This window comes from Anaerolineales bacterium (assembly GCA_016928575.1).
Taxonomy (GTDB): Bacteria; Chloroflexota; Anaerolineae; order Anaerolineales; family RBG-16-64-43; genus JAFGKK01.
The window spans coordinates 1-57,671 of record JAFGKK010000092.1; the positions used below are offsets into that span (position 1 = coordinate 1).

At 61.7% G+C, this 57,671-nt stretch carries 49 protein-coding genes and 2 tRNA genes (1 of these 51 running past the window's edge); 28 read left to right on the forward strand and 23 right to left on the reverse strand.

Going from position 1 to position 57,671, the window contains the following annotated elements:
• Positions 1–190, forward strand: a 190-nt coding sequence (locus JW929_11700) for a hypothetical protein (protein MBN1440064.1), incomplete at its 5' end; no start/stop codon positions are given.
• Here the strand turns inward: JW929_11700 and JW929_11705 are convergent.
• The 4 genes from JW929_11705 to JW929_11720 form a co-directional block, all read right to left on the reverse strand.
• Positions 178–1,353, reverse strand: a complete 1,176-nt coding sequence (locus JW929_11705) for a peptidoglycan DD-metalloendopeptidase family protein (protein MBN1440065.1) — start codon at positions 1,351–1,353, stop codon at positions 178–180. The genes JW929_11700 and JW929_11705 overlap by 13 nt on opposite strands.
• Positions 1,354–1,423: 70 nt before the next feature.
• Positions 1,424–2,524, reverse strand: coding sequence for a peptidoglycan DD-metalloendopeptidase family protein (locus JW929_11710; protein MBN1440066.1), 1,101 nt, complete (start codon positions 2,522–2,524; stop codon positions 1,424–1,426).
• On the reverse strand, positions 2,524–3,804 hold the full coding sequence (gene rho, locus JW929_11715; GenBank protein ID MBN1440067.1) for a transcription termination factor Rho: 1,281 nt from the start codon (positions 3,802–3,804) through the stop codon (positions 2,524–2,526). The genes JW929_11710 and rho overlap by 1 nt, the downstream gene beginning before the upstream one ends.
• Positions 3,805–4,006: 202 nt before the next feature.
• Positions 4,007–4,082: transfer RNA gene (locus tag JW929_11720), tRNA-Lys, on the reverse strand.
• 883 nt (positions 4,083–4,965) lie between these two features.
• Here JW929_11720 and JW929_11725 point away from each other — a divergent pair.
• The 7 genes from JW929_11725 (at position 4,966) to JW929_11755 (ending at position 14,657) form a co-directional block, all read left to right on the forward strand.
• Positions 4,966–6,285: a hypothetical protein gene (locus tag JW929_11725; GenBank protein ID MBN1440068.1), complete on the forward strand. Its 1,320-nt coding sequence runs from the start codon at positions 4,966–4,968 to the stop codon at positions 6,283–6,285.
• A gap of 74 nt (positions 6,286–6,359) precedes the next feature.
• Complete coding sequence (locus JW929_11730; GenBank protein MBN1440069.1) at positions 6,360–8,153, forward strand: SLC13 family permease; 1,794 nt, start codon at positions 6,360–6,362, stop codon at positions 8,151–8,153.
• A 2-nt stretch (positions 8,154–8,155) separates the two neighbouring features.
• On the forward strand, positions 8,156–9,274 hold the full coding sequence (gene tgt / locus JW929_11735; protein MBN1440070.1) for a tRNA guanosine(34) transglycosylase Tgt: 1,119 nt from the start codon (positions 8,156–8,158) through the stop codon (positions 9,272–9,274).
• Positions 9,271–10,653 (forward strand): hypothetical protein, encoded by a 1,383-nt coding sequence (locus tag JW929_11740; GenBank protein MBN1440071.1) that lies wholly within the window; start codon positions 9,271–9,273, stop codon positions 10,651–10,653. The genes tgt and JW929_11740 overlap by 4 nt, the downstream gene beginning before the upstream one ends.
• On the forward strand, positions 10,650–12,824 hold the full coding sequence (locus tag JW929_11745; GenBank protein MBN1440072.1) for a peptide ABC transporter substrate-binding protein: 2,175 nt from the start codon (positions 10,650–10,652) through the stop codon (positions 12,822–12,824). The genes JW929_11740 and JW929_11745 overlap by 4 nt, the downstream gene beginning before the upstream one ends.
• A 140-nt stretch (positions 12,825–12,964) precedes the next feature.
• Positions 12,965–13,666 carry a hypothetical protein gene (locus tag JW929_11750; protein MBN1440073.1) on the forward strand — a complete coding sequence of 234 codons (702 nt, stop codon included), beginning with the start codon at positions 12,965–12,967 and terminating at the stop codon, positions 13,664–13,666.
• Between the two features lie 4 nt (positions 13,667–13,670).
• On the forward strand, positions 13,671–14,657 hold the full coding sequence (locus tag JW929_11755; protein MBN1440074.1) for a hypothetical protein: 987 nt from the start codon (positions 13,671–13,673) through the stop codon (positions 14,655–14,657).
• A 98-nt stretch (positions 14,658–14,755) separates the two neighbouring features.
• On the opposite strand, the gene JW929_11760 is transcribed toward JW929_11755, so the two are convergent.
• The gene (locus JW929_11760; protein MBN1440075.1) at positions 14,756–15,862 is read right to left on the reverse strand and encodes a ketoacyl-ACP synthase III; all 1,107 of its coding nucleotides are present in this window, start codon (positions 15,860–15,862) and stop codon (positions 14,756–14,758) included.
• A gap of 8 nt (positions 15,863–15,870) precedes the next feature.
• Positions 15,871–17,106 carry a beta-ketoacyl-ACP synthase II gene (gene fabF / locus JW929_11765; protein MBN1440076.1) on the reverse strand — a complete coding sequence of 412 codons (1,236 nt, stop codon included), beginning with the start codon at positions 17,104–17,106 and terminating at the stop codon, positions 15,871–15,873.
• Positions 17,107–17,263: 157 nt separating this feature from the next.
• On the opposite strand from fabF, the gene JW929_11770 reads away from it, so the two are divergent.
• The 3 genes from JW929_11770 to JW929_11780 all read left to right on the forward strand — a co-directional run bounded on the left by JW929_11770 (position 17,264) and on the right by JW929_11780 (position 20,367).
• The gene (locus JW929_11770) at positions 17,264–18,217 is read left to right on the forward strand and encodes a glycosyltransferase family 2 protein (GenBank protein ID MBN1440077.1); all 954 of its coding nucleotides are present in this window, start codon (positions 17,264–17,266) and stop codon (positions 18,215–18,217) included.
• A 12-nt stretch (positions 18,218–18,229) separates the two neighbouring features.
• On the forward strand, positions 18,230–19,714 hold the full coding sequence (locus JW929_11775) for a glycosyltransferase family 39 protein (GenBank protein MBN1440078.1): 1,485 nt from the start codon (positions 18,230–18,232) through the stop codon (positions 19,712–19,714).
• A gap of 89 nt (positions 19,715–19,803) precedes the next feature.
• On the forward strand, positions 19,804–20,367 hold the full coding sequence (locus JW929_11780; protein MBN1440079.1) for a hypothetical protein: 564 nt from the start codon (positions 19,804–19,806) through the stop codon (positions 20,365–20,367).
• 366 nt (positions 20,368–20,733) lie between these two features.
• Here the strand turns inward: JW929_11780 and JW929_11785 are convergent, their stop codons facing one another.
• The 4 genes from JW929_11785 to JW929_11800 form a co-directional block, all read right to left on the reverse strand.
• Positions 20,734–21,132 (reverse strand): YjbQ family protein, encoded by a 399-nt coding sequence (locus tag JW929_11785; GenBank protein MBN1440080.1) that lies wholly within the window; start codon positions 21,130–21,132, stop codon positions 20,734–20,736.
• Between the two features lie 4 nt (positions 21,133–21,136).
• Complete coding sequence (locus JW929_11790) at positions 21,137–21,598, reverse strand: YbhB/YbcL family Raf kinase inhibitor-like protein (protein MBN1440081.1); 462 nt, start codon at positions 21,596–21,598, stop codon at positions 21,137–21,139.
• A gap of 387 nt (positions 21,599–21,985) precedes the next feature.
• On the reverse strand, positions 21,986–22,357 hold the full coding sequence (locus tag JW929_11795) for a DUF59 domain-containing protein (protein ID MBN1440082.1): 372 nt from the start codon (positions 22,355–22,357) through the stop codon (positions 21,986–21,988).
• The gene (locus JW929_11800; protein MBN1440083.1) at positions 22,335–23,024 is read right to left on the reverse strand and encodes an ArsR family transcriptional regulator; all 690 of its coding nucleotides are present in this window, start codon (positions 23,022–23,024) and stop codon (positions 22,335–22,337) included. The genes JW929_11795 and JW929_11800 overlap by 23 nt, the downstream gene beginning before the upstream one ends.
• A 77-nt stretch (positions 23,025–23,101) precedes the next feature.
• On the opposite strand from JW929_11800, the gene sufC reads away from it, so the two are divergent.
• From sufC to JW929_11840, 8 genes are all read left to right on the forward strand, one after another.
• Entirely contained in the window at positions 23,102–23,875 is a 774-nt protein-coding gene (gene sufC / locus JW929_11805) for a Fe-S cluster assembly ATPase SufC (protein ID MBN1440084.1), read from the forward strand.
• A gap of 8 nt (positions 23,876–23,883) precedes the next feature.
• The gene (sufB, locus tag JW929_11810; protein ID MBN1440085.1) at positions 23,884–25,293 is read left to right on the forward strand and encodes a Fe-S cluster assembly protein SufB; all 1,410 of its coding nucleotides are present in this window, start codon (positions 23,884–23,886) and stop codon (positions 25,291–25,293) included.
• Positions 25,294–25,295: 2 nt separating this feature from the next.
• Entirely contained in the window at positions 25,296–26,729 is a 1,434-nt protein-coding gene (locus JW929_11815; protein ID MBN1440086.1) for a SufD family Fe-S cluster assembly protein, read from the forward strand.
• Positions 26,726–27,088: a hypothetical protein gene (locus tag JW929_11820; protein MBN1440087.1), complete on the forward strand. Its 363-nt coding sequence runs from the start codon at positions 26,726–26,728 to the stop codon at positions 27,086–27,088. The genes JW929_11815 and JW929_11820 overlap by 4 nt, the downstream gene beginning before the upstream one ends.
• Positions 27,089–27,175: 87 nt before the next feature.
• Positions 27,176–28,072, forward strand: a complete 897-nt coding sequence (locus JW929_11825) for a PhzF family phenazine biosynthesis protein (protein MBN1440088.1) — start codon at positions 27,176–27,178, stop codon at positions 28,070–28,072.
• Between the two features lie 82 nt (positions 28,073–28,154).
• Entirely contained in the window at positions 28,155–29,372 is a 1,218-nt protein-coding gene (locus JW929_11830; GenBank protein ID MBN1440089.1) for a cysteine desulfurase, read from the forward strand.
• Between the two features lie 7 nt (positions 29,373–29,379).
• Positions 29,380–29,766 (forward strand): iron-sulfur cluster assembly scaffold protein, encoded by a 387-nt coding sequence (locus JW929_11835; protein MBN1440090.1) that lies wholly within the window; start codon positions 29,380–29,382, stop codon positions 29,764–29,766.
• A gap of 377 nt (positions 29,767–30,143) precedes the next feature.
• Positions 30,144–32,924, forward strand: a complete 2,781-nt coding sequence (locus JW929_11840; protein ID MBN1440091.1) for a pyruvate, phosphate dikinase — start codon at positions 30,144–30,146, stop codon at positions 32,922–32,924.
• Positions 32,925–33,171: 247 nt separating this feature from the next.
• Here JW929_11840 and JW929_11845 read toward each other — a convergent pair whose 3' ends face one another.
• From JW929_11845 to JW929_11855, 3 genes are all read right to left on the reverse strand, one after another.
• A complete protein-coding gene (locus JW929_11845) occupies positions 33,172–33,828 on the reverse strand; it encodes a hypothetical protein (GenBank protein ID MBN1440092.1) in 657 nt (218 codons plus the stop codon).
• The gene (locus tag JW929_11850; GenBank protein ID MBN1440093.1) at positions 33,801–34,304 is read right to left on the reverse strand and encodes an HNH endonuclease; all 504 of its coding nucleotides are present in this window, start codon (positions 34,302–34,304) and stop codon (positions 33,801–33,803) included. The genes JW929_11845 and JW929_11850 overlap by 28 nt, the downstream gene beginning before the upstream one ends.
• Before the next feature lie 161 nt (positions 34,305–34,465).
• A complete protein-coding gene (locus tag JW929_11855) occupies positions 34,466–35,542 on the reverse strand; it encodes a carbohydrate kinase family protein (GenBank protein ID MBN1440094.1) in 1,077 nt (358 codons plus the stop codon).
• A gap of 101 nt (positions 35,543–35,643) precedes the next feature.
• Here JW929_11855 and JW929_11860 point away from each other — a divergent pair, with 101 nt between their 5' ends.
• Positions 35,644–36,321: a response regulator transcription factor gene (locus tag JW929_11860; protein MBN1440095.1), complete on the forward strand. Its 678-nt coding sequence runs from the start codon at positions 35,644–35,646 to the stop codon at positions 36,319–36,321.
• Positions 36,322–36,760: 439 nt separating this feature from the next.
• Here the strand turns inward: JW929_11860 and argS are convergent, their stop codons facing one another.
• On the reverse strand, positions 36,761–38,572 hold the full coding sequence (gene argS, locus JW929_11865; protein ID MBN1440096.1) for an arginine--tRNA ligase: 1,812 nt from the start codon (positions 38,570–38,572) through the stop codon (positions 36,761–36,763).
• 93 nt (positions 38,573–38,665) lie between these two features.
• Positions 38,666–38,938 carry a 30S ribosomal protein S20 gene (rpsT, locus tag JW929_11870; protein MBN1440097.1) on the reverse strand — a complete coding sequence of 91 codons (273 nt, stop codon included), beginning with the start codon at positions 38,936–38,938 and terminating at the stop codon, positions 38,666–38,668.
• Positions 38,939–39,211: 273 nt separating this feature from the next.
• Here rpsT and JW929_11875 point away from each other — a divergent pair, with 273 nt between their 5' ends.
• Positions 39,212–39,952 carry a glycerol-3-phosphate acyltransferase gene (locus JW929_11875; GenBank protein ID MBN1440098.1) on the forward strand — a complete coding sequence of 247 codons (741 nt, stop codon included), beginning with the start codon at positions 39,212–39,214 and terminating at the stop codon, positions 39,950–39,952.
• On the opposite strand, the gene JW929_11880 is transcribed toward JW929_11875, so the two are convergent.
• Complete coding sequence (locus JW929_11880; GenBank protein ID MBN1440099.1) at positions 39,899–40,741, reverse strand: hypothetical protein; 843 nt, start codon at positions 40,739–40,741, stop codon at positions 39,899–39,901. The two genes, JW929_11875 and JW929_11880, sit on opposite strands and share 54 nt — an antisense overlap.
• Before the next feature lie 75 nt (positions 40,742–40,816).
• Between JW929_11880 and JW929_11885 the strand changes: the two genes are divergently transcribed.
• Genes JW929_11885 through JW929_11900 form a run of 4 tightly spaced genes read left to right on the forward strand, consistent with a single transcriptional unit; the run spans position 40,817 to position 45,799 of the window.
• Entirely contained in the window at positions 40,817–41,626 is an 810-nt protein-coding gene (locus tag JW929_11885) for a prepilin peptidase (protein ID MBN1440100.1), read from the forward strand.
• 49 nt (positions 41,627–41,675) lie between these two features.
• The gene (locus JW929_11890; GenBank protein ID MBN1440101.1) at positions 41,676–43,325 is read left to right on the forward strand and encodes a cobalamin-dependent protein; all 1,650 of its coding nucleotides are present in this window, start codon (positions 41,676–41,678) and stop codon (positions 43,323–43,325) included.
• A gap of 57 nt (positions 43,326–43,382) precedes the next feature.
• Positions 43,383–44,435, forward strand: a complete 1,053-nt coding sequence (locus JW929_11895) for an NAD/NADP octopine/nopaline dehydrogenase family protein (protein ID MBN1440102.1) — start codon at positions 43,383–43,385, stop codon at positions 44,433–44,435.
• Between the two features lie 17 nt (positions 44,436–44,452).
• Positions 44,453–45,799: a hypothetical protein gene (locus JW929_11900; protein ID MBN1440103.1), complete on the forward strand. Its 1,347-nt coding sequence runs from the start codon at positions 44,453–44,455 to the stop codon at positions 45,797–45,799.
• 118 nt (positions 45,800–45,917) lie between these two features.
• Here JW929_11900 and secF read toward each other — a convergent pair whose 3' ends face one another.
• From secF to JW929_11930, 6 genes are all read right to left on the reverse strand, one after another.
• Positions 45,918–46,856, reverse strand: a complete 939-nt coding sequence (gene secF / locus JW929_11905) for a protein translocase subunit SecF (protein ID MBN1440104.1) — start codon at positions 46,854–46,856, stop codon at positions 45,918–45,920.
• Positions 46,853–48,358: a protein translocase subunit SecD gene (gene secD / locus JW929_11910; GenBank protein ID MBN1440105.1), complete on the reverse strand. Its 1,506-nt coding sequence runs from the start codon at positions 48,356–48,358 to the stop codon at positions 46,853–46,855. Before secD ends, secF begins: the two co-directional genes overlap by 4 nt.
• Positions 48,359–48,431: 73 nt before the next feature.
• On the reverse strand, positions 48,432–49,271 hold the full coding sequence (locus JW929_11915; GenBank protein ID MBN1440106.1) for an HAD-IIA family hydrolase: 840 nt from the start codon (positions 49,269–49,271) through the stop codon (positions 48,432–48,434).
• Positions 49,272–49,286: 15 nt separating this feature from the next.
• Complete coding sequence (locus JW929_11920; GenBank protein ID MBN1440107.1) at positions 49,287–49,937, reverse strand: ATP-dependent Clp protease proteolytic subunit; 651 nt, start codon at positions 49,935–49,937, stop codon at positions 49,287–49,289.
• A 25-nt stretch (positions 49,938–49,962) separates the two neighbouring features.
• Complete coding sequence (tig, locus tag JW929_11925) at positions 49,963–51,291, reverse strand: trigger factor (protein ID MBN1440108.1); 1,329 nt, start codon at positions 51,289–51,291, stop codon at positions 49,963–49,965.
• Positions 51,292–51,358: 67 nt separating this feature from the next.
• A tRNA-Leu gene (locus JW929_11930) sits at positions 51,359–51,440 on the reverse strand.
• Between the two features lie 139 nt (positions 51,441–51,579).
• Here JW929_11930 and JW929_11935 point away from each other — a divergent pair.
• Together JW929_11935 and tilS are read left to right on the forward strand one after the other, a co-directional pair.
• Positions 51,580–54,120: a DNA topoisomerase 4 subunit A gene (locus JW929_11935; protein MBN1440109.1), complete on the forward strand. Its 2,541-nt coding sequence runs from the start codon at positions 51,580–51,582 to the stop codon at positions 54,118–54,120.
• A 52-nt stretch (positions 54,121–54,172) separates the two neighbouring features.
• Entirely contained in the window at positions 54,173–55,579 is a 1,407-nt protein-coding gene (gene tilS, locus JW929_11940; GenBank protein ID MBN1440110.1) for a tRNA lysidine(34) synthetase TilS, read from the forward strand.
• A gap of 484 nt (positions 55,580–56,063) precedes the next feature.
• On the opposite strand, the gene JW929_11945 is transcribed toward tilS, so the two are convergent.
• Positions 56,064–56,405: a hypothetical protein gene (locus tag JW929_11945; GenBank protein MBN1440111.1), complete on the reverse strand. Its 342-nt coding sequence runs from the start codon at positions 56,403–56,405 to the stop codon at positions 56,064–56,066.
• 667 nt (positions 56,406–57,072) lie between these two features.
• Here JW929_11945 and JW929_11950 point away from each other — a divergent pair.
• Positions 57,073–57,671 carry the 5' portion of a superoxide dismutase gene (locus JW929_11950; GenBank protein MBN1440112.1) on the forward strand. It continues 10 nt past the right edge of the window, so 599 of the gene's 609 nt are visible here — the first part of the coding sequence; it begins with the start codon at positions 57,073–57,075; its stop codon lies off the right edge, out of view.

Consider the following 57,671-nt stretch of genomic DNA (forward strand, 5'->3'; position numbering starts at 1 on the left):
GGGGGTGTTCGTAGCGGGCATCCAGCCATGGAAACCCTGGATTCCCGCTAAACCCACCCCCGGCGAAGAACGCGCCGAGGGCCGACGCGGGAATGACGGACTACCTCCGGCTGGGAATTTTTCACAAATACCATTGATTTACTTTATCGACAGACACTTTTTCCATGAGATCCAAGCTCAAGGCAAATAATTAAGCGGATTGACCAGCCCAAGCTCCTCACTCCGCATCTCGAAATGCAGGTGCGGTCCGGTGGAATTCCCGGTGCTGCCGCCCAGACCGATCACTTCTCCCCGATAGACGTCGAAGCCGCAGCCGGCATAGACGACGCTCAGGTGGGCGTAGACCGTCTGCCAGCCGTTCCCGTGATCGACCACGATCAGATTGCCGTACCCCCACGTGCTCCAACCGGAAAACACCACCACGCCGGAATCAGAGGCGTAAACGTTGTCGCCGGTTTGCAGGGATATGTCGATGGCGTGGTGCCATTCGCAATACGGGTTCCCGCGCGAGGTGTCCCGTCCGTCGGTCGGCCAGACGAAATACCCGCTGCCTTGGGCGCTGCTGAGGTAGGGGCCCTGGCAGGCTCCGGGCCCGCCCCAAGCCCAGCGCATCTGGTCGGTGCGGCGAAGAATTGGGATCTGCCATTGGACGAATTCGCGGGAGCCGCCGGGGATGATCAGCCAAGTCCCGGCCGGGATTTTGGGATTTTTCGGGTCGACATCGGCGTCGAGATGGTTTCCAGGCCAGGAGATGATGTCCACCATATTCGCCTTGAACCGTTCGGCGACGGCATCCAGCTGGTTTCCATCCTGCCATTGGTAATACACCCCGTCCACCGGCAGGATGAAGAGTTCCATGCCCGGCGTCAACAGGTCCGGGTTGTCCTTCAGCGTGTTCTGGTTCGACCAGAATATCGTTTCCGGCTTTATGTTGAATTTTTGGGCGATCCCGAACAGCGTATCGCCGGAGGCGACGGTATAGACGACCACGTCCGAACGCGGATGGTCGGGAAGGTAGGTGGTGAAGTTGATCGCCCGCGATACGTACCCCGCGGGACCGCCGGAGGAGGATTCCGGAAGCAGCGCCGTTTCACGGAAGGCGGGAGTCGGCGACTGCTTCTGGAGGGTGGGATTGATTTCGATCCGGGCCGGCAAAAGCTCGAGGAGCGACGACCGCGCCAGCCAGGCGCCGAGAGCGACGATCAGCAGGATCAGCATGTGGCCCGCGTAGCGCATGGCCACCGCGCGCAGCCCGGAATGGGTGATCGAATCCCAAATCGAGGCCGCGAGCGAAGGCTCCGGATCCTCGGATTTCCTCGGGGGGAACGGCCAGGACGGTTTTGCGGATCTCATGGAAATTACGACATTGTATGATAGGCCCGGCGGAATCCGGCGTCAAGCCCGCGTAAGAGAATGGTGGGGATCATGGAGGGGGCAGCAACCCCCATGGGTTTTGCCCAACGCCATTGAACCGCATCTCGTAATGCAGGTGCGGTCCGGTGGAATTGCCGGTGGTCCCGCCGTACCCCACCAGCGATCCGGCCCAAACCTGCTGGCCGCATTGCACGGCGGGATAATCCAAGTGGGCGTAGAACGTATGCCACTGGTTGAGGTGGTCGACGATCACCAGGTATCCGTACCCGCGGTCACTCCACCCGGTGAAGACGATCACGCCGGCTTGCGAGGCGTAGATCGGCTGGCCGATGTATACGTAAATGTCGATTCCGGGGTGCGCCGGGCCGAAATCGTATCCGGAGAGGTTGTGGTTGGCGGTTGGCCAGATCCAGTCTCCGGTGCCCGGCGTGCCGTTGTATTTTCCGGCGCAGGTCCCAGGCCCCAGGCTGTAGGTCCGGCTGGTCCCCCCGGTGGAGACCGGCGCCACTTCCCAGGAGAAGGGGCGCCATCCGCCGGGGATGATCACCCAGGTTCCCGGCCGGACGACCGGATCGAGCGGATTAAGCTCGTTGCCCGGCCAATCCACGATGGCTTCGACCTCGACATGGAATTGCGCGGAAACGGATTCGAGCGTGTCCTTCTCCTTCCATTTGTAGAAGGCGCCGTCGACGGGGAGGATGTAGAGGGTCTGCCCGGGTTTGAGGAAGTTGGGATCGTCCTTAAGCGTGTCGGTGTTCCCGAACATGATGGTCTGCCACTGCAGGCCGAACTTGGAGGCGATGGTCGAGAGGTTGTCGCCCCGCTGGACGACGTATTCCGTCACCCAGGCGGATCCGCGCTCCGGGATGTCCGTGTGCGGATCGACGGTGCGGTAGAGGGTGAAGGCGGCCGAAGATCCCGGGACGGACGGCAGCTCGGCTCCGGGATCCACCACCGCGGTCGGGGTCCCGGGGGCGGCGACGGAGGTCTCGCCCGGCAGGCCGGACGGTCTGGCGTGGAACGCGTTCCAGGCCCAGAAACCAACCGCGGAAACCAACACCAACGCGGCAAAACTGCCGGCCCAAAAACGCCAATTGCGGTAGGAAGGGACTTCTTCTTCCGGCTGCAAAGCGGGAACAGAATTCGCCATCAGACGTTGTCCTTGCCCAAGTTTTCCAGAAACTCCATGTTGTCGCTGCTCTGCTGCAGGCGCTGGAGGATCGCCTCGGTGGCGGTGGTGATGTCCATCCCGGCTCCTCCGGGAGGCGGGGTGACCATCTGGGCGACCATCCGGCGCATCAGCCAGACCCGCGGCGTGATGTCCGGGCCGAGCAGGAGTTCTTCGCGGCGGGTGGAGGAGCGTTCGATGTCGAAGGCCGGGAAGATCCGCCGTTCCTGCAGTTTGCGCGAAAGCAAGAGTTCCATGTTGCCCGTGCCCTTAAACTCCTCGTATATCACGTCGTCGAGCCGCGACCCGGTATCGACCAGGCAGGTGGCGATGATGGTCAGCGAGCCGCCGCCTTCGATGTTCCGAGCCGCGCCGAAGAAGCGTTTGGGGGGATACAGCGCCGCCGGATCCAAACCGCCGGAGAGGGTGCGGCCCGAGGGCGTGACAACCAGATTATACGCCCGTCCGAGGCGGGTGATCGAATCCAGCAGAATGACGACATGATGGCCGATTTCCACCAGCCGTTTGGCCCGTTCGAGGGCGATTTCGGCCACCCGGACGTGCGAGGTTACCGGCTCGTCGAAGGTCGAGGCGATCACTTCGGCGTCGACCGACCGGTCCATGTCGGTCACTTCCTCGGGGCGCTCGCCGATCAGCGCCACCATCAGGTGCACGTCCGGATATTTTATCGAGATGGCGTTGGCGATCTGCTTGAGCACGGTGGTCTTGCCGGCTTTGGGCGGCGAGACGATCAGCCCGCGCTGGCCGCGTCCAATCGGGGCGACGAGGTTGAGCAGGCGGGTGGTCAGTTCATGCGGATCGGTTTCCAGGTCGAAGCGCTGGTCGGGGAAGATCGGCACCAGGTCTTCGAAAATCGGGCGTTGCTTGGCGGCTTCGGGATCCAGCCCGTTAATCGCCTCCACCCGCAGCAGGCCGTAATACTTCTCGGTCTCCTTCGGCGCCCGCACCTGTCCAATCACCATGTCGCCGGTGCGCAGGCTGAAGCGCCGAATCTGCGACTGGGAGACGTAGATGTCGTTCTGGCCGGGAAGGTAGTGGTCCGCCCGGAGAAATCCGATTCCTTCGTCGACGATCTCCAGGATGCCGCCGCGCAGTTCCAGCCCCTGGCGCTCGGCGTTGGCTTGCAGCAACCGCAGGATGAGGTCTTCCTTCTTCATCCGGGCGGCGCCGGGAATTTCAAATTCCTTGGCCATCCGGCGCATATCGACGAGGGAGGTTTTTTCAAGTTCGGAGATGTTCATCGATCGGTCTCATTTCTTGATGTGAAGGATGGGCGGACGTTGCGGACGGATACCCGGATCCGGTTATGGTCATCGAAGAAGGGGGAAGGGTTAGGCGCTCAAAGGTGTTCCGGAATAGGATTCTTCGGTTCGCGGACGGCACCCGGGATTCGGGTGGGGATGGTTAAATCCACCACACTGGGCAGTTGGTCGGCAGGAAACGTGGTGACCCACGGGGGACTCGAACCCTCAACCAACTGATTAAGAGTCAGCTGCTCTACCGATTGAGCTAGTGGGCCAATTTGCTGTCATTCTACCGGACCTGCTCGGCTTCAGCAGGCGGCTTCGCGGTGAAAATGCATCTCAATCTTACCCGAATCATGTGAAGTGTCAAGCCCCGGAAAACCCGCGCCGCGAGCATCCTCCGCACCAACCGTCCCGTCCACCGGCAAGTCCGGCGCACCTTGCCGCCTAAATAAGATGCGGGTCCAGACGGCGGACGGCATGCGCGGCGGGAGATCGGGGAAAAGCCTGCTTCGCCTATTCCATATGGAAAGGTGAACGCAACTGTTCAGTCAGTGGTCGTCATGCCGGCGCCCGCCCTCGGTGCGTTCTTGGCCGGGGGCGGTTTTTTTCGGCGTCCATTGAACTTCCAAAAATCACTGAATCCCGGCTTCGAACCCCGTTTCCCCCGCTCCCCGCGTCCACTGTCGCCAGGCGATGGAAGCGGGTGTTGGCAGGGAGAGTCGAGAACAGGGAAAGCTTGTCCTCGGGCGGAGCGGCGCCACAGCGGATGCGTGAGTGCGGAGGGCGTTCTCGAAGAATCACATCCCAAGTCCGGACTGAGTAGACAAAACCGGAACGGATTATGCGCCTGTGCATACGAGTGGACTGATTCGGACAGCTGAAAAAAATGTTGGAAACGAAAGCGGAGGGTGGAAAATCGCTCTGCGGGTCTAGGTTTTTTCGGCAGATGAAAAAACCATACAACGGCGCGCCGCGCCTCAGACAACCGGATTCGGGCTTTGATGACCGTCCGCTCCGGCAACTGGCATGGTTTGTGTACCCTACGGCGAATGCCGGGAAGGATCCGTTTGGCTGCGGGGCGACTCCATGAGGCGCCGGCCGGTTTACGGGCATCCTTCACGGTCAGGCGCAAACCAAGCCGGGAAGGAGCGGGAAATGAAAATCGGAAAGACAAGCATCGGAGCGCTGACGGTTCTGGTTGTCCTCGCGGCATGCAACCTGAACGCAGAGCGCGAGCAGACCTCGATTCCGTGGGAGACTTTCGCCGCGCCCTCCGCCGCCGTCACACTGCCGTCCGGCGGGATGACCGCCCCCAGCGCGACGGCGCCGGCCGCAACGGCGACTGCAACCTCCACTCCGACCGCCGATCCGCTGGCCGTGCCCCGCTTGGAGAATGGATCTCCGATCGACATCCTGCGTGTGGAAATGATCGACGCCCAAAACGGATGGGGAATCGGCGGACCGCTGCACAGCGGCAACGCCGCCCACGTTTTCCGGACTTACGACGGCGGATCCACTTGGATTGAAGTCACCCCGCCTGAAACCGCGGAATCCGCGGGCGCCGTTTCCTCGATGGCGGCGATCGGATTCTTTGCGGATATGCAAACGGGTTGGGTGATCTATCATGCCTTGATTCCCTCCAGCGTTCCGGACCGGGTCTTGGTTTGGAGGACAGCCGACGGAGGCCGCACCTGGCAGCCCAGCGAGCCTCTCGGCACAACCGGTCTGACCGAGACCTTCTCCGTCTCACACATTTTTTTCTCCGGAACGCAGTCCGGATGGGTTCTGGCGCACGTCGGCGCCGGGATGAACCACGATTACGTGGCGCTGTACCGCTCGACGGACGGGGGGGCGCGCTGGACTCGGGTGATCGATCCGGGAATCGATGGGGGAATCCAAAGCTGTTCAAAGACCGGGATGGGATTTGCCGACGGCGCGAACGGATGGCTGACCGGCGACTGCCATGGCGTGCGGCCGGGCGCTTTCCTCTTTCAGACTACCGACGCCGGAGCCCATTGGTCGCCGGTGTATCTGCCCGCGCCGCACGATCCCGCGGATTTGTATACGGCGGACCGGTTCGCGTGTTCCGTGCGCGCGCCATTCGTCCTCGGACAAACAGCCTTCGTGGGGGTGGAATGCGCGGATATGGCAAATCCCGAGGACCCGAACGCGGCTTTCCTGTACGACGTATCCCTGGGAGGAATTTCGAATTTCCGCGCGTATCCCGGGGGAGACCTGTTCACCCTGGATGGAATTCGGATTTGGGCGCTCGGAGCGGACATCCACCGCTCGGAGGACGGAGGGCAAAGCTGGGGGAAGATTTCCTCGGTGACCTGGACCGGCCAGTTCGATTTCGTGTCCGATACGACGGGATGGGCGGCGGTCCAAAAGGGGGGTGAATACGGGCTGGTGCATACGAGCGACGGCGGCGCCTTCTGGATCCAGCTGGAGCCTGTCGTGGCCGCCGGTTCATAGAGGGCGGCGCGGGCGGATTTTCGCGGGGATTTTGGTAAACCGGGGCGGCAGGTTGGGCGTATAATCTCCTCGGCATGGCCCCTGCGGAAATCCTCCTGCTCGTCATTCTCTCGGTAGTCTCCCTCCTCCTGATCCACGGCCGGGTGCGGCCGGATCTGACCGCCATGATCACCCTGGCGGTCCTCGGGCTGTCCGGCTTGGTCACGCCGGCGGAAGCGTTCAGCGGATTCGCCAGCTCGGCGGTCATGACGATTCTGGCGATCTCGGTCGTCTCGGAAGGCTTGCATCAATCCGGGGTAACAAAGTTCCTCAGCCGGCAGATGTCGCGTCTGGGCCGGGGCAACGAGCCGCGGCTGGTGTTCATCGCCGTGATCTCCTCGGCCTTGCTTTCGCTGTTCATGAACAACATCGCCGCGGCCGGCGTGCTCATGCCGGCGGTCATCGCCCTCTCCCGCCGGACGCGGATCCCGCCGTCGAAACTCTTGATGCCGATGGCCTTCGGAACCATCCTCGGCGGCATGGCCACCCTGCTGACCACGTCCAACATCATCGTCTCCGACGCATTGCGCCTGGCGGGCCACCGGCCGTTCGGCCTGTTGGATTTCCTGCCGATCGGAGTTTTGGTAGTCGGCGGCGGGGCCTTGTACCTCACCGGTCCGGGCCGGCGGTTCCTGCCGGTGCGCTACCCGGCCGGTCAGGAGGCTCGCACGGAACGGCTGCGCGCGGAATTGACCGGCTTGTACGGGTTGCGCCAGAACCTCGTCGAACTCATGGTGCTGGAAGGATCCTGCCTGTCGGGAATCAACATCAAGGAAGGAGATTGGGCCCGCCGGTTCGGCGTCAATATCCTGGGCATTTCCCGCGGCGGCCAAATCCGTTTCGGGCCGCGCGTGGAGGAGGTCGTGCGCGAGGGGGATGTGCTGCTGGTCCAGGGGGAAGTCGTCCCTTCCGAGATGGAATCGTGCGGATTGAAGATCCTCCCCGGGGTGAAGGAATCGCAGGAAGTGGCCGACGAGAACACCGTCCTGGGCGAGGTTGTGCTTTCCCCCCGGGCGACCATGGCGGGAAAAACCTTGAAAGAAATCCATTTCCGGGATAAATACCGCTTGAATGTCCTGGCCATTTGGCGCGAGAGCAAACCGCTGCGCGAAGGCTTGGCCGACATCCCTCTGCGGTTCGGGGATGCGCTGCTGGTCCAGGGGCGTCCATTGCGGATACGATTGCTGCGCGATGACCGGGATTTTATCCTTCTCGAGGAAGATCCGGATTCCGTCCTGCAACCGCGAAAGGCCGGACGCGCGGCGGCCATCCTGCTGATGGTGCTGGGGATTGCCGCATTCGGCTGGCTGCCTGTGGCGGAAATCAGCCTGGTGGGCGCGATATTGATGATCCTGGCGGGATGCCTGACCATGGACGACGCCTACCGCTCCATCGAGTGGAAGGCGATCTTTCTCATCGCCGGGATGTGGCCGTTGGGGATCGCAATTCGTTCATCCGGGTTGGCCGACACCATCGCCCCTCTCATCGGAGGCGCGTCGCAATATGGTTCCACCGTCCTCGCTCTCGCGCTGATCATGGTGGGATTGGTTTTGACCCAGCTGTTGGGCAGCCAAGTGGCGTCGATCGTGCTGACGCCGGTCGGCCTGACCATAGCGGCTTCGGTCGGCGCCGAGCCGCGGGCGATCGGCATGGCGATCGCCCTGAGCTGTTCGCTGGCGTTCCTGACCCCCCTCGGGCATCCGGTGAATATGCTGGTGATGGGTTCAGGGGGCTATTCCTTCCGGGACTACCTGAAAGTAGGAGGGCCGTTGACGCTCCTGACCCTGTTGATCATCATCCTCGGATTAAAAGTTTTTTGGGGATTGTAAACGTGGCCCCGTTCGAATTCCGGATAACGGCCCGCGAGGGAAGGGCCCGTTGCGGAATCCTGCAGACTCCGCACGGGGAGGTCCGCACCCCGGTGTTCATGCCGGTCGGGACTCAAGCGACCGTGAAGGCGCTCACCCCGGACCAACTGCAGGCGGCCGGGGCAACCCTCGTGCTGGCGAATACGTACCATCTGCATCTGCGGCCCGGCGACGCGGCGATCGCCGGGTTGGGCGGATTGCATGCTTTCATGAGCTGGCCGGGACCGATCCTTACGGATTCCGGCGGCTTCCAGGTTTTTTCCATGCGTTCGATCCGCAAAGTGGATGAGAACGGTGTGACCTTTAAATCCCATCTCGACGGGTCATTGCACCGTCTAACGCCGGAATCAGCGGTGGCCATCCAGGAAAACCTGGGTGCGGACATCATCATGCCTTTGGATGAGTGTGCGGCTCCTCAGGACCCCGGCTACAGCCGGGAGGCGATGCGCCGCACCCACGCCTGGGCCGAACGTTCGGCGCGGGCGCGCCGCCGTTCCGATCAGGCGCTGTTCGGAATAGTCCAAGGGGGCGTGTTCCGGGACCTGCGCGAAGAGTCGGCGCGGTTCATCTCAAACCTCGGCCTGCCGGGCGTCGCCGTCGGCGGGTTGTCGGTGGGCGAAAGCAAGGCCGAGATGCACGCGGTGCTCGAGTGGATGGACCGCGGACTGCCGGAGGACCGCCCGCGCTACCTGATGGGGGTCGGCCATCCGGCCGACCTGGTGGAAGCGACGGCCCGCGGGATGGATATGTTTGACTGCGTCCTTCCCACGCGCTTGGCGCGGCACCACGCGGCGATTCTGCGCCGCGGACGGTTGAACCTGCTGGGCGCGGCCTTCGCCCGGGATCCGCGCCCGCTGGACCCCGCTTGCCCATGCTATACTTGCAAAAATTTTTCCCGGGCATACCTGCGGCACCTGATCCAAGCCAAGGAAATGCTTGGGGCGACTCTGCTTTCGATCCACAACCTCTCGGTCGTGTTCTCGCTCACGGCGGAGATTCGGGAAGCCATCCACGCCGGAAGGTTCTCCTCGCTGCTGCGGGAATTCCGGACGGCCCCCCCCGCGACCGGCGGTATCCCATGAATCGGACCGGAAGACTCCTTTTGTTCGGCTTCGCTCTCCTGGTCGGCGCTGCGGCCCCCAAACCGCCGGCCGCGATCCGCATCCTGGATTCCGACGTCGATGTGGACTATCCTGCGGAATTCACCTTCTCGATTGAAGCCGAAAGCGATGTGACGATCCAAACTGTGGAATTGGAATTCGGACTGATCGGGCGCGATTGCACGCCCGACGTCAACATCATGACCCCGGAAGATTTCGAGCCGTCCGGCCGAATCGATGCCGCATGGACATGGGAAACAACCTCCCTGGGCGTTCTGCCGCCGGGAATGCGGATCTGGTGGCGCTGGCGACTGGTCGACGCGGCTGGCGGCGAAGTCCGGACCGAGAAGGATTGGATGGTATGGATCGACGACGTCCATGACTGGAAGGTGCTGCAATCGGGGAACATTCTTCTGTATTGGTACCGCGGGACCGAAGCCTACAACCGGGAATTCCTCCAAGCGGCTGAAGCCGCACGGGATTTGCTGCGCAAGGATGTCGGGACGTGGCCGGACCTGGATATTCGAGTTTACCTCTATGGATCCAATCGGGACTTAAAAGAAGCCCTCGAAGGCGAACCGGAGTGGATCGGCGGATTGTCGTTCGATGCCAACCAACGCACGATCATGATCGGGATCGATCCGGGAAATGAAGCCTGGGGGAAGGCCACCATCTCCCATGAATTGGCGCATACTGCGGTCGACAGCATCATGGGGGGGTGCTGGGCCTCGATCCCGCTCTGGCTGAACGAGGGCATCGCCATGTACGCGGAAGGGGAGCAGGAAGCGGTCTACGGCGAGGCGCTGGTCGACGCGATCTATTACGACCGCCTGTTTTCCCTGCGTTCGATCAGCGATGAATATCAGATGGTCGAAGGAGATCCGATTCTGACCTACGCCGAGTCCTATTCGGTGGTTTCGTTCATGATCGGGGAATACGGTCAGGAGGAGATCCGGCGCCTGCTGCAAACGCTCGGCCGGGGATACTCTTACGATTATTCGCTGATCGATGCGCTGGGGGTGGATATGGACGGCCTGGAGGAAGCCTGGCGGAAAGCCATCGGAGCGGATCCGATGCAGAAGTCATCCGCCGCGGCCCCGACCCTTGCCATGCCGGAAAGCACGTTGCCGCCTTCCATCTTGTCGCTGGCGGAATCCACGCCGATGCCGACCCCCACGGCGCCGGCGGCCGTTGCGGCTGACGCCGAGACGGAGGATCCTACCAGAACGGTTTTTTCGGAATTCTGGATGGCGGTCTGCCTGTTGATGGGGATCTGCCTGACGGGGCTCGGGTCCGCCGTTGTCCTGATTGCTTGCGTGCGGGGTGCGCGTTCCGCCGCCGATCCAAGGCGCCGGGCATGAAACCGGAACGGAATCCCGGAAGAATTCTCCGCCATGCGGCCGCCGTTCTGCTTGCGGTCTCCGGCGCGGGATGCGCGGGTGGCTTCACAAATCCTCCGCCCGCGACGATGCCCTCGGACGTCCCCGCACCGACGCCGGCTTCGTTTTCCGCACGAATCTACCTCGAGGAGATCGGAAAAGACGCTTCTGAATTCGCTTCCCGCTACTTTTCCCCGGAGGGCGATTTTTCCCTTGCCGTGCCGGTCGAATGGCAATACAACCAAAACCCGGATTCCGGCCGGGAAGTGGACAGCGTTTCCGAAATTCGCGGGGGACCGGCGGTGGCGGCGTTCTATTTGCTGAAAAAGCTTGGAAAGGAAAAGGACCTTCGGCAATCGATGAGGTCGTTTTCCGAGCTTGACTGGATGGCCGCCCGCCGGATCACCGTCGCGGAAGAGGGGGCTTTTCCGGCAGCCGAGGGAACGGATGGATGGCGGCTATCCGGAACCCTGATCGCCGACAGCGCCCACGGCCTGCGGGAAGCGGTCGAACTGATCGCTTTCCTGCGCGGCGAAAACGTGTATGTCCTGGCGGCCTATCCGGACCGGGCCCGTTCTCCGGACGCCTTCACCGTGGAATTCCTGAAAGCTGCGGAATCCATCCGATTCGAGGAACGGCGAACCGAGGACGTGGCAAAGGAAAACGCCCTCCAGCTTCTCCTGGAGGAACCGGCCACGCTGGATCCCGCCCTGACTCAGGAAGGCCCGGGCGGCGCCGTCGGCGATCTCTTCAGCGGATTGGTGGCGCTCGACACGTCGCTGAACATCCGTCCGGAGCTGGCGGAACGCTGGGATGTCACGCCCGACGGCAGGACCTACACCTTTCACCTGCGGGAGAGGGCGAGATTCCACAACGGACGCCCCGTGACGGCGGACGACGTCTTGTACAGCTGGCTGCGGGCGGCCAGTCCCGGATTGCGTTCGACGACGGCCGTTCGGTATCTGGGCGACATCGCCGGACTCCGCGAATATCGGGCCGGAACCGCCGATTCGATTCCCGGCATCCGCATCGTCGACCCGCAAACGCTGCAAGTGACCCTCAACGCTCCGGTTCCTTTTTTTCTGGAAAAGCTGGCCTATCCGACGTCATGGATCGTGGACCGCTACAACGTGCGGCTGCCGAATTGGGAGTTCAATCCCAACGGCACCGGCCCTTTTCGGATGGCGCAACGGGTGCATCAGCGAAGCGTCCTCCTGGAAACCAACGGCAATTACTACGGCGCTCCTTCGAAACTGCGCTACATAATTTACTGGATCACCGCCTCATCGGCGGAAAGCCTGTTCCGCAGCGGAAAGATCGACCGGATGACTGTCCCCTCCGAAATGCTGCCGGCCGTCGGCAATCCGCACGACGAAATGTTCGGGGCGGTTTCGGTTGAGCGGAATTTGTGCACGAAATTCATCCGCTTCAACACCGAGATTGCCCCGTTCGACGATCCTTTGGTCCGTCAAGCGTTCTCCCTGTCGATCGACCGCGAAGTGTATGCCGAGGTGACCGCCGAGGAGGGGGATCTGCCCGGATCCGGCATTCTTCCTCCGGGGATGCGGGGCTATTCGGCGGACTACGCCTGGCCCGTGTACGATCCGGACCAAGCCAGGGCCCTGCTGGCCCGATCCCGGTACTACGACGGAACGGATCCGTATCCGGAGATCCGGTTCGTTCTTCCAAGCTGGGGGGGCGAATTCGAGCATTCCATGGAGTTCTTGGTAGACTCCTGGGAAAACGCCCTGGGGATAGACATCCGGGTGGAAGGACTGGCGGAGGAGGAGTACCGCAAGTGGCTGGGGGGGGACCCGGACATGCAGATGATCCTCTCCCGTCATTGCGCGGCCTACCCCGATCCAGACAGTTTTTACGGCTTTCTGTTCCACGGAAGCCAGGCCGATTTGTCCTGCGGCTACCGGAACGATTCCCTGGATGCCTTGCTGGATTCCGCGGCGGTGGAAACGGATTGGTTCCGGCGGACGGACCTGTACCATCAGGCGGACCGGATTCTCTATGACGATGCCCCGATACTGATTCTCGCCTACGCCGGACCGACCTACGCCGTTTGGAAGACGCGGGTCATGGGGTACGTCCCCGTGCCGATCACCGTAGCCCAACATCACCGGCTTTGGATCCTTTCGGATTGATGAGGCTTAACCGCTCGGCCTGCTCCGAATGCCCAAGAAGGCGAACTGGCGTAGCCCCGTTCGGAGGAATCGCCGCCGCGGTCATGGTCGGCGGATTGCTTTGCGGCTGCCGGTCCGCCCAGGGTGGGGAGGATTCCGTCTTGAGGATCGCCGTTGAACCGGATCTCGAACCGATTGCCGCGGTTCTGGTGGAGGAGTTCAACCGGGCCAACGGGCAGGGGGTTCTCTTGTCGACGGCCATTTTGGATTACCCTGCAATCCAAACGGCGCTGGAGAGCGGACAGGCGGCGGGTGTTTTGGATTGGGAAGAGCCGCCGCCGGATGATTGGTCGGCGCGCGTCGGATGGGTCGGAATCCGTTTCGCTGTCCATCCGGAGAATCCCGTCGGGGATCTCTCGTCCCTGCAGGCCCGGGGGATCTACCTCGGACGGATCGACGCCTGGGAGGAGATCGGCGGGATCGCGGGAAAAATCCATGCACTGGCGTTCGATCCGCAGGCGGGGTGGGGAGCGGCTTTCGGGATGGCGGTGTTGACGGGCAGCCGTCTGGCGCCCGGCGCGCAAATCGTCCCGACCCTGGAGGCAATGGCCGCGGAGGTCGCGGCGGATCCATCGGCAATCGGCTATTTGCCGGGGTTTTATCGCTCGATAGGAATCAGGTTTGTGACGGTTGGCGGGGTTGCCGCAGGGTATGCGCAGGTGCTTTCCGGCGGGTATCCCTTCCGCCTTCCCTTGTACCTGACGGCGGAGTCGGAATCCAGCCGGGAAATACTCGAGTTCGCGGGCTGGATGCAATCTCCGGCCGGCCAAGCTGTGTTAATGCAAACACAATCATGGGAGTAGATCCATGGAAACCCTAAGCTCCTCGGACAGAATTCGGATGGTCCTGGCGGGAGAGAAGCCGGACCGGATCCCGGTGGCCCTGTGGCGTCATTTTCCCGTTGACGACCAAGATCCCCGCGCGCTGGCGGAATCGTCGATTGCATTCCAGGAGGAGTTCGGCCTGGACCTGATTAAAGTGACGCCGGCGTCCTCCTTCTGCCTGAAGGATTGGGGAGTGCAGGATGTGTGGGAAGGCAACACCGAGGGGACGAGGACGTATACCCGGGATGTCGTCCAAAAACCGGGCGATTGGAAGCGGCTGAAAATCCTGGATCCGGTCAAAGGGGCGCTGGGAAATCAGTTGGCTTGCTTGAAGGAAATCGTCCGCCGCAAGGGTGGAACCGTTCCGGTTCTGCAAACGGTGTTCAACCCGCTGGCGCAGGCCAAGCACCTGTGCGGGCCGGACCGGCTGAAGGAGCATTTAATCCGCTATCCCGACGCGCTCCGGGAGGGCTTGGACATCATCGCCCGGTCGACGGTGTTGTTCGTGGAAGCCAGCTTGGAAACGGGGATCGACGGTGTCTTCTTTGCCGTCCAGCACGCCAACGCCGCCTTTCCCGGAGAAGAGGAATACCGCCGCTGGGCGGTGAAGGACGATCAGACCATTCTGCGCGCCGCCCGCAGCGCCTGGTTGAACGTCCTGCACCTGCACGGGCTGAAGGTGTATTTTTCCCTCGCCCAGGAATACCCCGTCCAGGTGGTCAACTGGCACGACCGGGAATCCGGACCGTCGTTGGAAAACGGATATCAGAAATCGCGGAAGACGGTTTGCGGCGGCTGGCGGCAATGGGAAACGATGGCGCTGGGAAACGAAAAGAAGATCGACTCCGAGGCCCAGGATGCAATCCGGCAGATGAAGGGCAGGCGCCTTATTTTGGGAACCGGCTGCGTGACGCCGATCATCGCTCCCCGCACCTGCCTGAAAGCGGCCGCGAAACATCGGAAGGGATAGCCGCCGCGCGGAAGGATGATCCTGACGGGGGGGGGCATCGCCGAGCGCCGGGGCGCGGAAGCGCTGAGAGGCAAAGCAAAAGGTGCGGAAGGCTGTGCTTATTCGTTTTTTCCCCAGATAATCTCCTCAATCCTGCGGCGGGTTCGGCGCGCGGCCGAACGGGCGCGCGCGAACCAGCGGTCCGACCACGGCAGACGGCGGCCTTTCCTGCGGACGGAGGAAACCCACTTCGCCACGACCGAGCCCCACGTGAGTCCGGCGCCGAAAGCGACCATGACGATGTTGTCGCCGGGCCGGAGTTGTCCGGCCGACACGGCTTCGCAGAGGGCGATGGGGATGGACGCCGCGGAGGTATTGCCGAAGCGGTCGATGTTCATCACGAACCGGTCCATCGGCAGGTTCAACTCCTTGGCGGAGGACTCGATGATCCGGCGGTTGGCCTGGTGGGGGATGATCAGGCGGATGTCCTCCAAGGCCAGCCCGGCTTTGGCGACTACTTCGCGGATGGAGGATGCGATCACGCGGGTGGCGAACCGGTAAACGCCCCGGCCGTTCATCACGATCGCGTGCTTGTTGTCTTCGAGGGTTTCCAGCGAAGCCGGCATGCGGCTTCCGCCGGCCGGAACCATCAGCAAGTCGCCCCCGGAGCCGTCGGAGCCGAGCGAGAAGGAGAGGACGCCCCCGGGTTTTTCACCGGCCTGCAGGACGACCGCCCCGGCGCCGTCGCCGAACAGCACGCAGGTGGACCGGTCGTTCCAGTCGATCATGCGGGACAGGGTTTCCGAACCGATGACCAGCGCGGTGGAATAGACGCCGCCGACGATCATCTGCGACGCCACCGCCAGCGCGTAGGGGAAGCCGGAGCAGGCCGCCGAGAGGTCGAAGGCCGCGGCGTTGCTGGCGCCCAACTGGTCCTGGACGACGCAGGCGGTGGAGGGAAACAAGTACTCGGGAAGGCTGGTGGCGACGATGATCAGATCGATGCGGCGCGCGGGAACACCGGCGATGTTGAGCGCCTGAATTGCGGCGTCCGCCGCCAGCGTGGCGGTGGATTCCCGCGGCCCGGCGATGTGCCGTTCGCGGATCCCGGTCATGGTTTGGATCCATTCGTCGCTGGTGTCGACCATCCTCGTCAGGTCGTCGTTGGTCAGAACTTGAGGCGGGACGCTCATGCCCCAGCCCACGATGTGTGCGTAGCGAGCCATGCTTCCTCTTAGGCGGCGGTTTCCGGCAAGCGGGTGAATACCAAGGCGGCATTATGGCCGCCGAACCCGAACGAGTTCGACATCGCCGTGCGGAGAGGCTTCCTCCTGAGGCGAAGCGGGGTGTAATCCAGATCGCATTCCGGATCCGGCGAATCCAGGTTGATCGTCGGCGGAACAATCCCGTCCCGGAGTGCCAGGACGGTGAACACGGCTTCAATGCCGCCCGCCGCTCCGAGCAGGTGGCCGGTCATGGATTTTGTGGAGGAAATGGCGACGGAATGCGCCGCGGCGCCGAACACGCTTTTGATCGCGCGGGTTTCGGATTTGTCGTTCAGCGGGGTGGAAGTCCCGTGGGCGTTGATGTAATCCACCGCGGAAGGAGTCAATCCGGCTTGCCCGAGCGCCAGCCGCATGCACCCGGCGGCTCCAGATCCGTCCTCCAGCGGGGCGGAGATGTGATGGGCGTCGTTGGTCGTCCCGTAGCCGGCGAGTTCCGCCAGCAGGGGCGCTCCGCGCGCGCGGGCGAAATCGAGTTCCTCGAGGATGAGAATTCCCGCGCCCTCGCCGATGATGAATCCGTCGCGGTCCCGGTCGAACGGACGGGAGGCCGCCGCCGGCGCATCGTTGCGCTCCGAGAGCGTGCCCATCACGCTGAAGCCGGCGACGGCGATGGGGATGACGGCCGCCTCCGCACCGCCGGCGATCATCACGTCGGCCGCGCCGCGGCGGATGACCTCCGCCGCCTCGCCGATAGCATTGGCGGCGCTGGCGCAGGCGGAGGCGATGCTCAGGTTTGGGCCCCGCGCCCCGATGTGAATCGCCGCCAGCCCCGCGGCGTTGTCGGACAGCATCATCGGCACCAGGAACGGGCTGACGCGGTTCGGACCGCTGCGCCGCAGGGTTTCGCCTTCGCTGTCGAGCGTCCGCATCCCGCCGGTCGCACTGCTGATGAACACTCCCGTCCGTTCGGGAGCGGGGAGGGGCACGGGCAAGGCGGCGTTCCGGACGGCTTCGGTCACCGCCGCCATCGCGAATTGCGCGTAGCGGTCCGCGCGGCGCGCTTCCTTGCGCCCGAGGATGGCCGCCGGATCGAATCCCTTGACTTCGGCCGCGATCCTGGTCTTAAAGGAAGACGGATCAAATGCGGTGATGGCGTCCACGCCGGAACGGCCGGCGCATATTCCCTCCCAGGCTCTGTCGATGTTGTTTCCCACCGGGCAAATAATTCCCAGCCCGGTCACCATAACTCGTCTTTTCACGTTCCCTCTCCAAGCCGCGATTTTACTGCTTTAACACCGCCCGCGGAAGATCGATGCCGGATTCTTGGCCGGAAATTTGCGGGAGGCATCCGGATGGTTTATACTACATCGCGGCGGAGTGAACGAGTGGGAGGGCGTCTGTATGAAGCCGAATTTTTCAATCGTCATCCCGGTATTTAACGAGGAAGAAAGCCTTCCCGAATTCCACCGTCGGCTGGTTCGGATGAGCGAAGGCGCCGGGGGGAATTGGGAATTTCTCTACGTCAACGACGGCAGCACCGATGCCTCCACCGATCTGCTGAAAAGCTTCGCTAAGAAGGATCCGCGGGTTTGGGTGGTCGACTTCGCCAGAAATTTCGGCCACCAGATTGCGGTCACAGCCGGGCTGGACTCCGCCGCGGGGCGGGCGGTGATCGTGATCGACGCCGACCTGCAGGATCCTCCGGAAGTGATCCCGGAGTTGATCGCCAAGTGGCGGGAAGGCTACGAGGTGGTGTACGCCGTTCGTTCGGAGCGGGAAGGGGAAACCTGGATAAAGGAAACCACGGCGAAAATCTTTTACCGGCTGATCTTCCGGATCACCGACATCCAAATTCCGCTCGACACCGGCGACTTCCGGTTGTTGGACCATAAAGTGGTCGCCGTCATGCGCCGGATGCGGGAACGGCACCGCTTTTTGCGGGGGATGGCGTCGTGGGTGGGCTTCCGGCAAATCGGCGTCCCCTACAAGCGCCATGCCCGTTTTGCGGGGAAGACCAAATACCCGTTCAACAAGATGGTGCGTCTGGCGCTGAATGCGATCACGTCGTTTTCCTATTTCCCGCTCCAACTCGCAAGCTACCTGGGCTTCCTCTGCGCGGTCGCCGCGGCGGCGGCGATTCCGCTCGTTGTCGTGCTGCGCCTCACCGGATCGGCCGCCTTCTTCGGACAAGCAACCACGCTGATCTCGGTGCTGTTCCTGGGCGGCGTGCAATTGATTTGCGTGGGAATCCTCGGGGAATACATCGGGCGGATCTATGACGAGGCGAAGGGCCGGCCGTTGTATGTCACCCGCGACGACCTCGATGGCAGGGCTTCCGCAAAGCAGAAGAAGTAGTCCGGAACCCCAATGGCCTCCTCATTCCCCAACCGCCGGACGCCGTTTTACAATCCCAAGGCCCAGACAACATGGGCCTTTCCGGCCGTGTGTCTGGCGGCCTTTCTCCTCCGGCTGGTCAACCTCGGCCGGCAGGGTTTGTGGTTCGACGAGGCCTACACCGCATTCGTCGTCCGGCGGCCTCCGGCAGAGATGGTGCAGTTCCTGATCACCGACGGAGTCCACCCGCCGTTGTATTACGTGCTGATGGCGGCGTGGGTCCGGCTCTTCGGCGATTCGGAAGTGAGTCTGAGGCTGCCCTCCGCGATCGGCGGAGGCGTTGCGGTGTGGATCCTTTACCTTTTGGTCCGGCGGATGACCGGGGAGCGGGAGGCGCTGGTGTCGGCCGCGTTCCTCGGGGCGTCGCCCTTTCTGATCTGGCATTCCATGGACGCGCGCATGTATTCGCTGGAGTGCCTGGCGGCGGTGGCGGCGGCGTTTTTCTTCTGGGAATACCTGCATCGGCCGGCAGCCGGCGCTTTCCTCGGGTTTATCTTCTCGCATGCGCTTTTGTACGGGACGCATTATTTCGGCGTGTTCCTGCTGTTGGCCGAGGCTTTTTTCCTGATCCTGGGTTGGCGGGACCATCTGCGTGTGTGGATTCCGTTTCTCGCCGGGCAGGCCGCGGCCCTGGCTCCGCTGGCGGTCTGGGGCGGCATCCTCCTGCAAAGGGAGAACGGATCGTTTGGAATCGGATGGATTTCCAAGCCGGGCTGGATGGATCCGGTCCTGACGATGGTGAATTTTTTTGCGGCGAACGGCGGGCAGTGGAATCTCGCCGCCGTCACGGTGGGGCTCGCCTTGCTCCTGCTGTTTACCGCGGCGGCGAGGAGCGCCGCGCATACGGAGGCGGTCCGCTTCGGGTTTTTCTGGCTTGGAATTCCGGTCCTGATGGCTTGGGTCCTCTCCCAGAAGATTCCGATTTACATCGACCGGTACCTGATCCTCTCGCTTCCCGCCGCCGCCTTCCTGGCGTCGGTCGGAGCGGGGTCCCTGCGGGGATGGAAGCGTTGGTTTTTTCCGACTCTCTTGGTGGGAGCCATGATTCCGGGCGTTCTCGGGATCCATGGGCCGGCGGAAGGATACCGGAAAGAGGGTTGGCGCGAGGCGGCGCAATCCATCCGTTCGCAGTTCCAGTCCGGCGACGTCCTTCTGGTCCGCCTGTTTCAAGTGGCGGTTCCATTGCAGTATTACCAGGTTTTGGACCGGAATTGGTATGTCCTGGAGACCAATTCTCACGTGACCTTGCCTGAAATCGAACCGGGAGCGGGCAGGTTTTTTTTGGTGTATTGGTTTCCGGCGCAGTCGGCGCACAGCTTCGGCACGGAAATTCCGGCCTGGGCGGAGGACCACGATCCGCGCGTGGCGGCGTGGATGGAAGAGAGCTTCATCTTGCTGTCGAAGGAAAACGATTACCGCGGAGTGGTCGTCTTGGTGATGAAACCGGCAAAGGGATGACCGCCGGGGCCCGGCGGCCGGATGGTGCGGCGCCCCGGATTCGGATACAATGGAAACAGATGGAATTCGCGATAGGCAAAGGGGGAGCCATGCTTGAGCCAACCGATCTTGTTCTTGTCGCCATACTCAACAACCGCCGCGATCTCGAAGTCGTTCGGTTGCTGGGGTGGTACCGCATTCCGCTGCGGTCGGCGCCGAAACTCGTCTCCGTGGACGCGGTCGCGTTCTATCAGACAGCGGCGTTTGCCGAGGAGCGTTGGAGCATCCGCCGGTATGCGCGGGTCTGCGGGGTGGAATTGGTGCGGCGGGCAGAGTTGTTCCAGGATGAAGAAAATCATCCGCGGGCGCGGGAGGAATACTACAAACTGCAATTGGGGCCGCTGGAAACCCTTGCGCGTCCGGTTGTCTCACGAACCTGGCGGCGGTTGACGTTTTTTTACACCACGGGGGAGCGGCTGCTGAATTCGGAGGAGGTTGGCGGACTGGCGATTCCAACGGCGGACCGGAAGAGTTTGTGGCGTGCGCTTCGCGATCGGGGGTATCCGGAGGTGAGGGGGTTCGGACCGGAGGATTTTTCCCCCTGGGCAGACGCGATGGATGCCTTGTTTGAATCCACGAGGATGCACGGACAAACACCGAAAAAACCCGAATAAACCAACATACTCTCCGACTGCTCAGGCAGCATATTTCGACAGAATAATCTCAGCATACCATTACGGGTATTATTGGTTTTGTCCGTCACCCCGGCGTGGCTACCTCGCGCCTGCCCTCGCGCCTGCCCTCGCGCCTGCCCTCGCGAAGCGGGGGAAGCGGAGGAAGCGGGGTTCGAAGCCGGGGTCCATGATTTATTGAAGATTTACTGGATGCCGGCTAAGTTCACCCCCGACGAAGAACACAACGAGGACGGGCGCCGGCATGACGATCGCCAGCCGGGTAGTAACCATTTTTTTTCGTTGCTTTTTCGGGGCCGGTGCGGCGGAATGGCTGGGCCCACGCAGGATTGGGTTTTCTACGCGAATTCAACATTCCAGCATTTTTAGAACGACCCGCCGCTCACGGGGACCGTCGAATTCCGCCAGGTACACGCCCTGCCACGATCCCAACGCCAATCGTCCGTCTTCGATCGGCAGGGATAGGCTGGCGCCCAGCAGGGAGGAACGGACGTGAGCGGCGGAGTTGCCTTCTTCATGGCGGTGCGCCGGATCGGCGGGAGCGGTTTGATGTTCGAGGGTGTGGAGGATGTCCGCCCGCACGTCCGGATCCCAATTCTCGTTTAGGGTGAGGGCCGCGGTCGTGTGCGGCAGGAACAGGAAGCACACGCCGTTCATGACCCCGCTTTTCCCGACCTCGGATTGCACCGCACCGGTGATGTCGAGCAACTGCTGAGAGGCGCGCGAGGAGAATCGGAGGACGGGCATCGTATCACCGATGATACGTTCCCATCAGCGAGCCCGAATCCAGCAGGTGGCTTTGCATCTCCCGCTGCAGTTCGGCCGCGGTGCATCCGGATGGAAGATCCAACATCTCATCCAAGGCGAAAATCCGGAAAAAGTAGCGGTGCGGTTTGCCGGGCGGGGGACAGGGGCCAAAATACCCGTTGGTCTTCGCGTCGTTCACGCCCTGGCGGCCGATTCCGGGAATCTCCTTCCTCACCGCCACGCCTGCGGGAAGGCCGCGGGCTTCCGGAGGGATGTTGAAAATCACCCAGTGGATGAATGTCCTGGACGGCGCGTCAGGATCTTCGGCGACGACCGCGTAACTTTTCACCGGCAAGCCGGATTTCGACCAGGCGAGTTCGGGAGAGAGGTTGTTGCCGTCGCAGGCGTGGCGCTTGGGAATCATGGCCCCTTCGGAGAAGGCCGGGGAGGAAAGGGAAATAGCCATCGCAGCCTCCTTTGGTTGGTATGGATATTATATGAGGAAACCTTTAAAAAAGGGCGTCATCTTGAGCGAAGCGGATGTTTGGGCACTTCTGAAAAATTGCTTGTTTTTTTTCGTTTCAATGAGATATGGCAGACTGTCCCCCGGCCGGGACGAGTAGCCCCTATTGTCTGTCCCACGGGAGAGTCGGGAAAGGGGAGGAGGCGCTGCCGTGGTCTTGATGTTTCTCCATTGCGAAGGCGGAAGGGGGGTCAAGACAGGCTCGGGGAAGAAAAAAAAGTTATGATCAATCCCGGAAACCTTCAAAGACGCGGTGAGCGAAAAGGTTTCGCCGCACAAATCTATCTTGGCGCGCTTCGCGCCCTTGGGATGTAGGTTTTTTCTCCGCCGTCAATACAACAATCCCCAATCCCCGCCCGCATCGTCTTCCATCATCGACGGCTTCCAGGCTTCGTCGCCCATTTCGATCGTTGCCGGCAGGGCGACCGCCTTTTCGGCTTTTTGGCGGGCATGCTCCATCAGCGCCGGCCCATACGGGCAGAACGGGGTGGTCAAGATCATCCGGAGGAACACCCCGTTTTCCTTCAGTTGGACGTCGCGGATCATCCCCAATTGAATGATGCTTAATCCCAACTCCGGATCCATCACTTCCCCCAAAGCTTTCCTGAGCGATGCCGCTCTCTCCGGGTGGGACCGATCCGCCTGCCAGACCGTTTTTGGAGAAGCGTCCGCCGCAGGATCATCCATCCCCGGCTTCTTCATCATCGACTCCGATCAAAAATGAGCAAACCTCCGAACCGGACCGGATGCATGAGGTCCGCTCGACGGGCATTCCCAGCGCGCGCGAGATCATTGCCTCGTCAACCGCGCAAATATCCGGATGGGAGAGGCTGATCCGGGAGTAGGGGCAGGCGAGTTCCGTCAGGCAATAGCGGCCGGGGCCGGCTTGCTCGACGCGCGCCACGAATCCCTCTTGGGTAAGCAATTCGGCCAGGCGGTTAAGCTTTTGCGGGAGCGGGAGGGGGACCAACTCCTCTTTCCATTCGGCGGCCATGCAAAAAGCGACATCCATCAACAGTGTTTTCACCGTTTCCGCGGGCAGATGTTCCTTCAATTGGTCCAACAGCAGGTTGGCAAAGAGCACAAGCCGCGCAGGGTTGCGATCGAGAGCCTGCGGGGTCAGTTTATAGATCTGGCGCGGACGTCCGACGCCGTGGCGCTCCTCCCTGACCTCGATCATGCCTTCCGCTTGAAGCGAGGACAGGTGGTGGCGGACGGCAATCGGGGTGATTCGAACTGCATCTGAAATCTCAGAAACAGTTAATTGCCCGCGATTGCGCAGTTCGAGGATGATTTTTTCTTTTGTCGGTTCAGTAGATGATATTTTCATATTTTGCCCTATTTTATTGGTTTTAATTAATTTAGTCAATAAATAATATAAAATTTATAAATATTGACGAATAATGCAGAAAGATGCTATACTCAGTCGAATTTAAAGAGGCCCATATGCCATCCGTTCTTGAAATACAAGGTCTTCATGTAAAGGTCGGGGAAAAAATGCTTCTTAACGGAGTTGACCTGACCGTCCGGCAGGGGGAAATCCATGCCCTGATGGGGCCGAATGGTACGGGCAAGTCCACTCTGGCATATGCGCTAATGGGGCATCCCGTATATGACGTCACACAGGGCAAAATCCTTCTCGACGGGGAGGACCTGCTCGCCCTGCCGCCGGAGGAGCGGGCACGGCGGGGTTTGTTCCTGGCGTTTCAATATCCGGTGGCAATTCCGGGCGTGTCGGTCGCCAATTTCCTGCGGACAGCGATCAATTCCCGGCGCCGGGCGGTGGACCCGCAGGATAAGGGGATCCCGGTGCCGGAGTTCCGCAAAATGCTGAAATCGAAATTGGAAATGCTGAAGATCCCGGTGGAATTCGCCGGCCGCTACCTCAACGAGGGGTTCTCCGGCGGGGAAAAGAAACGCGTAGAGGTGTTGCAGCTGGCCGTGTTGATGCCCAGGATCGCCGTTTTGGACGAGACGGATTCCGGACTGGATATCGACGCCTTGCGGATCGTGGCCGGGGGCGTGGAAGCCATCTCCGGCCCCGAACTCGGAATCCTGGTGATCACCCATTACCAAAGGATCCTGAACTACATCAAACCGCAATTCGTGCACGTGATGTACAACGGGCGGATCGTCGAATCCGGAGACGGGGATCTCGCCGTGCGGTTGGAGGAGCAGGGATACGATTGGGTGCGTGAGAAACACGCGGAGGCGGCATAGGAACAACCATGCCCGCAAACGGAAAAGCGCGTTGGGAAGGTCCCGGGGAATACCTTTACGGCTTCCACGATCCGGAGGAATATCCGTTTCGGGCCCGGCCGGGCCTGCATCGGGACGTGGTGGATGAAATTTCCTCCCAAAAGGGCGAGCCGGAGTGGATGCACGCAGCCCGTCTGGAGGCGTTCGATCATTTTCTCGGGCGCCGGATGCCCGGATGGGGCGGCGACCTTTCTGGTTTGAATCTTGACGAGATCACCTACTACATCCGGCCGAGCGAACGTTCCCGAGCGGTGTGGGACGAAGTCCCGGAGAACATCAAGCGCACGTTCGAGCGGCTCGGTATCCCGGAGGCCGAACGCAAACTGCTGGCGGGCGTCGGCGCGCAATACGAATCCGAGATGGTCTACCACAACATCCAGCAGGCGCTGGAGCGTCAAGGGGTTGTTTTCCTCAGCAGTGACGACGGATTGAAGCGGCATCCCGAGGTCTACCGCGAGTTTTTCGGAACCGTCGTCCCGCACACCGACAATAAATTTGCGGCGCTCAACACCGCCTTCTGGTCCGGCGGGTCCTTTGTCTACGTTCCCCCGGGGGTGCATGTGGATCTGCCCTTGCAGGCCTATTTCCGGCTGAATGCCCAGGGAGTCGGCCAGTTTGAGCGGACCCTGATCATCGTCGACGAAGGCGCGTCGGTGCACTACGTCGAGGGCTGCACGGCCCCGATCTGGTCGAAGGATTCCCTGCACAGCGGCGTGATCGAGATCATCGTCCGCCGCGGCGCGCGGATGCGTTACACGACCATTCAAAACTGGTCGACCAACGTGTACAACCTGGTCACCCAGCGCGCTTTGGTCGAGGAGGGCGCGGTGATGGAATGGGTGGATTCCAACCTCGGCAGCCGGTTGACGATGAAATATCCGGCCTGCATCCTGAAAGGCAGGGGCGCCCACGGCGAGATCCTTTCCATGGCGTTCGCCGGCAAAGGCCAGCACCAGGACGCCGGGGGAAAAATGATCCACCTAGCGCCGGAGACGACGAGCAAGATCACCTCCAAATCGATTAGCCGGTCCGGAGGCCGATCTTCGTACCGGGGTCTGGTGAGGGTCGCCGAAGGCGCGGAGCGGGCTCGGTCCAAGGTCGTCTGCGACGCGCTGCTGCTTGATTCGGACGCCCGGACCGATACGTATCCGACTATCCGATCGGACGAACAAAGGGTCGCACTGGGGCACGAAGCGACGGTCAGCAAGATCGGCCAGGAACAGCTTTTCTATCTCCGCAGCCGGGGACTGTCGGAAGAGGAAGCCGTCACCATGGTGGTATCGGGATTCATCGAGCCGCTGGTCAAGGAACTTCCGATGGAATATGCGATCGAAATGAACCGATTGGTGCAATTGCAGATGTCCGGATCGGTCGGATAAGCATGGGCGCGCGCAGGAACGCCTCGAACAAACTCCAAACTGGCGCCGGGGGAATCCGGCTTCCGCCGTTGTCGGACATCCAAGTCGAAGCCCTCGGCCGGGAAACGGGGGAGCCGGGCTGGATGGTGGATGATCGGCGCGCCGCCTGGCAACGCTACCGGCGGATGCCCCCGCCGGCCGCGGACGAACCGGCTTGGCGGGAAGGCGGAGCGAGGGAGTTTCCGTTTTCGGAATTGAACCTGGAGGCGCTGGCAGTTTCCGGAAAAGGGAAGCGCGCGCCGGCTGGGTGGTTGAAACCGGCCGCCGGCGCGGACACCGGCGGTCAGTTGTTGCTGGAGGACCGGACCACCCACACTCTGATCCTCGACGAAACCCTCGCCCGCGCCGGAGTTGTCTTTTTGCCGCTCTTCCAGGCGGCCAAAGAGCGCCCGGAACTGGTGCGCGGGGTCTTGGGCAGCATCGTTCCGGCGGAGACGGACGTCTTCGCGGCGCTGGCTTCGGTGGTGTTCGACGTCGGTTTTTTTCTGCATGTGCCGAAGGGAGTGCGGATCGCACAGCCCCTGCACACCCTGCTGTGGTCGTCGGGCGAGGGCTTGCGCGCCTGGCGGCTGTTGATCCATCTTGACGAGGGAGCGGAAGCCAGCCTGATCCACGAGTGCGCATCCCCGGAAAGGAATCCGGACGCGGTCCGGCTGGATATCGTCGAATTGATCGTCGGTCGCGGAGCTGCCCTGCGGTTCTTTCTGAATCAGGCGTGGGGCGGCAACATCTTCCGAATCGGGCACGAGCGGGCGGTTGTCGATCGGGGCGGGACGCTGACCTGGGGCTTTGCGCACATTGGAGCCCGCCGTGCGGTGACGTCTGCCGGGGTGGACCTGGCGGACAAAGGCGCCTCCGTCCGGTGGTCGGGGATTCAATTCCTCAACGGGAAACAGTCGTCGGTCGCCAAGACTATCCAAAACCACGCCATGCCGGATACGGGATCCGATTTTCTCTGCAAAAGCGTGCTGGCGGGCGAGGCGCGGTCCCACTGGCAAGGTATGGTGCGGGTGGCGCCGGAAGCCGCGGGATCGGACGGATATCAGAGCAGCCGGTATCTGCTATGTTCCGCAAAAGCGAAGGCGGAAGCCGTTCCGGGGTTGGAAATCCTCTCCGACGACGTGCGCTGTACGCACGGCGTCACGATCGGAGAGTTAGATCCGGAGGAGCTGTTCTACCTGCGCTCGCGGGGGATTGCGGAGACGGAGGCGAGCAGACTCCTGGTCGGCGGATTTCTGGAAGACGCGTTGGCGCGGATTCCGGAGGAGGCGGTCCGGCAGAGGGTGCATCTTGCCGTGGACGCAAAAATGAAGACAATGGAGGAGGGAACGGCCGCCGTGGTGGGGAAAGCCGCCCGGAAGGATCCGGAGCCGGAACCTCGGGGAGCGCTGTCATGACGCCAATAGCGGTTGCGATTGGGGACATCGTGGAGGTGTTATGTGATCACAAGCGGGGCGGCCGGCGGATCCGCGACTGGGTGGAAGGGGTGGTCGTGCACGCCGACGACCGAATGACGGCGATCCAGTTCAGAACCGACGTGTATCTGACCGACGGTTGGATGGTTCCCGACCGGATCCTTTGGTTTAACAAGGGGACGGCCAAAATCCGGCTGGCCAAGAAGGGCAAATCCGCCGCAACCTCCGGCATTTCGAAGAAGGCATCCCCTCCGCGGAAAAAGCAGACGCCCTCGAAAGCACGGAAGCCGCCGGCCGTCTTGCGAAAATCCAAGCCTTCAAAAATAAGGCGCAGGGGATGATCCGGCCCGCCCATTCATGGTCCAACGCCGCGGCACCGCCACCGCCTGAAGGTGTCGGATCGGAAAAAGCAACGGAGCAAGGACTTCATGAAGCGCTTCCCGCTTAAGAAAATCGACGCCTTTGCGAAGGGAGCGTCATCGGGAAATCCGGCGGGGGTAATCTACCTCGGGCCGCATCAGGGAGTTTCAGACCGGGAAATTCTGCGGATCGCACAGGAATTGAAAGGTTTTGTAAGCGAGGTGGGCTTCGTCCGGATACAGGCCGGCGGAGAGTATGCCATCCGATATTATTCGGCGGAAAGGGAAGTGGAATTCTGCGGACACGCCACGATCGCCATTGTGTATGATCTGCTAAAAAACGGTTCCGGGTCCAGCGGCGGAACGACCGCGACGATTGTGACGCCCAAAGGCGCCCTGCAGGTGGAAAACAGGATCGAAGAGGAAGACGCGGTTTTTATTGCGGCTCCGACGCCAGTTTATTCGCAGGATCGGATCGCCCTGACCGCCGTGGCGGAGGCATTGGATCTCGCTGAGGCAGACATCCACGCCAGGCGGCCGATCGCCGTCGTCAATGCCGGACTGGAAACCTTAATCCTCCCGATGGCCTCCCTGGAAGCGGTGCTTGCCATGAACCCTTCGCTGGAAAAATCGAAATCCTTCTGCCGTGAGAACGGGATCGACATCATCACCGTGTTTTCGGGGGAAGTGTCGGATCCGGCGAACCGGTTCCGGACGCGCGTCTTCGCCTCAACCTACGGATATTTGGAAGACCCGGCCACCGGATCCGGAAGCGCGGCGCTCGGGTGCTACCTCTTGCAGCAAGGACTTTGGGACGGAGCCGGAATTTCCTTGGAGCAAAACGGCAGCCGCGAAAGACCGAACATCGTGAAAATCGCGGCGAGAAACGCGGCGGATGGAGCGCGGCAATCCGCCTTTGGCGGAAACGCCGTGCTGCGGATCCAGGGCGAATATTGCCTGGCGTAAAAAGAGAGCCGCAGGCGGCCCATAGTTGCGGAAGGTAGATGTGGACACCCTGTCAAAAAAGCAAAACGGACCTGGTGAAGCGCTGGACATCGATCGGATTCGGTCGGATTTTCCGATCCTTCAGCGCCATATCCGCCCCGGAATTCCGCTGGTGTATTTGGATTCCGCGGCCTCTTCTCAGAAACCGGAGGCGGTGATCGCCTCCATGGGGGAGTACTACCGCAGACATCACGCCAACATCCACCGGGCGGTGCACACCCTGGCCGAAGAAGCCACCGGCCTGTACGAGGAAGCGCGCCGAAAAGTGGCGGGCTTCATCTCCGCCCAGCCGGAGGAGGTCGTCTTCACCCGCAACGCAACCGAGGCGATCAACCTGGCGGCGCAATCCTGGGGCAGGGCGAATCTCCATCCGGGCGACACGGTCCTGCTGACGGAAATGGAGCACCACAGCAACCACGTGCCGTGGCAGATCCTGGCCGCGGAACGGGGCCTCAAACTGGAATTCGCGCCGCTGACCGGCGATGGAGAATTGGACCTGGACGAGTTGGAAACGCTGCTGAAGCACGGGCCGAAGCTGGTCGCGCTGACGCAGATGTCGAACGTGTTGGGGACGATCGTCCCCGTCGCGGATGTCATCCGCTTGGCGCACCGCGAGGGAGCCAGGGTGCTGGTCGACGCGGCCCAATCGGTTCCGCACATTCCGGTGGACGTTCGGACCCTGGACGCGGATTTCCTGGCTTTCTCGGCGCACAAAATGTGCGGTCCGACCGGAATCGGCGCGCTGTTCGGCAAACGGGAAATCCTCCGCGCCATGCCTCCCTTCCTGGGCGGCGGCGAGATGATCCGCAAGGTGGATTGGTTAACGTTCGAGCCGAACGAACTGCCGCATATTTTTGAAGCCGGCACGCCGGCCATCGCCGAGGCCGTGGGGTGGGGTGCGGCGGTTGATTACCTGAACGGAATCGGGTTGCCGGCCATTCATCGCCACGAGCAGGCCTTGGCGGCGTACGCCATGGAGCGCTTGCGGGAGATCCCCGGGTTGACCCTCCTGGGTCCGGAGGCGCGGAAGCGGGGCGGAGTGATTTCGTTCACCCTCGCGGGGATTCACCCGCACGACATCGCCCAGATCCTGGATTCGTACGGGGTGGCGGTCCGCGCCGGACATCATTGCGCCATGCCGCTTCATACCAAGCTCGGACTCTCCGCAACCACGCGGGCGTCGTTTTACCTGTATACGACCTTTGCGGAAGTGGATGCGCTCCTTTCCGGTCTGCGCAAAGCCCGCGCCCTTTTCGCTTGAGGCCGCCATGGACGACTTGTACCGGCAGCAGATCATCGACCGCTACAAGCATCCGCTGAAACGCGGCGTGCTGGATCCGCACGACATCTCCTACGAGGACGAAAATCCCCTGTGCGGGGACAGACTGCGGATTGACCTGCGCGTCGACGCGCAAGGCCGGATTACACAGGCGGCCTTCTCCGGGGATGGATGCGCCATTTCACAGGCCTCGGCGGACCTGTTGATGGAGCATATCGAGGGAAAAACGCTCGAACAGGTGCGCGTCTTAACCAAAGAGGATATCCTCGGGATGCTGGGGATCGAACTCAGCCCGATCAGGCTGAAATGCGCGTTGTTGTCGCTGAAGGTGCTCAAAGCCGGAGCATACGGTTTAGAAGAAGATAAGGGAACTTAACTGTCGGTACTGCTGTTTCCGGCTGCTGACGATCGCATAGACCAATCTCCGAAAAAACGGAACAAACGGGATGGTTGTGGGAAAAGACGGGCGTTGCTCCATTGATCGCGGCGCTTCTAAGCTGTGATTGGCTGCAGCCTGCTCTGAGCCTTACGGAGGACAGAAACCTGTTTTGAGGTCCGGGCTATAAACGCAAGGTAATCTAAGGCCGAGGGGTGGGGGTCTACCCGGGATGGCCAAATCCATGCTGGTCTGGATGGGGGGCGGTTCGGCCCGCGCGCCGAGTTTTTTTCCATGGGGTTATTTCAGCCAGGCATGGTAAAATTCGGCGCTGTTTCCACCCCATAATTTTAATCTCCCGAAAGGAGCCAATCAGAATGACCGCAACGAAAAAGAAAAAATCCGCGACCGTCAAGCGAACGAAGAAAAAGGCTTCGGCCGCCGGAAAGTCGAAAAAATGGGTATATCTTTTCACCGAGGTCGCCCAGGCTGAAAAATACGCAAAAACCTGGGAGGGCGTTCGTGCCTTGCTGGGGGGCAAGGGCGCCGGCCTGGCGGATATGAGCCGCGGCGGCCTGCCGGTTCCGCCCGGATTCACCGTCACTACCGAAGCCTGCAACGCCTATCTGGCCGCCGGCGAGAAATTTCCCGCCGGGTTGTGGGATCAGGAAGCGGCCGCGATGCGCCAGGTGGAAAAGCAAACCGGGAAGAAATTCGGCGACCCGAAAAATCCGCTCCTGGTTTCCTGCCGCTCCGGCGCGAAATTCTCCATGCCCGGGATGATGGACACCGTGCTCAACATCGGCCTGAACGACGAAACCGCACAGGGGATGATCGAACTCACGAAGAACGAGCGCTTCGTGTACGACGCCTACCGTCGGTTGGTGCAGATGTTCTCCTCGGTGGTGATGGGCGTTTCCAAGGACGATTTTGAAAAAGTCCTCGAATCCCACCGTCATCAGCGCAATGTGACCAACGACGCCGAACTTCCGGTGGAGGACCTCAAAAGTATCACCGCCGAGTTCAAGCGGATCGTGTCTCAAAAGACGGGCCGCGCGTTTCCGGACGATCCCATGGAACAGTTGAAACTCGCCACCGAAGCGGTGTTCAAATCCTGGAACGGGAAGCGCGCCGTGGACTACCGCAACGCGGCCAAGATCGCCCACGATCTTGGAACGGCGGTCAACATCGTCACCATGGTGTTCGGCAACATGGGCGAGGGCAGCGGCACCGGCGTGCTGACCACCCGCAACGTGTCCGACGGCTCGCAGGCGATCGAGGGCGATTTTCTGCTCAACGCCCAGGGCGAGGACGTCGTCTCCGGCACCCGGCAGACGATGGAAATCGCCGAAATGAAGACCATCATGCCCAAGATGTACGCCGAGCTCGAAAAATACTGCAAACGGCTCGAGAAATACTACCGCGAGACGCAGGACATCGAGTTCACCGTCGAGCGCGGCAAGCTGTGGATGCTGCAAACCCGCAACGCCAAACGGACCGCCCAGGCGGCGATCCGGATCGCCGTCGACATGGCCGAGGAAAAGCTGATCTCCAAGGAAGAGGCGGTCTGGCGGGTTCAGCCCGAGCACGTCGATTTCTACCTGCATCCCCAGTTTGACGCCGCAGAGAAGAAATACGCCTCCTCGCGCGGGGACCAGATCGCCAAGGGATTAAACGTTTCCCCCGGCGCGGCCGTTGGCCAGATCACCTTCGACGCCGACACCGCCGAAAAGTGGGCCAAGGAGGAGAAGCGGGCCGTGATCATGGTCCGTCCCGAGACGACCCCCAACGACGTACACGGCATGCTGGCGGCCAAAGGGATCCTCACCAGCCGCGGCGGCCGCACCTCGCACGCGGCCTTGGTCGCACGGCAATTCGGAATCCCGGCGGTGGTGGGCGTGGCGGCGATGGACGTCGACGTCGAACGGCGCCAATTCACCGTGGCCGGAAAGGTCTACCACGAAGGGGATTGGATCTCGCTTGACGGAACCACCGGAGAAATTTTCTCCGGAAAAATCAAGACCGCCGATCCGTCGTTCGACGATCCGTACCTGCTGAAACTGCTGTCCTGGTCCGATGACGTGCGCAAGCTGGGGATTTGGGCCAACGCGGATTATCCGCGGGACGCCCGCCGCGCCCGCAACTTCGGCGCCGAAGGCATCGGGCTTTGCCGCACCGAGCATATGTTCTTCGAAACCGAGCGCCTGCCCATCGTGCAGAAGATGATTCTGGCCAAGACGCCCGAAGCGAGGAAGGCGGAACTCGAGAAACTCCTTCCCTTCCAGCGCGGCGATTTCGACGGTTTGTTCCGCGCGATGGACGGCCTGCCGGTGACCATCCGGCTAATCGATCCGCCGATGCACGAATTCCTGCCCTCGCAGACGGCCCTCCTGCAGGAAGTGATCGAATTGCGGCTGAAGGGGAACGAGACCGGCCAACTGCAGGAGAAGGAGAACCTGCTTTCCGCCGTGGAAGCCATGCACGAGACGAACCCGATGCTCGGCCTGCGCGGCGTGCGCCTGGGCATCCACATCCCCGAACTGACCCGCATGCAGGTGCGCGCCATCTTCGAGGCCGCCTGCCAATGCGCCAAACAGGGCATCGACGTCCATCCCAAGATCATGATCCCGTTGACTTCGCACATCAATGAATTGAAGATCCAGCAGACGGCCCTGGAAGAAGAAGGCCGGATCGTCATGGAGGAGCAGGGCATCAAGATCGACTACCAGTTCGGGACGATGATCGAGATCCCGCGCGCCGCAATCACCGCCGGACAGATCGCAGAGATGGCGCAGTTCTTCTCCTTCGGCACCAACGACCTGACTCAGATGACCTTCGGCATCTCCCGCGACGACGCCGAAAAGGGCTTCCTGATCGAATACATCGAAAAGAAGATCCTGCCGGAAAATCCCTTTGCCTCGATCGACGAAGACGGAGTGGGAAAGTTGATGGACATGGCCGTGAAGGCCGGCCGCGCCACGCGCAAAACCCTCGAGGTAGGCATCTGCGGCGAGCACGGGGGTGACCCGAAATCGATCCACTTCTGCCACACCGTGGGGTTGGATTACGTGTCCTGTTCGCCCTTCCGGGTGCCGATCGCCCGGCTGGCGGCTGCACACGCCGCGGTGGAAAAGAAAATGGGCGAGAAGGAAAAATAAACACCACCGAAAAAAAGCTGCAGCCTTGGCTGCAGCTTTTTTTTTTGCAGTGGCAGGATCTCCATATCCCGCAGCTTGCCAGATAGTCCTCGTGGATCGCTTTTCCGGGGGGGGAAAATTATCCTTTGGCGTTGCGATTCAACGCTTCCTTGTGCGAGGCTGGGGCGGGATCCGGACACCGCGCGGCGGTTCGTGGTTCGGGCTGGTGACGCAGGGAAACCCGCCAGTCACCCATCCCTGGGTCGATTTACCTGTTCATTGCTGAATATCCCGCCAATCCGAGGCAGAGTAATACAAGGACGACATACGGGAAAAAGAGCGAACTTGGTCCGGAGATTGCGGCGATAATGAGGAAAATCACGCCCAAGACGGACAGGAACAGACATGCTCCCAAGGCGGCAGTTTTTAAGATACCGAGAATTTTCCTTGTGGCGCCTTCGTCAAATTCGGTTTTTCCGAGGGAGAAAACACCCGCTGCAAAAAGGCCGACGGAAATCCAGGCGTAAAAAAGAAGAAGATTCCCCGGAGGAAACACTGGGCCGGTGGCCATTTCAGGATTCCAATAGAGAAGGATTTCCAACGCAACGAGTGCGCAGGTTGCAGCGATCATCCACAGAAGGCCGACGCAAACGGCGAACCATTCAAGGATATTCCGGACCGCAAAGTTAAGCCCCGACCACCACGCGGAGATCGCGGAGAACAACCAAAACCGGGAAGGCGCGGCTTCGGGGAAAAGCCGGCGGACGATGGAGCGTAGAAGGGGAAGGATCAGCAGAAGGAAAAAACCAAACCAAAAGAGGAGGGAAGAGGCGGAACCGCCGAACTGGACATTCATTGTTGCACCGCTACCTTTGCTGAGGAAGTACGCGGCTGGATTTACCAACCTTCCAGATACGTCCGCCATTCCTCATAATCCGTCAGATAGTGCTCGAACAGGTACAGCGCCGTGCAGGGCGGTTCTTTCGGGATCCGCCGCAGGCTCATGTGGGCCTCCGACAGCAGTCGGCCGCCCTTCCTGCGGTTGCATGCCGGGCAGGCTGCGACGAGGTTGTTCCAGGCATGCGTGCCGCCCCGGTAGCGGGGAATGACATGGTCCACCGTCAGGTGCGGGGTTTGGCGTCCGCAGTATTGACAGGTGTATCCGTCCCGACGGAAAACCTCGCGCTTGGACAGGTGCGGAAACGGGCGGGGAGGATGGATCATCTTTTGCAGTTGGATGATCGAAGGGCTGGGATAGGAAAGCCGTACGGTGCGGATGCAGCCGCGCCCGTTCGCCACCAGCCGGGCTTTTCCGCCGATGATTAAATGCAGGGCCCTCCGCGTGTCGCACACGTGGATCGGTTCATAATTGGCATTCAATACCAGAACCGGCTTCTTCATCGGTCGTACCTGCGTTTTTTCCGTCGAAGCGGAGTATGTAATTCTCCCAATCGAACGGCGATGATTTGGGCGGGAGTATAGCACCATCCACCTGGCACGCAAGTTTCCCGGCGGGTCCGGCGCGAAGGCCGCGCGGTCTCCGACGAACCGTTGCGCAGGGTTTACTTGGGCAGGGAGCTGCGCAGCGAAATCAAACGCGCCGCCGCCAATTGCGGATTTCTCCGCAAAGCATACAGGGCGCCGTAGCCTTCCGCGGCCAGCGAGGCGGAGATGCATCCAGTCAGGGTGGATTCCAAAACGTCATAGGATTTGCACCATTCCGCCAGAAAGCCGCCGCAGAACGCGGCTCCGATCGCAAGCGGATTGACGATCTCCGCGGGATAGAACGGCACAAAACGGCCCTTGCGGGCTTCCGCATCGAAAACACGGATTCCCTGGTTTCCCCTTTGCAGGAGGATGATTTTCGGACCCCAATCCGAAAGGATTTCGGAGATTTCATTCTCGCCCGGAGGAGGATCGCCGGTGAAAGCCCGGATCGGTTCCTCGCGGGAGAAGAAAATATCCGTACCGTGCAGGATTTCCCGCACCTGCCTGCGATAGGAGGGAAGCAGCAACCCGTCCGGAGGCGCAAGCAGGATCGTTCCGACCCCGCTTTGCCTAAGCGCAACGGAAAGGGTAATCAGGCTTTGATAATGACAGGAGATGATGCAGGCCGCACGGGCCGAACGATACGACGGAGGGATATCGTCGCGGCGAAGCGCGTTTTCCGGAAACGCCTGCGGGTTGTGTTCCGGCAGGGAAACTGGCGAGTAGTGCAGCAATTCCCGCGGGCATGCAAGGTTATGCTTGGCATAAAACTTCGCCGGATCCCAATCGATCCGCTTTTCCGGCGTCTCAAAATAATGAAAGGCGTTGTCGGAGGCGCACTCGGGGAGCACGCGGATGCCGGAGCCGTTCAACCCGGCCCGGGAGACCTCCTCCGCGGCTTCACCGCCGAGGTCCGGGCCGACGCGGGAAACGATCCCGACCCGTTCCGCGGTCCAAGGCTTGGCTCCGGCGGCGGCATACAGCGCCGGACCGCCAAGCAAACGTGAATGCGCCTTCCCGTTCCACGTGAGAAAAAACTCCCTGCGGACCGGACCGGCGAAGAGGAAGGATGGAATATCGGAAGTCATGGCCGCGGCCGTACGGCGATCCGATGCGGAAGCCGCCGGCGCCGTTCCGCTGCTTGCGCCCATCTCCCCATCGGAGATATAATGAACCCGGGTTTTCGTTTTCTCCGACACGCGAACGACAAACGGCAAGTTCGTTTCACTCCGGCAAGATATACCATAAACCTATGACGCCCGCCAAGGTTCTTTTGATCGAATCCGACCGCACAACCGTCCCTTCGCACAGTTCGGCGTTGCTGAAACGGGGATTCGCCTTGTTCGTGGAGAACTCGCCGCGAAAAGCGGCGGACCGGGTGCGCGCGGCGAAACCCGACGTTATCGTTCTGGATGCCATTTCCCTCAGGACCTCCGGGATCCGGCTTTGCCGGCATCTGCGCAAGGAGGTCGAGGATTGCCCGATTGTCCTGATCACGCGCGCCATTCTCTCCAATCCGGAGGAAATCGGCGCCCAGGCGGTGTTGGTGCCGCCGTTCACCCCGCGAAAATTGTTGAATGCCGTTCAGCGCCAACTGCCCAGCGACGAAGAAAGCTCGATCCAGGCCGGGCCCATCCGGATCAATACCAAACAGCGGAAGATCTCCTGCGGCGGCAGGGAGGATCAGGTCACTCCCAAGGAGGCCCAACTGCTGGAAGTTTTTCTCCGCCATCCCGGGACTCTGTTGACCCGGAAATTCCTGATCAAGACCGTGTGGGATACGGACTACACGGGGGACACCCGCACGCTGGACGTGCATATCTCTTGGCTGCGGCAGATCCTCGAACCGGATCCTTCCTCGCCAAGATACTTAAAAACTGTGCGCGGTCAGGGGTATCGGCTGGATATACCTGAAACGACGAAAAAGTGAATTGTCTGAACGGCTGGGAAACCTTCTATCATTTCCCCCTCATCCCATATTCCCGCAACTGTCCCTCGCATCGCTCGTGAGGAGTGTTTCAAGGTAAAAAACCACCGGCCCGTTTCTGCAGATTATTGGTTTCGAATGCTGACTCCTCTGCAATAACATAAAGACCAACCACAGCGACGCCAAGTCCGCAAAGAATTGTTGGGAAATACTTGGCGTTCTTCGCGTCTTTGCGGTGAGAAACGGCGTTTTGCAGTGTTTAATTCTTTTTTGCCGTTTTTAGGGGTCTGGGGAGCCGGTCACGATGAAAATCCGGGAACGACGGCCAACCCCGTCCCGAAGCGTCTGGACCGAGTACGGCGAGACAAATTGCGCGGCCGGGCGGTTTTGACCGGGGGTTCATCCGGATAAAGCGCATGGCAACCCGGTATCTGGGTCGGTGCTACATTGTCTGCGGGGACCGGATCCCCAACAGCCTCAGGCTGTTGGCCAGAGTCTGCCGCGCGGCGGCCACTATGGCCAACCGGATTCTGCGAATCCCGGGTTCGGCCTGCGTCACCGGGCATTCGCGGTAAAACTCGCTGAAGGCTTTGGCCAGGGCATACGCATAGTTGGCCATGTACAGCGGCTTGTATTCCTCCGCCGCCCGTTCGACTTCCTCCCCGAACCGGGAAATCCAATCGACCAAAGTGACTTCCGCCGGATGCAAATCATACGCGGGGCGGGAGGGCTGCGGCGGGTCTCCCGCCTTCTCGAGAATGCTCGTGGCGCGAACGTGCGCGTATTGGATGTAGGGCGCCGCCTGTCCGTCGAAACTCAGCACGGAATCCCAGGAAAAGACGATTTGTTTGGTGTTGTCCACCGAGAGCATGGCGTACTTCATCGCTCCGAGACCCACCTGCCAGGCCGTTTCTTCGCGCGCCTGGCCTGTCAACTCGGGATTCTTCTCGGCGATGATCTCCCGCACCCGCCGACGCGCTTCCTCGGCGACGTCGAGGTAATACACGATGTTTCCCTTGCGGGACGACATCGTGCCCTCCGGCAAAGTGACGATCTCGTATGCCAGATGGTGGCATTTCGAGGCTTGGGGGAACCCCCACAGTTCGAGGATTTTAAACGCCTGACGGAAATGCAGGCTTTGGCGGACGTCGACGACGTAGATCGAACGGTCGACGCGGTACTGTTCGAACTTGATTTTCGCCAGCGCCAGGTCCTTGGTAAGGTAAAGGCTGGTCCCGTCCGAGCGGAGGATGACGGCGACGCGGTAGGTTTCCTTTTTTAAACCGAGTTTCTCATCGATGCGAACGATCACCGGACCGCCCGTAGGACGTTCGTCCTCGGCGATGCCCCGGGCGATCAGCTCTTCGACGATCGCCTTGCCCAACTCGTCGGCTTGGCTTTCGTAAAAGAAGACGTCGATCGGCGTATCCAGCTGCTTCAGCACGGCATCCAATTCGTCCAGGCTCCACCGGCGCGTGCGCTCCCACAGCTCGCGGGTTTGCTTGTCGCCCGAATCCCACAGGCGGTACAAATCCCGCACCTCGGTTTCATACCCCTCGCGCACCGCTTTTTGCGCATCGGTTTCGCCGGGTTTCGGTTCCAGCAGGGTGCTGGCTTCGGTGTAGATCTGTCCCAGCCACCGTCCGCGCTCCAGGGCGCCGGGAGGCTCTTCGCCCATGTGGAATTTGCGGTAGCCCCACATGCATTTCACTACGCCCAAACCGATATCGCCGGGATAACCTGCCCGGATGGTCTTATAGCCCGCGAACTCCGTGAGGCGGGCCAGGGATTCGCCCAGGACGGCGTTTCGGAAATGTCCGATGTGAAACGAGTGGTGGGTGTTGGGATTGGCATGCTCGACCATAACCGTTTCGGATTTGGGGCTTCCCCGGCCGTAGTCATCCCCCAAGGACAGCACCGTTTCCAGCACCTTTTCGACGTACGGTTTGGTCTCGAAGAGCAGGTTGAGATACCCGCGAACCGCCTCGATGCGGCAAAACTCCGCCGGCAGAACGATTTCCGCGGCGATCCGGGCGGCCAAATCCTGGGCTTGTTGGGGTATGGGCAGGGCGTTCCGCCCGGTCCGGGCCAGGAAGGCCGCGGCCTTGATGCAGGCGGAGGTGCCCAACCCCCAATGGTCGACAAGCGGGATGGGGGACCATTCGATTTCGAGTGTTTGGGGAACGCCGCGGCGGGCCAATTCGGCCTGGATCTGCCTGCTGACGGCGTTTATCTCTGCGGAATAGAATGTCATGGCGAGGTATGCGAATCCGGCCGGACGGCGGAGTCGGGCGTCACGCGCAAAAGCCCCCTGAACAGGGGGCCGTTTAGTCAGTCTGCTTCGGCGTTATCCCTTTTTCTTCGCCGGCGGTTTAAGGGCGTTCAATTCCCGGAGCAATCTGCTCTTTCGGCGGGCGGCGTTGTTCTTGTGGATCACGCCCTTGGACGCCGCGCGGTCCAACTCGCGGATCGCGGTGCGGATCGCGGCTTCTTTGGATTCCTTCCCGGCGGATTTCGCGGTTCCCACCGCGGAGCGCGTGCGGCTTCGAATAATTCTGTTCCGCACCCGTTTGCGTTCATTGCTTCGGATGCGTTTAATGGCGGAATGTAAATTTGCCAACCTGGCCTCCTGGAATCGAATGGAGGCCATTATACCCTTCCTGTTTCCGCGCTGTAAAGGTTCGGACGGATGAGGAGGGACGGTTCTTTTCGGCGGACGGTGCAATTGACACGGGCTTGCTTCCTGATTAAACTTTATCACCTCCCGGCGTTTGGTTATCGGATCGACATCCCCCGGCGGCGCTCGGGCGGCCCCGGAACGCTTCTTTGCGGAAACGAGGCGCCGGATTGCGTGTTATTACTCATACATCTTTACAGCGGGAGAACTTCAATCATGAACGTTCTGCTGGCATTCGGATTGGCGGCGGCGGGTTACATTCTGGGATCCATCCCCAGCGGGATGCTCATTGTCCGGCTGACCACCGGGCGGGATATTCGGCAGGTCGGCAGCGGACGGACGGGCGGCACAAACGCCATGCGGGCGGGCGGATCCTTGGCCGGGTTGGCAACCGGCGTCCTGGACGTTCTTAAAAGCTTTCTTGCCGTGCACCTCTGCCGCTGGGCGATGCCCGGGGTTTTTTGGATGGAAGCCCTCGTCGGCCTGGCCGCGGTTCTCGGGCATAATTATTCGCTGTTCTCCATCGACTGGAAGAAAACGCGGCTGGGGACCGTCCCCGTCTTCCACGGCGGTGCGGGAGGCGCGCCGACACTCGGTGCCGCCACGGCCTTCTGGTTTCCCAGCTTGTACTTCATCCTGCCGATCGGGTTGTTCTGTTTTATGGTCATCGGATATGCCTCCGTCGCCACCTTGGCGGGAGGGTTGACGGTGACCGTCCTCTTCGCCGTCCGCGCGGCGCTCGGATACTCGTCAAAATGGTACGCGGCATTCGGGGTTGTCACCCTGGCCCTCATGGCGTTGTCCCTTCGCCCCAACCTCGGACGTCTTTGGCACGGCACGGAACGGGTGGTGGGTTTGCGGGCATGGCGCAAGCAGCGAAGAGAAGCGGCGGCGGACCAACCGTCAGCGCCCGAGGAACAGGACCAACACCAGCAGCGCGATCGCATCAATACATAAATACTCGAGGATCACCGACCGGTTTTTCGGATCCCCCGCGCGAATCTGGGTCGCGCCCACCAGAGTGTGCGCCGCCAGCGTCAGGAGCAAGCCGAAGGTAACCGAAGAAACCGGCAGATAGAAAAGCGGAAGCGCCAATTCGGCGACCAGCAGGCCGATTCCCGCCGCCAAGAATTTATTGCGGGGGTTTTCTGGCTCCAAAAGGTCCACCAGCCGTCCGGCGACGGCGGCCACAAAAACCGCAATCAGCGGGACGGCAAAGGCCAGGCGCGCCGCGCCGGCATGGATCGCGTTCAACAGCAGGGCCAGCAGCGTCAACCCGAGGATGTTCAATCCGACCGAGGCGAGGTCGTAGCGAAAGCCCTCCTTTTCCAGGGTGAGGTATTCGCCGGCGATGCAAGCGATAAGCAGGCCGGTGACCAGAACCAGTCCGAGCCACCAGCGCGGGCCGGGCGGGAACATGTTCACCGCCGCGCTGCCCCCGAAGGCCGCGATTCCGGGGAGGATCCAATGGACGGCCGTGGAGGGACGGCCCCGCACTCCCTGAGGAAGGGCCAGCGAGGGATGGGAGCGCAGGATGGTTTCGGTGCCGATCACCACCAGCAACGCCAACAGCAGCATGAATAAAAGATTGCCGTTGATCTCCACCACCCATTGGATGTTCCAAACGGTCAAGCGGAATCCGCGGCTTGGAATTTCCACGACGCGCGAAACGCCGTTGACCAGAAATATGATCGCGGAAATCGTGCTCAAACGCCGGAGGTCTATTTTTAATTTATAATGATTCATGCGCGGATTCTAACACGGGAAAACCGGCGATTTCCTTTGCGGCGGTGATCCCGCATTCCGACGCAGGAGCTGGACATGATCGTGCTGGCGGCTGCGATGGGCTTGGTGTGCGGCATAGCGGTGAACGCCCTGGCAGATAACCTGATGCGGGAGGAGCCCCTGCCTTTCGGGGCGTGGTTTGTCCCGCGCTGCGGCTACTGCGATGCGCCGCGCACGCTCCCGGATTGGTCGGCCATTTTTTCAAGTTTGTTCCATTCCGGAGGCTGCCGGCGATGCGGTGCCCCGCGACCCTTCCGCGACCTGTTGGTGGAGGCCGTGCTGTGGGTGGGTTTCCCCGCGATCTGGATGACCGGCGGCGGCGGTCTGCAAGGGTTGGTCAACGGGGGAGGAATCCTTTTCGCGTTTGTGCTCTTTGCCGTCATCGATTTCGAACGGCGGCTGGTGGCCGTGGAGGCGGTTGCTTTGGCGTCGTTGTTCCTGGTGCTGGCGGGATGGAGCCGGGGCGCCGAACACCTCTGGCGCGTGCTCGGCGGCGGGGCGGCCGGGTTTGTCGTGTTCCTGTCGCTGTTCCTTTTCGGAAAAATCCTCTCCGGGCTGTTCCGCTTGGGCGGGGGGATCGAGCCACTCGGTTTCGGCGATGTGATCCTGGCGGCGCTGGTGGGTTTGGCCACCGGATGGCCGGCTGTTCTGGCCGCAATGTTCCTTTCGATCTTTTTGGGTGGAATCGCCGGAGTGGGATTGTTGGCGGCCTCCCTCATCCGTCGGAATCCGCTGCAAACGGCCACCATGGCCTACGGCCCGTACCTGCTGTTGGCCGGCCTGATTGTTTTTTTCTTCGGGGGCCCGTTTTTGGAGGGAACGAAGACTTTAGGCGGAGGCTTCTAATCGGGAGGGTGCACGCCGGCCAACGGAGATCCGCAATTCGGAGTGCGGCATGGAGAACAATCCGAAAAAAAAGACCGTCGTCGCCGCAGCCTTGGGGGAGTGCGTACACGTAGCGGGCGTAACCAATTTTCTCCGCTTGGCGGAAACGGCTGGTTGGCGGACGGTTTTTCTCGGACCGGCCGTCACGGTGGCTCGGCTGCTGGAGGCCGCGGCGGAGGAACGGGCTGATCTCGTCGGAGTCTCTTATCGGCTGACACCGGAAACCGGGGAACGGCTGTTGGGTCAAATGGCCGAGGCGGCCGCCGAATTGCACGAACGAGGCGTGCGATTCGTATTCGGCGGAACTCCGCCGGTGGCGGAGCGCGCCGAAAAGATGGGTTTCTTCGAGCGCGTATTCCGCGGCGGAGAATCATCGGATGAAATCCTGACGTTTTTGCGGGGCGGGGCGGAACGGACCTCGGGAAAACTCTCATATCCTCAAACGGCGGTCGAACGCATCCGGTGGAAAACTCCGTATCCGATCCTCCGGCACCACTTCGGCCTTCCCTCCCTGGAAGCGACTCTGGCGGGAATCAGGGACATTGCCGAAGCCGGAGCTTTGGACGTCATCTCGCTGGGAATAGACCAGGACGCGCAGGAGAATTTTTTCCACCCGGAACGCCAGGACCCGAGGCGCAAAGGCGCCGGAGGGGTGCCGGTTCGAAGCCCCGAGGACTACAGTGCGCTGTATGAGGCCGCGCGGCGCGGCAACCATCCGCTGCTGCGCACCTATTCCGGCACCGACGATTTCATCCGCCTGGCGGAAGTCTACATCGATACGATCCGGATCGCGTGGTGCGCCATCCCGCTCTTCTGGTTCAACCGGATGGACGGGCGCGGGCCGTGGGACCTTGCCGGATCCATCGCCGAACATCAGAAAGTGATGGCGTTCTACGGACGGCGCGGAATTCCGGTGGAATTGAACGAACCCCATCATTGGGGCATGCGCGACGCGCCGGATGCGGTGTTCGTCGCCTCCGCCTTCCTGGCGGCGTATAATGCCAAGCAATTCGGCGTGCGGGATTACATCGCCCAGATGATGTTCAACAGCCCGCCGGGGCTTTCGGACGCGATGGATCTGGCGAAGATGCTGGCCGTGCTGGAAGTGACGGCGGAATTGGCCGGTTCCGATTTCCGGATCTGGCGCCAGACACGCACCGGGCTGTTGTCGTACCCGCTGGATCCGGAGGCCGCGCGCGGACACTTGGCCGCCAGCGTCTACCTGCAGATGAACCTCACGCCCGACATCCTCCACATCGTCGGGCACAGCGAGGCGGACCACGCCGCCACCGCCGAAGACGTGATCGCTGCAAGCCGGATCGCCCGGCGGGCGATCGAAAACTCCTTGCGCGGGGCACCCGATTCGACGGCCGACCCGCGGGTCCGGGAACGGCAGGCTGAACTCGTCGATGAAACCCGGGGGACGCTGGAAGCCGTGCGCGGATTGGCGGGAAAGGGCGTGGACGATCCGTGGGCGGACGCCCGCACTCTGGAGAAGGCGGTCACGTCCGGTGTTTTGGATGCGCCCCAACTGCAAAACAACCCGTTCGGGCGAGGCGCCGTCCGCACGCGGATTGTGGAGGGCAAGTGCTTGGCGGTGGATTCGGATGGGCGTCCGCTGTCCGAGCGTAAACGGTTATCTTCGTTGCGAAAGGAGTGAACGATAAACCCACCGCGGAATTACGCTGTCGTCGGAGCCGGACACGGCGGGAAGGCCATGGCCGCTCACCTCTCGTTGATGGGCTGTCGGGTCGCCCTGTTCAACCGGACCGAGGACCACATCTCCGTCCTCAAGCAGCGCGGCGGAATTGAACTGGAAGCGCCGGAAGGAATCCAGCACGGGTTCGCCAAACTGGCGCGGATCACCGCGGATTTCGGCGAAGCGCTGAAAGGGGCTCAGGTGATTATGGTCGTCGTTCCGTCCTCGGCCCACGTCGACGTGGCCGCGGGGATGGCCCCGCATCTGAAATCCGGGCAGATCATCATTCTGCATCCCGGCCGGACATGCGGGGCGATCGAATTCGCCAAGGTGCTGCGCGACCAGGGCTGCCGGGCCGAGGTGACGATCGCCGAGGCCGAGACCTTTATCTACGCCAGCCGATCCGACGGACCGGCGCAAGCCAGGATCTTCCGGATCAAAGAGGCCGTGCCGCTGGCGGCGTTGCCGTCCGTGCGCACCGCACAGGTGTTGGAGGCGATCCGGCCGTTTTATCCGCAGTACATCGACGGAATCAACGTCCTCCACACCGGTTTGAACAACATGGGGGCGATCTTCCATCCCGCGCTGACCCTGCTGAACGCCGGGTGGATCGAGGCGACGCACGGGGATTACGAATTCTACATCGACGGCGTCACCCCTTCGGTGGCGAGGGTTTTGGAGGTTCTGGATCGGGAAAGGGTGACGGTCGCCTCCTCGCTGGGCATCCGCGCCCGCAACGCCATGGAATGGCTGGAACTCGCCTACAACACCACCGGGGAAAACCTGCACGAGGCCATCCATAACCAGGTGGGGTACTACGGCATCAAGGCCCCCAGCACGTTGAACCACCGCTACATCTTTGAGGACGTCCCTATGAGCATCGTGCCGATCGCCTCGCTGGGGGGGCGATTCGGGGTTTCGGTCCGCGGCATGGACAGCATCGTTCGCCTGGCGTGCATCATCCACCGCACCGATTATTGGAAGCGCGGAAGGACGGTGGACAAACTCGGAATCGGGGATTTAAGCGTCGGCGAGTTGAACCGTTATGTCGAAGAAGGAATTCTCGAATAGGAGAGGAAAGGTTTTTGATGACAGCGATCGCCGGAATTGAACGCGGCGGAAAAAAAGAACTTGTGAAACGCATGCTGGAGAAAATGGCCCACCGGGGCGGGAAGCAATGCAGAATCATCGAAAGCGGACACGCGACGATCGGGGTGGCTCCTTCCGCCGGTCAGGAATCCTCCGGGGAAATCCGCATCCAGCAGGAATTCGTCGAGGACGGATCCGGACCGGGAAGGTTTGCCCGGGCGCGGATCGCCGACGACGGTCTGGAGTTGACGCGCGATCCCGTCGGGGTCGCACCGCTTTATTACGGATGGACGGAGGCGGGCGAGCTTTGCTTCGCCTCAGAAGTCAAGGGGCTGCTTCCGGAGGTGCGCCGGATCCATGAGCTGGCGCCGGGAAGTTCCTTACGCGGAGGAAACCTCGACCACTTTTTCCGCTTGAATCCCGGAAAGGAAATCGACGATCCGCCGCAGACCGTCGCCGCCGGTCTGCGGCGCAGGCTCGAGCAAGCCGTGGAAAAAAGTCTGGCGGGCGGAAAGATCGGATCGTGGCTTTCCGGCGGTTTGGATTCCAGCTCCTTGGCCGCGCTGGCAAGCCGCCATGTGGACCGGCTTCCGACGTTCGCCGCCGGGCTGGAAAACGCGCCGGATCTGGAGTTCGCCCGGCGGACGGCGGCCTTCCTCCGCACTGATCATCACGAAGTGGTCGTCAAATCCGCCGATGTGATTGCGGCGCTGCCGGAAGTCATCTACCACTTGGAATCCTTTGACGCGCTCCTGGTGCGGTCCAGCGTCCTTAATTATTTGGTGGCGAAGGAAGCCGCCAACTTCGTTCCGGCGGTCCTATCCGGAGAAGGGGGGGATGAGCTGTTTGCCGGATACGAATATCTGAAAAGCATCGATTCCGGCAGATTGAAGGATGAATTGCTCGACATCACGGGCAGGCTGCACAATACGGCCCTGCAGCGGGTGGACCGTTGCGCCTCGGCCCACGCCACTACGCCCCACGTCTGTTTTCTGGATCCCGAGGTGGTGGAATACGCCCTGAGGATACCCGTGGAATACAAGCTGCGAAACGGGGTGGAAAAATGGATTCTCCGCGAGGCCGTCGGCGAGCTGCTGCCGTCCGAGGTGCGCCAACGCCCGAAGGCCAAATTCTGGCAGGGCGCCGGCGTGGAGGATTTGCTTGCCCGCTATGCGGAAAACAACGTGAGCTCGGAGGATTTCAAGCGCGAACGGCGTCTGCCAAACGGCTGGCAATTGAATACCAAAGAGGAGTTGCTCTACTACCGGTTGTTCCGGGAGAACTTCGGATCGGTGGAAGACCTGGCCTGGATGGGGAGGACCAAGGGCGCGCCGACAGCCTTGTAGCAGGCGCAGCGGAGGCGGTCCGCGTTTCGTGGATCTGAACGCCGTGAAAAGAAAACGCGCCGGCGCCTGAACACGGGCGCCGGCGCGTTTTCGAGATTGAAGCGGCCTTTCCGGGGAATTACGCTTTCGAAGGCTTTCGATTCCTGGAGAACCAGGTTTCCCACTCGCGGTTTTCCCAGACCACCAGAATCGCCGCGGCGTTGAAGATCGAGGAGTAGGAGCCGCTGGCCATGCCCACCAGCAGGATGATGATGAAGTGCCTGGTGGTCGATCCGCCGAACAGGGCCATCGCCAGCAGGGTGAAAAGCACCGTCAGGGTCGTGTTGATCGAGCGGTCGAGGGTTTGCACGATGCTGTGGTTGACGACCCTGTCGAACGGGGCCCGGCTGTACCGGGCGCGGTTCTCCCGGATCCGGTCGAACACCACAATCGTGTCGTGAACCGAAAAACCGATCACGGTCAAGACGGCCGTCAGAAAGAGGGCGTCCGCCTCCCAGCCTAACAACAGCCCGAGAATGGCTTCCAAGCCCAGCAGCACCAGGACGTCGTGCAGCAGCGAAAAGACCGCCGCCATGCCGTAGCGCGAAGCGTTGGGCAGTTTGCGGAAGGCGAACCAAACGTAGAGGGCGATCGCGATCGCCGCCAGGGCGACCGCGCCCGCCGCGCGCTGGGCGACTTCCCCTCCGACCGAGGCGCCCACGTTGTCCTTAACGTCGAGGGTGGCTCCGCCGAAGGTTTCATCGAGAACGGCGGTGATGCGTTGAATGGTCTCTTCGTCGATTTGCTTTACCCGCAAAACGATTCTGTCGGTGCCCAGGGTCTGGATCTGGACGTTCTCAAGTGTTTCGCCCGTCGCGGCGACCGTGACGCCGCCCAAGGCGCTCCGGATTTCATCCAACGAAGGGGCGTTGCCCGAGGCGAAGACATATTCCATCATCGTTCCGCCGGTGAAATCGATCGACGGCTTCAGCCCGCCCATCGCCAACGCGACCAGCCCCGGGATGATGATTAACAGCGAAAGGCCGAAAAACCAGTACCGCTTGCCGATGATGTTCATCCCGAATTCTCCGTTTGCGAGGGGGGTTCGTCCGCGATGCCAAACCAGGAATGGCGTTCGGAAAAATCCACCCGGTCCAGGACGAGATGAAGCAGGTTGCGGGTGAAGAGAATCGCCGTGAACATGCTGACCAGCACGCCGACGGCCAGGGTGATCGCAAAGCCCTTGACGATGCTCGCGCCGAACGTGCCGCCGAACCAGATCAGGATCAGGCAGGTGATCAGGGTGGAGATGTTCGAATCCCGGATCGACGGCCAGGCCCGGGAGAAGCCCATGTCCACCGCTTCGCGCAGAACCTTTCCGGAACGCAATTCCTCCTTCATCCGCTCGAAGATCAGGACATTGGCGTCGACGGCCATCCCGACCGAGAGGATGAACCCGGCGATGCCGGGCAGGCTGAAGGTGACCGGGATCAGGCGGTAGATCGTCAAACTCGAAAAAGCGTACAGCACGAGCGCCACATCGGCCAGCGCTCCGGGCAGCCGGTAGTAGAGCAGCATGAACAGCACGACCGCGAGCAGACCGATGGCGCCCGCGGTCAGCGAACGGCGGAGGGAATCCTGTCCGAGGGTCGGCCCGATGATCTGTTCGCGGACGATTTTCAACGGGACGGGCATGGCGCCGTAGGAGAGGAGAATCGCCAACTGCTTGGCTTCGGCGGCGGTGAATTGCCCGGAGATCGTTCCGCTGCCTCCCAGGATCGGTTCCGAAACCGTCGGGCAGGAAATCACCTTTTTATCGAGCACGATCGCCAGATACCAGCCGACATGGTTGGTCGTGTATTCGGCGAATTTCTTAGCGCCCTCGTCGGTCAGCAGGAAGTCCACGCTTGGTTGCCCGGTGGGATCCATCCCGACTTCGGCCCTTTGCAGGTCCGCGCCGGTCATGATGGTGTGGTAGACCGTACCCGGAACGGCGGTGGGAGCCAGGGAGGGTGTCGGCGGCAGGACCGGGCCGGATCCCGCTCCCTCCTCCGTCGCGATGACGACGAAGCTGAAGGTGGGGGTGACGGTGGGAATCGGGGTGATGGTCAGGGTCGGCGTGAACACCGCGGTCGGCGCGCCGCTCTCAGCCGCGGCCGGATCCGAGGACGTCAGGTAGTCGGTGGCGATGGTGGTGTCGGCTTCGATCAGGAATTCGGTGGCCACGAATTCCAAAAGGCCCGTGTTCTGGATAAGCTTGCGGGCTTCCTCCGGATTGTCGTAGCCGGGCAATTCGACGACGATTCTGCGCGGCAGGGAAACCTGCACGACGGCCTCACTGACCCCGAGCGCGTTCACGCGGTTGTCGATCACATTCGCGGCGACTTCCATGGAATTCTCGGGGACGGCTTGGTCCGCCGGCAAATCGGCCTCGAGCAGGATTTGCAGGCCGCCCTGTAAATCCAGGCCTTGGCGGATGCGGGTTTCCTGGCCGAAGATCAGTATGTTTTGGGGGATGTTGACGACCAGGATCGCCACGAACATGATCCCGACGATCATCCAGGTGAAGAACCGGCTCATCCGTGCAACCTCCAAACAGCAAAATATCTGCCCGGGCGCAACCGCCTGTCAACCCTGGAGGCAGACTCGGACATTATATCACCCGCGGGCGTTTCTTCCCGCCGCCCCGCCAAGCCGCCATCAAGCCGGGAAGATCCGCCGCCGTCCAAGTCGGCCGGATTCGGCTGTTCCGCAATTCCTTCCGCCGCGTGACCCCGGTCAGGACCAGGATGCTTTTCAGCCCGGCGTTTTGAGCGCCCAGGATGTCCGTTTCCAACCGGTCGCCAACCACGGCGATCCGCGCCTTGGGGAGCCCCAGCCGCCGCACGGCGATCCGCAGGATCGCCGGCGACGGTTTGCCGATGATTTTCGGCCGCGCGCCGGTGGCCGCGGCGAGCGCCGCCAAGATCGCACCGTTGCCGTGGGCGATTCCCCGCTCCGTGGGGAAGGTGACGTCGCCGTTGGTGCCGATGAAGGCCGCGCCGTTGCGGATGGTGATCGTGGCGCAGGCGAGTTTGTTCCAGGAAAGGCCGCGGTCCATTCCACAGACGACGTATTCTGCGTCGACCGAATCGGCGCCGGCGACGCGCAATCCGGCCGACTCCACCGCCCGGATCAACCCTTCCTCCCCGATCACAAACGCCTTCTCCCCGGGCCGAGCAGTCCGCTGTAAATAGTCCGCGGTGGCCGTGGCCGAAGTGAGAATCTGATCCTCGCCGACCGGCGCGCCAAGCCGTTCGAGTTTCTGCCTGTAGCTGACGGGGGTTCGGCTGGCATTGTTGGTGGCCAGGATGAAGCGGATGCCTTGTTCGTTGAGGAAACGGAAGAAATCCTGGAGCCCCGGGAGGGCGGTCTCGCCCTGCCACAGGACTCCGTCCATGTCGAGGATCAATCCGCGCAGGAACGAGAGCGGGACGCGTTTCGCCGGAGGCATGGGAGTGGAAGGCGGCTACTTCGCAGCCTTGCCCGACTCCTCGGAGGAATCCATGGTCATCACTTTGTCCACGAACCCGTATTTGACAGCCGCCGAAGCGTCCAGGTAAAAATCGCGGTCGGTGTCCCGCTCGATCACATCGAGGGACTGGCCGGTGTGTTTGACCAGGATCTGGTTCAGCGCGCCGCGCAGCCGCAGGATTTCCTTGGCTGCGATCTCCACGTCGGTCGCCTGACCCTGCGCACCGCCGAGCGGTTGGTGCACATGGATGGTGGCGTGTGGCAGGGCATAGCGGAATCCTTTGGTCCCGGCCGCCAGCAGGACCGTGCCGAAAGAGGCGGTCACCCCGATCGCATAGGTGTAAATCGGATTGGTCGCCTGGATCTGCTGCATCGTGTCGTAGATCGCCAGCCCGGCGTACACCTGCCCGCCCGGACTGTTGATGTACATGTGGATCGGCCGTTCGGAATCCTCGTGGTTGAGGAACAGCAGCTGGGCGACGATCAGGTTGGCGACCATGTCGCTGATCGGTGTCCCGACAAAAATGATCCGTTCCTTCAACAGCAACGAGAAAATGTCGTAGGAACGCTCGCCGCGGGCGTTGGATTCGACGATGTGGGGGACGATGATCGGAATGCCTTCCAAAGACGGCGTGCGGTTGTTCATGGGGATCCTCCCAGGGAGACAAATGTCAGGATTCGGGCAGCTCGGGCGCCGAGCCTTTGCCGATCGCCACGACGCGCTGGACGATCAGGCGCGACATGACGTCGTTGGAGGCCAACCGGCGAAAGGTGTCCTCGACGGAGGGGTTGTTTTTCGTTTTTCCCGGGCTTTGGGCGTAAAGGGATTGATACATCTTGAGCTTGGCCTCGACCGCTGCGTCGGACGGTTCCAGTTTCTCACGCTTCACTAACTCGGTCAGCAGCAGGCGCCGGATAAGCTTCCGGCGGGCGTTGGGTTCCAGTTGCTTGCGCAGACCGTCCAGCCCTTCGGGAAGCGTCCGCAGGTAAACCTCCAGAGAGGCCCGGCGCTGCTCAAGGCGGCGGCCTAGGGTTTGGATTTCGTCGTCGATCTCCTCCTCAAGGAGCGCCGGCGGGAAGACGATGTTCGCCCCTTCCACCATCTTGTCGATGACGGCGTCGGCGTATTCCTCCTCCTTGGATTCCTCGGCCTGCATCTTCAGCCGCTTGCGGACTTCCTCGCGGAGTTCCTCGACCGTGGCGAACACGCTCACCGACTGAACCAAGTCGTCGTTCCATTCGGGGATTTTTCGGATCTTCACCCCCAGGCACCTGACGGTGATCTGCGCCTGCAAGCCCTTCAACCGGGCGATCGGAAACGTGTCCGGAAAGCGGATGGAGACCGTGCGGGTTTCCCCTTCGCGGATCCCGACCAGCTCCGGGCCGGCGCCTGGGAACATCCCGCCCAGGTTGTCGTCCAGTTCCAGATCCTGCGGGTTGGTTTCGCCGTCGATCTCCAGCGGCTGGATCTTCCCGTTTTCGGCAAGGATCCCCGCCTGGACGTCCGCCGAAAGAACATCCCCCTTCTGCGCCGGCCTCTCGACCGGCATCAGGATGGATTGCGGCTGGCGCAATTCGTCCATCGCCTTCTCCACGTCCTCCTCGGAGACGGCGGGCTCTTCGTAGGGCACGCGGACGGAGCGGTAATCGCGGATCTCGACGACCGGCTGGGTCGGAACCAGGAATTCCAGCGTGAGCGGGTCGCGGGAGACGATCCGATGCATTCTCCCCGCCGCCGAGGGCTCGATCTTCTGCTCCTCCAGAACCCGGCGGTAAACCTCGGGGCCGAGCGCATCGAGCGCTTCGTCGAGGATCGCCTCCTCGCCCCAGACCTGCAGAATCCGGGAGTAGGGCGCTTTGCCTTTGCGGAAACCGGGCAGGTTTTTCTTCTCCGAAAGACGCCGGGCGGCCTTTTGCATGGCGGATTCGACGGCGGACGGATCGAGTTCGACCGTGACCACGGCCTCGCAGGATTCTTTTTGGTCAACCTGGATCTTCATGAAAGCGTTTTCCTTCCTCGGGAGAAAGATGCCGCGGACTCGCCGGCCGGAGACGGCGCGGACGGTGTGGGGAAGGAGGGAATTGAACCCTCACGCCTTGCGGCACATGATCCTAAGTCATGCCTGTCTGCCAGTTCCAGCACTTCCCCGGCCCCGCGATTATAGCGCGGGGGGGAAAATCCTGGAAGATGCGTTGACACGCCCCGACGCATCCCGTATCATTCCCCCGCCGGAATCCCATTCCCCCGCGCGTTTCCGACTCCGCCATCCCATCCTTGCGAGGTGATCGTGAAAAAGACTCCTGGCACCGTCCGAAAAGTGGATATCGACCGCGAGGTCCAGCAATCCTACCTGGATTACGCGATGAGCGTCATCGTGGCGCGGGCTCTGCCGGACGCCCGCGACGGGTTGAAGCCCGTTCAGCGCCGGATCCTCTACGCCATGAACGACATGAGCCTCGCCCCGTCCGGCGGCTACAAAAAATCCGCCCGTATCGTCGGGGAAGTGCTCGGCAAATACCATCCGCACGGCGATATGGCGGTCTATGAAAGCATGGCGCGCATGGCCCAGGATTTCTCCATGCGCTACATGCTGGTGGACGGACAGGGGAACTTCGGGTCGGTCGACGGAGATCCGCCGGCGGCCATGCGCTACACCGAAGCCCGGCTGGCCCCGATTTCGGTGGAAATCCTTTCCGATCTGGAGAAGGACACGGTCCGTTACGCTTCGAATTTCGACGGATCGCTGCAGGAGCCGGACGTCCTGCCGGCGGCGGTGCCGAACCTGCTGGTCAACGGCGCCACCGGAATCGCGGTCGGCATGGCCACTTCCATCCCGCCCCACAACCTGGGGGAGGTGTGCGATGCGCTCGTGTTCATGCTCCGCTCGTGGAGCCGGCTGGAGGAGATTTCGGTCGGGGAACTCACCCGGCACATCACCGGACCGGATTTTCCGACCGGCGGATTGATTCTCGATCCGGCCGGGAGCGAGGAGGGCCTTTCCGCGGCCTACGGATCCGGCCGCGGACGAATAACCGTCCGGGCGCGGACCCACGTCGAGGAGACCACCCGCGGACGGTCGCGGATCCTCATCACCGAGCTCCCCTACCAGGTCAACAAATCCGCCTTGCTCGAACGGATCGCCGACCTGGTGCGGACCGGCGCGGTCGAGGGAATCTCGGATTTGCGGGACGAATCCGACCGCCGCGGAATGCGGGTGGTGATCGACTTAATGCGCACTTCGGACGCCCGGCAGGTCCTGCGCAGCCTGTACAAGAAAACCCCCATGGAAACGACCTTCAGCGTCAACCTGCTGGCGCTGGTGAACAACGAGCCGCGGATGCTGACGCTGAAGCAGGCCCTGCGCGTGTTCCTCGACCACCGCCTGGAGGTGATCCGCAAGCGGAGCGCGTACGATCTGGAACGTGCCAGGGAACGGGCCCACATCCTCGAGGGATTGCGCACGGCGCTGAAGCACCTCGACGAGGTCATCCGGCTCATCCGCGGGGCGCGCGACGCCGACGAGGCGCGGGCGAAACTGCGGAAGCGCTTCAGGCTGAGCGAGCTCCAAGCCACGGCCATCCTCGATATGCCCCTCCGGCGGCTGGCCGCCCTTGAGCGCGAGAAGATCGAATTGGAATATAAAGAGAAGAAAGCCCTGATCGTACAGCTTGAAAAAATCCTCGCTTCGCCGAAGCTTCTGCGGCAGGTCCTGATCGACGATCTCCAGAGGGTGAAGAAGCAATACGCCGACCCGCGGCGAAGCATCATCGTCCGGGGGTGGGAATCCGAAAAGGAGGCCCCGGTGACGGCGGAGGCGGCCGCGCCGGCGACCGAATCGTGGGTGGTGCTATTGCGGGGCGGCGAGATCTCGCGGATAGCGGGGGTGAAGCCGCCGCTGTCATTCGCCAAACGGCCGCCGAGATTCGTCCTGCGCGCCGGATCGCGGGATATCCTCTACCTGTTCACGGAAAAGGGGCGCTCCGCCTCGATCCCGGTCCACACCATTCCCGCCCGCGAGGATCCGGCCGGCGGAGTCCCCTTCTCCACCCTGTGCGCACTCGAACCCCCCAGCCGGGTGATCGCCGGACTGGCAGTGACGCCGGCCGATTTGCAAGGCGCGGAGGATCCCCGCTCAATCCTGCTGGCCACGCGCAAGGGGATGCTGAAGAAAACCTCGGGCCGAGAGCTTCCGGGCTCCTCCTCGCAGGTTCTGCAGGCAATGAAAGTAGCACCGGAGGATACGGTCGGCTGGGCGCTGGTCCTCTCCGGCAAGGATGATATTCTTTTGGCCACCAGCGCCGGACGGAGCATCCGCTTCCGCGAAGAAGAGATCCGCCCCACCGGCTGGGGGGCCGCCGGGGTGATGGGAATCCGGATCACCCGGCCGGACGAACGCGTTGTCGCTGCGGCGGCGCCCGCCGGGAAGGAAGATCTGTTGCTGGTCTCGGCGGGAGGACAGGCGAAGCGAACGCCCGTCCTCCAATATCCCGTCCAGGCGAGGTACGGAGTTGGAGTAGCGACCTGGAAAAGCGGCGCGAAAACGGAGTTGTTGGGCGGGTTTTCGGCGGCGCCGCAGGATAAGCTGGCGTTGATCTGGAAGGATGGGCAGACCCGCGTCGTCGCGCTGGAGGACATCCCCAGGCGCGGTCGGCCCGGAGCAGGCAAATTGATTCTGCCGCGCAAAACCTCCGGTGCGTTGGAAGCGGTAATCCCCATCCGGATGAAAGCGCCTCCCGTTCCGAAAAAAGCCAAACCGCAGAAGCCGAAAAAAGGCCGCCGGAAACCGGCGAAAAAAACCTCGCCCAGCAGGAAGAAGAAGAGGAAGTGACAGGAGCCGTCGAATCCGGCATGGGGGAATGACAGGCCGGGAGCGGACGAAAATGCCAGCCGACATCCTCGAGATCGTACAACGCTATATCCGGCGCAAAGCCCTCTTCGACCCGGGAGGGCGGATTCTTGCCGCAGTGTCCGGGGGAGCGGACAGCCTATGCCTGTTGCTGGTGCTGGACCGCCTCGGCTACCCGCTTCACATCGCCCACTTCGATCACGGATTGAGGCCGGAAAGCGGGGCGGAAGCCGATACGGTCCGCCGCACCGCCGAATCCCTGGGGATTCCCTTTACGCTCGGCCGGGGAGACGTCCGTCGGCATGCCGAAGAGAAGCGGATGAATCTGGAGGAAGCGGCCCGCGGATTGCGCTACGAATTCCTTAACCGCACAGGACGGGAAATTCAGGCCGCGGTGATCGCCGTCGGACACACCATGGACGATCAGGCCGAGACGGTTCTATTGCATCTTCTCCGCGGAAGCGGAATCCGGGGCTTGGGCGGCATTCGGCCCGTCGCATCGGTTCCGGGGCGGCCGGGGGAGTCCCTGCGAATCGTCCGTCCACTGTTGTGCCTGACGCACCGCCAAACGACGGATTATTGCCGCGCCGAAGGGTGGGTCCCCCTGGAGGATTCCAGCAATCTGGATCCGGCCTTCACCCGCAACAGGATCCGATTGGAGTTGCTGCCGCTGTTGAAAACCTACAACGGTTCGGTTGTGGAGCGGCTGTTCCGGCTTTCCGAAATCGCCCAGGATCAGGAGGACTACCTCGACCGGGCGACGGAGGAAATTTGGAGGCGGTCGGCGTCCATCCGGGATGCAGGGGTCGTCCGCATTCCGCGTTCCGTTTTTGCGGACGCCCATCCCGCGCTTCAACAAGCGCTGGTGCGCCGCGCCGTTCATGAGTTGAGGGGGAAGCTTGCGGATCTGGCGCACCGGCATGTCGAACAAGCCGTTGCGTTTCAGCGGAGTCCGAGCGCCTCGCGCCGAATAGATTTGGCGTTGGGCGTAAAGGTTTCGGTGGAAGCCGGGGATTTGGTTTTTCGGGCGGAACCCGCCGCGCCGTCGGAACCGGATTGGGACGGATCGGAGCTTCCCATTCCGGGATCCATTTCCACTAGGGCTCCCGATTGGACCTTTGATGTTTCCTTGGGAGAGGGAGAATCCTGCTCCGCTCCTGATCCGTGGACGGTGTGGCTCGATGCCGGGCGGCTGAAGCCGCCGTTGACGCTGCGCAGAAGACGGGCGGGGGATAGATTCTCGCCGGCGGGAATGCCCGGCCCCGTAAAATTGAACGATTTCCTGGCTTCCCATCACCTTGGGTTGGGCGAGCGCGACCGGTGGCCGTTGGTTTGTGACGCCGATGGCATTATCTGGATCCCGGGTTTTCGGTTGAAAGCGGAAGTTGGTTCGTCTGCAGGGAGTCCGAAATCAATCAGAATTCATGTGGAAAGAAGCTAGGCAAACGCTTGTCAAGAAACGAGGTGCTTCCTCAGGCTTTTTATTTCCATGCAAAAATCGTGTAAAAGAGGCATCTACTCAGCTTCTCCCTCATCCGCCCTCCCGTCGCTTTCCCTCGCTTTCACTTGCTCCGCTCGGGACAGGCCCTCGGGACAGGCGCTCCGGGACAGGTTCGGGCACCTTTCCCGAATTTGCGCCGGGACCGGCTTCCCAGCCCCGCAAAAGCGAAAGAAAGAAATTCCTTTCAGCCATCAATCTCGAGAGATGGACTGGGAGAACTTGTCCCGGACTGCAGGGACGGGAGGATGGGATGAGGGGGAAAAGAAAACCGATTTTCTTCCTATAAATAACGGCCTTGTGGAAGGGTAAAGAAGACTGTAATGACGAAAAAAACCGGGGTGCGAATTCTGCCCAATCCGTCACCCCGGTTTGGTATACCGCGCTGTCCCGAAGGATCGATCCTTCAATAAGGTGTTTTTCCGCCTTACTTTCTCTTTTTCTTCGCAGCCTTTTTTGCGGTTTTCTTGGTGGCCTTCTTGGCGGTTTTCTTAACCTTTTTGGCGGATTTCTTGGCGATCTTCTTGGCGGCCTTTTTGACGGTCTTCTTTGCTGTTTTCTTTGTGGTTTTCTTTGCGGATTTCTTTGCGGGTTTCTTAGCACGCTTGACCGGCTTCTTGGCGGCTTTCTTCGCCTTCTTGGCGGGTTCCGGCGGACCCGCCGGTTCTTCGAAAGCCGGGAGCTCTATCACAGGTGCCGGCACAGGCTCGGGAGCCGGTTCCGGAGCAGTCGGTTCGACTGTCGGAAAAGGAGCAGGTATGTCTGTCATAGGCTTCTGGTCCTCCTGAATGGGTAGACTGCGAATGGGGGCCGGAGAGGCGGACGGGGCACTTGCGGGTGCATGATGGCGCAATTGATCCACGGGAATTTTCAGCGCCCTGCGGCACCGTGGACAGTATTCCACGTGGTGCCTGGCCTGTGTGGCGTCCGCGGCGGCGAGGGCAGACGCCACCGTATCGGGACTCATCTGAAATGCCCAGCTGCAGTATTGACATCTCCAAGAAAACGCGGACATCAATGCCTCCTATTCTTTTCCAATATACACAAAATTACCAGAAATGCAAATCCGGCCGAGCACGATCCGCTTCCCCTTTGATCTCGGCGGTCGAACCATGCCGGCAGGCGGGATTGCCCCGGATCACGCCGCCCGCAGGCCTCGGAAGGAAATCGGGGATGGTACCTCTCGGAAATGCGCCAGGACCCGCATGAAGAAAATCCGGCTCCTGCCGCCGGGTGGAGGGGTGGTGGGAACGCGGTAGAGCGCGCCAATGGCTCCGGATATACGAGAGCCAAGGTGGGGATCAAAAAACCACCGGATTTATCCGGTTTTCTTGACAAGCCATTTGATGAAAGCTACAATCCATATTCAATCAGCATTTTCATTCATCGGTTGTGTCTCGTGCGGAGAAGATGACACGCAGAAAGGAGCGATTTCCATGCCGTACGAACTGCCCCCGCTTCCATATCCCTACAACGCCCTGGAACCCCACATCGACGAACAAACCCTGCGGCTGCACCACGACAAACACCACCAAGCCTACGTTGATGGGTTGAACAATGCCGAAGCCAAGCTGGCCGAGGCGCGGTCGAAATCGGATTTCGCTTTGGCCAAGCACTGGGCTCGGGAACTCGCTTTCCATGGCTCGGGACACATCCTGCACTCCCTTTATTGGGCGACCATGGCTCCGAGCGGAAAAGGGGGCGGAAAGCCGGAGGGAGAACTCCTGCGGCAGTTGGAAGGCGATTTCGGATCCTACGACACCTTCGTCAAGCAGTTTTCCGCCCAGGCGGCGGCGGTGGAGGGTTCGGGCTGGGCGGTCTTGGCGCTTTCGCCGTTGGGACGCAAGCTGGAGATCCTGACTGCGGAAAAGCATCAGGATCTCACCCAATGGGGATGCGTTCCGATCCTGACGGTCGATGTCTGGGAACACGCGTATTATTTGAAGTTTCAAAACCGCCGGGCGGAGTACATCGCCGCTTGGTGGAATGTGGTGAACTGGACGGAGGCGGCCGCCCGCCTTTCCGCCGCGCTGAG

What these genes read in the sequence shown, in the direction of transcription:
- JW929_11845 (MBN1440092.1), bottom strand. Translation starts at nt 33,828, where the DNA reads ATGGCGGACGTATCTGGAAGGTTGGTAAATCCAGCCGCGTACTTCCTC.
- sufC (MBN1440084.1), top strand. Translation starts at nt 23,102, where the DNA reads ATGCCATCCGTTCTTGAAATACAAGGTCTTCATGTAAAGGTCGGGGAA.
- tig (MBN1440108.1), bottom strand. Translation starts at nt 51,291, where the DNA reads ATGAAGATCCAGGTTGACCAAAAAGAATCCTGCGAGGCCGTGGTCACG.
- JW929_11850 (MBN1440093.1), bottom strand. Translation starts at nt 34,304, where the DNA reads ATGAAGAAGCCGGTTCTGGTATTGAATGCCAATTATGAACCGATCCAC.
- JW929_11725 (MBN1440068.1), top strand. Translation starts at nt 4,966, where the DNA reads ATGAAAATCGGAAAGACAAGCATCGGAGCGCTGACGGTTCTGGTTGTC.
- fabF (MBN1440076.1), bottom strand. Translation starts at nt 17,106, where the DNA reads ATGGTGACCGGGCTGGGAATTATTTGCCCGGTGGGAAACAACATCGAC.
- JW929_11840 (MBN1440091.1), top strand. Translation starts at nt 30,144, where the DNA reads ATGACCGCAACGAAAAAGAAAAAATCCGCGACCGTCAAGCGAACGAAG.
- JW929_11775 (MBN1440078.1), top strand. Translation starts at nt 18,230, where the DNA reads ATGGCCTCCTCATTCCCCAACCGCCGGACGCCGTTTTACAATCCCAAG.
- JW929_11855 (MBN1440094.1), bottom strand. Translation starts at nt 35,542, where the DNA reads ATGGGCGCAAGCAGCGGAACGGCGCCGGCGGCTTCCGCATCGGATCGC.
- JW929_11860 (MBN1440095.1), top strand. Translation starts at nt 35,644, where the DNA reads ATGACGCCCGCCAAGGTTCTTTTGATCGAATCCGACCGCACAACCGTC.
- JW929_11795 (MBN1440082.1), bottom strand. Translation starts at nt 22,357, where the DNA reads ATGAAGAAGCCGGGGATGGATGATCCTGCGGCGGACGCTTCTCCAAAA.
- JW929_11740 (MBN1440071.1), top strand. Translation starts at nt 9,271, where the DNA reads ATGAATCGGACCGGAAGACTCCTTTTGTTCGGCTTCGCTCTCCTGGTC.
- JW929_11730 (MBN1440069.1), top strand. Translation starts at nt 6,360, where the DNA reads ATGGCCCCTGCGGAAATCCTCCTGCTCGTCATTCTCTCGGTAGTCTCC.
- JW929_11820 (MBN1440087.1), top strand. Translation starts at nt 26,726, where the DNA reads ATGACGCCAATAGCGGTTGCGATTGGGGACATCGTGGAGGTGTTATGT.
- JW929_11785 (MBN1440080.1), bottom strand. Translation starts at nt 21,132, where the DNA reads ATGCCCGTCCTCCGATTCTCCTCGCGCGCCTCTCAGCAGTTGCTCGAC.
- JW929_11710 (MBN1440066.1), bottom strand. Translation starts at nt 2,524, where the DNA reads ATGGCGAATTCTGTTCCCGCTTTGCAGCCGGAAGAAGAAGTCCCTTCC.
- tilS (MBN1440110.1), top strand. Translation starts at nt 54,173, where the DNA reads ATGCCAGCCGACATCCTCGAGATCGTACAACGCTATATCCGGCGCAAA.
- JW929_11890 (MBN1440101.1), top strand. Translation starts at nt 41,676, where the DNA reads ATGGAGAACAATCCGAAAAAAAAGACCGTCGTCGCCGCAGCCTTGGGG.
- argS (MBN1440096.1), bottom strand. Translation starts at nt 38,572, where the DNA reads ATGACATTCTATTCCGCAGAGATAAACGCCGTCAGCAGGCAGATCCAG.
- secD (MBN1440105.1), bottom strand. Translation starts at nt 48,358, where the DNA reads ATGAGCCGGTTCTTCACCTGGATGATCGTCGGGATCATGTTCGTGGCG.
- JW929_11835 (MBN1440090.1), top strand. Translation starts at nt 29,380, where the DNA reads ATGGACGACTTGTACCGGCAGCAGATCATCGACCGCTACAAGCATCCG.
- JW929_11745 (MBN1440072.1), top strand. Translation starts at nt 10,650, where the DNA reads ATGAAACCGGAACGGAATCCCGGAAGAATTCTCCGCCATGCGGCCGCC.
- JW929_11900 (MBN1440103.1), top strand. Translation starts at nt 44,453, where the DNA reads ATGACAGCGATCGCCGGAATTGAACGCGGCGGAAAAAAAGAACTTGTG.
- JW929_11945 (MBN1440111.1), bottom strand. Translation starts at nt 56,405, where the DNA reads ATGACAGACATACCTGCTCCTTTTCCGACAGTCGAACCGACTGCTCCG.
- JW929_11770 (MBN1440077.1), top strand. Translation starts at nt 17,264, where the DNA reads ATGAAGCCGAATTTTTCAATCGTCATCCCGGTATTTAACGAGGAAGAA.
- JW929_11755 (MBN1440074.1), top strand. Translation starts at nt 13,671, where the DNA reads ATGGAAACCCTAAGCTCCTCGGACAGAATTCGGATGGTCCTGGCGGGA.
- JW929_11915 (MBN1440106.1), bottom strand. Translation starts at nt 49,271, where the DNA reads ATGCCTCCGGCGAAACGCGTCCCGCTCTCGTTCCTGCGCGGATTGATC.
- JW929_11790 (MBN1440081.1), bottom strand. Translation starts at nt 21,598, where the DNA reads ATGGCTATTTCCCTTTCCTCCCCGGCCTTCTCCGAAGGGGCCATGATT.
- secF (MBN1440104.1), bottom strand. Translation starts at nt 46,856, where the DNA reads ATGAACATCATCGGCAAGCGGTACTGGTTTTTCGGCCTTTCGCTGTTA.
- JW929_11705 (MBN1440065.1), bottom strand. Translation starts at nt 1,353, where the DNA reads ATGAGATCCGCAAAACCGTCCTGGCCGTTCCCCCCGAGGAAATCCGAG.
- JW929_11760 (MBN1440075.1), bottom strand. Translation starts at nt 15,862, where the DNA reads ATGGCTCGCTACGCACACATCGTGGGCTGGGGCATGAGCGTCCCGCCT.
- JW929_11895 (MBN1440102.1), top strand. Translation starts at nt 43,383, where the DNA reads ATGGCCGCTCACCTCTCGTTGATGGGCTGTCGGGTCGCCCTGTTCAAC.
- JW929_11885 (MBN1440100.1), top strand. Translation starts at nt 40,817, where the DNA reads ATGATCGTGCTGGCGGCTGCGATGGGCTTGGTGTGCGGCATAGCGGTG.
- JW929_11825 (MBN1440088.1), top strand. Translation starts at nt 27,176, where the DNA reads ATGAAGCGCTTCCCGCTTAAGAAAATCGACGCCTTTGCGAAGGGAGCG.
- sufB (MBN1440085.1), top strand. Translation starts at nt 23,884, where the DNA reads ATGCCCGCAAACGGAAAAGCGCGTTGGGAAGGTCCCGGGGAATACCTT.
- JW929_11920 (MBN1440107.1), bottom strand. Translation starts at nt 49,937, where the DNA reads ATGAACAACCGCACGCCGTCTTTGGAAGGCATTCCGATCATCGTCCCC.
- JW929_11815 (MBN1440086.1), top strand. Translation starts at nt 25,296, where the DNA reads ATGGGCGCGCGCAGGAACGCCTCGAACAAACTCCAAACTGGCGCCGGG.
- JW929_11875 (MBN1440098.1), top strand. Translation starts at nt 39,212, where the DNA reads ATGAACGTTCTGCTGGCATTCGGATTGGCGGCGGCGGGTTACATTCTG.
- JW929_11880 (MBN1440099.1), bottom strand. Translation starts at nt 40,741, where the DNA reads ATGAATCATTATAAATTAAAAATAGACCTCCGGCGTTTGAGCACGATT.
- rho (MBN1440067.1), bottom strand. Translation starts at nt 3,804, where the DNA reads ATGAACATCTCCGAACTTGAAAAAACCTCCCTCGTCGATATGCGCCGG.
- JW929_11780 (MBN1440079.1), top strand. Translation starts at nt 19,804, where the DNA reads ATGCTTGAGCCAACCGATCTTGTTCTTGTCGCCATACTCAACAACCGC.